The sequence below is a fragment of the Streptosporangium sp. H13245 genome, assembly GCF_055690525.1.
On sequence record NZ_JBSZKT010000031.1, the window covers coordinates 55,145 to 99,807 of the forward strand.

The following is a 44,663-nucleotide window of genomic DNA, read 5'->3' on the forward strand; positions in this document are numbered from 1 at the left end:
CGCGCCGCTCACCCTGTTCTTCCTCATCGGCCCGGCGAGTGCCACCGTGGCGACCGTCATCTACGCCGTCCCGCCCGCGATCCGCATCACCGCGCACGGCATCCGCGAGGTGCGGCCCGCGACCCTGGAGGCGAGCACCTCCCTTGGCGCGACCGCCTGGCAGTCGCTGCGGAAGGTACGGCTGCCGCTGGCCAAGCGGACCATCGTCGTCGGCGTCAACCAGACCATCATGGCCGCGCTGTGCATGGTCACCATCGCCGCGCTGATCGACGCCCCCGGCCTGGGCAAGACGGTCGTCAAGGCGCTGGAGACCCTCGACGTCGGCAGCGCCTTCAACGCGGGCCTGGCGATCGTCGTGATGGCCATCGTGCTCGACCGGGTCACCTCCGCCGCGGGGCGCCGCGTCGAGCTCCGGAACCGGGCCGGACGCTCGCGCGGACCCGGCCGCCGCCGCGCGGAGATCGGCGCGGTCCTGGCGGTCACCGGCGTACTGGTCTACCTCTCCCACGTCTACGTGTGGGCGGCGGAGTTCCCGCGCGAGGCGAACCTCGGGAGGTACGTCCGCCAGGGGGTCGACGCGGCCACCCTGTGGGCGCAGGACAACCTCGCGGTCTACACCGGCGCGTTCAGGAACGCCGTCTCCTACGGCCTGCTCAACCCGTTCGAGGCGCTGCTCACCGGCTCGCCGTGGTGGCTGGTCGGCGCCGTGCTGGTCGCGTTCGCCGCGATCCTGGCGAACGTCAGGGTCGTGCTCGTCACCGCGGTCTGCGTCGCCCTGCTCGTCGCGCTCGGCCTGTGGCAGGACAGCATGGTGACGCTGGCCTCGACGCTCGTGGCCACCGTCCTGGTGATGGTCCTCGGGGTGGTGCTCGGCGTCTGGATGGGCCGCAGCGACCGCGTCGATCAGCTGGTACGGCCCGTCCTCGACGCCGGGCAGACCATGCCGCCGTTCGTCTACCTGGTGCCGATCCTCGGCCTGTTCGGCGCCACCCGGATCACCGCGATCATCGCCGCGGTCGTCTACGCCGCCCCGGTGGCGGTCAAGCTCACCGCGGACGGCATCCGCGGCGTGGCCCCGAGCGCGGTGGAGGCCGCCACGGCCGCGGGTTCCAGCGCCTGGCAGCTCATCACCAAGGTGCAGCTGCCGATGGCGCGCAGCGCGCTCACCCTCGCGGCGAGCCAGGGGCTCATCTACGTACTCGCCATGGTCGTCGTCGGCGGCCTGGTCGGCGCGGGCGCGCTCGGCTACGACGTGGTGGCGGGCTTCTCCCAGCTGCAGCTGCGGGGCAAGGGACTCGCCGCGGGCGTGGCGATCGTCGTACTCGGGATCATGCTGGAGCGCATCACCAGGACGGCGGCCCGCAGGGCCGACGCCGAGGCGCACGGCGCCCGCTAAGCGACAGACCGGGCGGAACCGAACACAGCACACGAAACCCAACACAGGAGGACCTGGTGACAGTTTCGAGGATCGGGCGACCGCGGGCGATGGCGCTCCTGGTCGCGACCGGCCTCCTCGTCTCCGCGTGCGGCGGGGCGAAGGTCGGCGAGAGCGACGGTGGGGCCGCCCCGGCGGCCTCCGGCGCGGACGGGAAGAAGGCCTGCGGCGCGGTCAACATCGCGATCAACCCGTGGGTCGGGTACGAGGCGACCGCGGCGGTCATCGCCCACGTGGCCGAGAAGGATCTCGGCTGCTCGGTCACGAAGAAGGACCTCAAGGAGGAGGTCGCCTGGCAGGGCTTCGCCACCGGCGAGGTCGACGCGATCGTGGAGAACTGGGCCCACGACGACCTGAAGAAGAAGTACATCGAGGACCAGAAGGTCGCCGTCTCGGCGGGATCGACGGGCAACAAGGGCGTCATCGGCTGGTACGTGCCGCCGTGGATGGCCGAGAAGTACCCCGACATCACCGACTGGAAGAACCTCAACAAGTACGCCGACCTGTTCAAGACCTCCGAGTCGGGGGACAAGGGGCAGTTGCTCGACGGCGACCCCTCCTTCGTGACCAATGACGCGGCCCTGGTGAAGAACCTGAAACTGGACTACAAGGTCGTCTACGCGGGTAGCGAGGCGGCGCTCATCACCGGGTTCAGGCAGGCCGAGAAGCAGAAGACCCCGATGCTCGGCTATTTCTACGAGCCGCAGTGGTTCCTGTCGGAGGTCAAGCTCGTCAAGGTCAAGCTGCCCGAGTACACCGAGGGCTGCGACGCCGACGCCGAGAAGGTCGCCTGCGACTACCCGCTCTACGACCTCGACAAGATCGTGAGCAAGAAGTTCGCCGACTCCGGCAGCCCGGCGTACGACCTGGTCAAGAACTTCACCTGGACGAACGAGGACCAGAACCTCGTGGCCAAGTACATCTCCGAGGACAAGATGACGGCCGAGGAGGCCGCCGAGAAGTGGGTCGGCGACAACCCCGACAAGGTAAAAGCCTGGCTCCCCACCTCCTGAGCGCGCTCGCCTCACAAGCGAGATGTCACCGGTTCGAACCCCAGTAGTGCCCACCACCCAAAACGCCCCGTTCCTAATCTTCGGAACGGGGCGTGAGCGACCACTTCCCGAAAACGTCATCCATGGCCTTCATCCCCTGTATGAGCACCGGCCGGATCTGCTTCCGATAGACCGTCTCCATGACCACCGTGTTCCGGTGCCTGACGAGCCGTGAAATGTCCTCGATCTTGTTGTCGATTGCTCTGCTTCCTCTGGGAGGCGTGGCGACATGGGTCCCTCCAGATCCCACGCCGCCACGCCCGCCTTACCGGGCTCTTCCGGACAGCAGCGCCGTCCAGATCGCCCGAGCTTCGCTGAGCGGCCAGGTGGGGGTCTCGTGGATCTGATGGCCATCGTCGAGTTGGAGGGTTCGCCGGAGGAATGCCCGACCGGCACCCTCGTACAGTTCGTAAACCGTGGCACGGCACTCACAGGTCCAGGCCACCGAACGTGCCCGTTCAAGCGCCGGGCACGGCTCTCGCCAGTTCAGCCGGATGTGGTCTCGCTGCGGCATCACCACATGCGGGCTCAGGCAGTCGTCGAGCAGAATCACGATGTGCGCTCCACGACGCCCTTGGGCCAATGGGAAGCCTTGCGGAGTTCTTCGTACCGCTGAGCGACGCTGTGGGCGACGGTGATCGGGTTGTCCACTCCGTAGACCCTGTACAAGCGGCGGCCCGTCTTCGCTGAGATCTTCCCCGTCCACCAGCGGTAGGCAAGACCGTCCGTCCACACCACGAGATTGGTCCAGACGGAAACCAGGGAGACGCCGTGGCCCTGGTGGACGTCGGCCGCGACGCCGCAGTGTTCGAGGCCGATCCGCAGGCGCTCAGCAGCCAGGGCGGCCGGGCACCGTTGAGCCAGCTCTTTCCTGTCGGGAGTGCTCATGACTCCAGCACCTCCTGGTCGCGGAGTTGCTGGGCGAGTTCGGCAACGTCGTCGGCGTCGATTGTCTGATAGAGGCCACGATTCACCTCTTCGCCGGTAAGGTGCCGACCGTTCCGGGTGGCCCATAGACGACCCGCAGAACTACGCCAAATGCACCATCCGGGAAAAGCCGCCTGGAGGTCCTCCAGAATTACGGGGGTTGACATGGAGTAAGCGTCATTCCATGTGAGTGACGAACCCACCGCGTTCCAGAGACGTCCAGGACGTTTCAAAGTTAGAGTCGAAAACGTCCCTGACATCCTCACTCCGCGAGGTGCACCGTGGCCAACGTCCCCCTACGCCGCGCCATGCTCGATGCGAAGCTGAGCAACCAGAACCTGGCGGATCGCTGCGCGGTGGATGTTAAGACGGTGGAACGCTGGTTACAGGATGAGGCACGAGTTCCGCACCTCCGGCATCAGTTGGCCGCCGCCGAGGCATTAGGAGTTGATACGTCCGTGTTGTGGCCAGAAGCTATCCGTAACACCGTGAAGACCGGTCCGGATCGAGAGGTTCTGACCGTTTACCCCTATCGGTCGGCTTGCCCCAAGTCGATCTGGCGCAACCTGATCACCTCGGCCCGCAACGAGATCGTCTTCGCCGGGTACACCAACTATTTTCTGTGGCTGGAACACCCCAACCTCGCCAAGGTCCTCAAGCGCAAAGCCGAGCAGGGGTGCAAGATCCGGTTCCTGATCGGCGACCCGGACAGTGAGGTCACCCGCCGCCGCGAAGAGGTGGAGAACGTCCCCCTGACGGTCTCCACCCGCATTCGGATCACCCTCTCGGAGATCGAGCAGGTTCGGAACGTACCCGGCATCGAGGCGCGGTTCGGAGACGAGCACATCGCGATGAGCGTCTTCCGCTTCGACTCCGAGATGCTCGTGACGCCCCACCTGGCCAAGCTCGTCGGCCACGACTCGCCGATGATGCACCTGCGCCGCTACCAGGACGACGGGCTGTTCGACCGGTTCGGGTACCACGCCTCCGAGCTGTGGAGCAACGGCCGGGATGTCTGGGCGGAGGAGCCGCGCAAGCCTGCGGAGAGCGCCAGTAATGGGTGACCAACTGGGTGACAACGACCCCGGACGGGGGCGGACGCCGGTGGACGGTCGTGGACCGTACGCCCAGGTCAGGGCCGGTATCGGCCCTGGCCGATGCCCGCCGCCGAGGCTTGGCCATCCTGCCGGTGGATGTCAATCGCGGTACCGGCTTCTACCAGGTCGAACCCCTCCCTGCGGAGGGCCGGCCCCGGCCCGGGTCAGGCAGTGGACGGGCAGCTCAGGTCGTACCCCCGCAACGAGAGAGTCGTACCCCCGCAACGAGAGAAGGGCCCGCGGGGGAACCGCGGGCCCTTCTTTTCAACTGGTGGTCAGCCCTTGTAGCGGGGGGCCAGGCGGTCGCCCGGCAGGCAGAACTCGCCCGTGAAGAAGGTGCTCTCCGGGACGCAGCGCCACATGCTGGGGTTGGTGTAGCTGGGGGCGAGGCGGTCGTCGATCGCCTGCTCCAGCGCGTAGCCGCCGGCCAGCAGCTTCGCCTCCGAGAAGGCGCCGCCGATCAGCGTCACACCGATGGGGTTGCGGCCCGACGAGCTCTGCTGCGCGCCATACCCGGCGGGGATGGTGAGCGCGGGGTAGCCGGCGCGGTCGGCGTAGCCGATCACGTTGCTGCCGCTCGGGACCAGGATCAGGTCGTACCCGCTCAGGACGCTGTCCAGGACGGCCTTGTTGGCGGCCTTGCCGGTCTCCAGGTCGGCCGTGTACTTGGCGTTCGTCGCGGAGTCGGACAGGTCGATCGCCTGGGCGGCCAGCAGTTGACCCTGCTGGTACTTCAGGCCCTCGACCGGGTTGGCGTCGTTGTAGTCGATGATGCTCCGCAGCGTCGTGCCGGGCTTGGCCGCGCCGAGGTAGGCGTTCAGGTCACGCTTGAACTCGGTGGCGACGACGCTGTCGGTCGCGGCCGGTGTGGCGATCGAGACCTGGGCGACGGTCGCGCCGAGGCCCTGGAGCTTGGCGATCGCCTCCTGGTAGGGGGCGCTCGTGCTGGACACCACGGCGATCTTCTTGCCCGCGAGGGCGTCGGCCTTGAGGTCCTTCGTGTAGTCGACCGGGCTCGCCGGGTCGGCGATCACGTTGAGGATCGTCGCGGCGTCGCCGACGCTGCGGGTGATCGGGCCGGGGGCGTCCTGAGACTTGGCCACAGGGAGCACACCGGTCGTGCTGACCAGGCCGACGGTCGGCTTGAGGCCCACCACACCGGCCGCGTCGGCCGGGGCGAGGAGCTGCGCCGAGTCGAGTGAGGTCTCCATGCCGATCGTGATCGCGGCCAGACCCGAGGCGGTGGCCGCCGCGGCACCGGCCGACGAACCCGCCGGGGTCTTGTCGGTGTCGTTCGGGAGCAGGACCTGGCCGCCGAGCGAGGAGTAGCCCTTCGGCAGGTTGGCGTCGAAGACACCGTTCAGCTCGGTGACGTTGGTCTTGCCGAGCACGATCGCGCCGGCGGTCTTCAGCTTCGCGACGAGGACGGAGTCGTTGGCCGGTTTGAGACCCTGGAGGGCGATCGAGCCGCCCGTGGTCGACAGCGACCTGGCGTCGATGGTGTCGTTGACCAGCACCGGCAGGCCCCAGAGGGCTGGACGCGGCGGGCGCGTGTCGTTCGGGCCGGTGGGCTCGCCGGTGCGGTACTTCCACCTCTCCTGGTCGAGCTTGCGGGCTTCCTTGATCGCGTCGGCGTTGATCTCGCGGACGGCCTGGGTGGCCGGGCCCTCGGCGTTGGTCAGCGCGATGCGGTCGAGGTAGGCGCGGGTGAGCTCCTCGGCCGAGACCTCGTCCTTGTTCAGCTTCTGGATCAGGCTCCGCGCCGACTCGGTCTCCAGCGAGAAACCGAGCGGCCGGGAGTCGTAGCCGGTCACCTTGAGGACGGCGTCGTAGTCGGGGTTGCAGGCGCCGCGCCCGGCGAACGGCGGAGCCGGGGTCGTCTTCGCGCAGCGGTACATGCTCGGGTTCACGAGGCTGGCCGGCTGGCGCAGCTTGGTGGCCTGCTCGATGACGTAGGCGACGCCGAGCAGGTCGAATTCGCTGTAGGCGTTGCCGTGGACCTGCACGTTCTGGGCGCGCCGCTGGGTCGCGGTGTAGCCCATCGGGATCGTGATCGACGGGTAACCGGCCTGCGGGGCGCTCGGCGCGCCGCCCAGGATGGCGATCACCGGGTCGGCCGGTTGCGCCGGGTCCGAGTTGGTGTACGTCACCATGTCGTCGATGGCCTTGTGCCAGGCGGCCTTACGGATCGCGAGGTTCGTCCGGTACGCCTGCTCGTTGACCCCACCCGGGGTCACGTCCGCCTGCGACGAGTTCAGGTGGTTGACGTTGCCGAACTTGAGCGCCTGGTGAGCTTCGGCCTGGTTGACCTGCACCTCTTCGACCAGCGAGTTGATCGGCGCCTGCGGGCCGAGCCGCTCGTAGTAGGAGTCGATGCTCTTGTGCTGCTCATAGCCGCTGGGCAGCGCGGGTAGCGCGGGGATCGTCGCCTGCGGGCGGGGCACCAGGATGGCGCCGGCGGCGGTCAGGGCGTCGTACGCGATCTTGAGCGGGCTGCCCTCGGTGAGGGTGCCGTTGTACCCGATCTTCTTGCCGCGCACGAAGTCGAGTTCGATGGCCTTGGTGTAGTCGGGCAGCGTCGCGGGGAGCGGCGGGATGATGCCCTTGGCGATGTAGTCGTCGCCGAACATGGCCTTGTACCCGGCGTCGGCCACCGGGTCGGGCCCGGCGATTGAGGCCAGTGTGAGCGCGGCGTCGGAGACCGTGCGGACCATCGGACCGGCGATGTCCTGCGAGGCCGAGATGGGCGCGATGCCGTAACCGGGTACGAGACCCACGGTCGGCCGCAGACCCACGAGCGACTGCGCGTTCGACGGCGAGATGATGGAACCGGAGGTCTCGGTCCCGATGCCCAGCGTCGACAGCGCCGCGGCCATGGCCGCGCCGGTGCCCGACGACGACCCGGAGGGGTTCTGGTCGGCGTCGATGCCGTTGATGACCTGGCCGCCGTAGTTGCCGAACCCGGAGGGCTGCGAGCCGAAGCTGTTGGCGTACTCCGACAGCCCCACCTTGCCGAGGATCACGACGCCGCGTTCCTTCAGCTTCTTGGTGATACCGGCGTCGGAGGCCGGGAAGGACCGGCGCAGCGACCAGTTGTTCGCCGTCGTGGGCATGCCCTCGACGTCGATCAAATCCTTGAGCAGGATCGGCAGCCCCATGGCCGGGCCGAGCGACTTGCCCTTCTTACGCAGGCGGTCGTACGCCTCGGCCTCCTTCAACGCGTTGGGGTTGAGGTCCGTGACGGCGTTCAGGCCGGGCCCGCGCTTGTTCAGCGCGGTGATCCGGTCGATGTACGCCTTGGTCAGGTCGACCGAGGTCAGCTTGCCTGCGGCCATGAGGGAGACGGCCTCGGCGCCGGTCAACGTCTCAAGGTCGAGTCCGACCTTGGCGTTGGCCTGCTGGGGTTGCACGGCGACGAGAGTGAGGGAGAGGGAGATGAGGGAGATCAGGACTTTGCGCACCACGTGCTCCTCGAGGAACCCGGTATTGCGCGTGACGCTATAGATCACCCGTTACGGCGGTATGTCATATATGTTCCCTGGGAGAAACCTGCCGTACTGACTGGTTTATTACGGTGTCCATATATCTGGAACCTTCCATTGGTCACGGCGAGGATCATGGTCGGGCGGATCTCCAGCCGGGCCGTCCACGCCAACCCGACGCCGGACGGGGGTGGACGACGGTGGCCCGGTCATCGACCGTACGCCCAGGTCGCAGGCCGCGTCGGTGACCTTGCGGCCCGCCTCGACGAGATCTGGCACCTTACGCCGGAACTCCGACGGGTGGCCATGCCGTCCCATGCGACTCTCCTCTCAACGAGTCTCAACGAGTCTTAACGAGTGGCGCGGGAATCCAGGAACCCGTCTCTACGAGACCAGGGCCTCCATCGGACCTGGAGCGGGCCCGGCTGTCACCGTTCGCCGTTTCCCGTGGACGACCGTCGGCCCATCCTTGACAGTGTTGTCGGCGGGAGGAGAATCTGTTGCGGGAAGCGCATCGGGTTTTGGAGTGCGCAACGACGGAGGTGGGTATGGCGGGCCGACGCGTCGTCATCATCGGAGCCGGGGTCGTCGGGGCCGCCCTCGCCGACGAGCTCTCGGCCAGGGGCCGGGACGACATCACCGTCGTCGACCAGGGCACCGTGCCCGCCACCGGGGGATCGTCCTCCCACGCGCCGGGCCTGGTCTTCCAGACCAACCCGTCCAAGACCATGACGGAACTGGCCCGCTACACCGTCGAGAAGCTCGTCGGCCTCGACTGCTTCCTCCAGGTGGGCGGCCTGGAGGTGGCCACCACGCCCGAACGGCTCGCCGAGCTGCACCGCCGTCACGGCTGGGCGACCTCCTGGGGGATCGGGGCACACGTGCTCACCCCCGAGGAGTGCGTGAAGCGCCACTCCCTGCTCGACCGGGACAGGGTCCTCGGCGGGCTGTTCGTCCCCACCGACGGCCTGGCGAAGGCCGTACGCGCCGTCGAGGTCCAGCTCGACCGCGCGCGGGAGCGGGGCGTCCGCGTCCTCGACCGGCACGAGGTGCTGGACATCCGCGTCGAGGACGACCGGGTCGCGGCCGTCGTCACCGACCGGGGCGAGATCCCCGCCGACGTCGTGGTCTGCTGCGCCGGGATCTGGGGCCCCAAGATCGCGGGCATGGTCGGCATGGCGCTGCCGCTCACCCCCCTCGCCCACCAGCTCGCCTGGACCGGCCCCGTCCCCGCACTCGCCGGGCAGGCCGAGGAGACGGAGAAGGCCGAGGAGGCCGTCCGGCCGATCCTGCGCCACCAGGACGCCGACCTGTACTACCGGGAGCGGTTCGACCGGCTCGGCATCGGCTACTACGGCCACCGCCCGATGCCGATCACCGCCGAGGAGATCCTCCCGATCGCCGACGCCGAGGTCATGCCGTCGGTGCTGCCGTTCACCGGCGACGACTTCGCCCCCGCCTGGGCCGAGACGAAGGCGCTGCTGCCCGCCACCGGGGAGGCCGGGCTCGAACCGGGGATCAACGGCCTGTTCTCCTTCACCACCGACAACATGCCGCTGCTCGGGCCGTCGCGCGACGTGCGGGGCTTCTGGGTGGCCGAGGCGGTCTGGGTCACCCACTCGGCCGGGGTGGGCCGCGCGATGGCCGAGTGGCTGACCGACGGCCACTGCTCGTCCTTCGACCTGCACGAGTGCGACGTCAACCGGTTCGAGGCCCACCAGCTGGCCCCCGAGTACGTCCGCACCCGCGACTGCCAGAACTTCGTCGAGGTCTACGACATCATCCACCCGCTGCAACCGGCCGAGAACCTGCGCCCGCTGCGCACCAGCCCCTTCCACGCCCGTCAGCGCGAGCTGGACGCGTACTTCCTGGAGGCCACCGGCTGGGAGCGCCCCCAGTGGTACGGCGCCAACGCGTCCCTGCTCGACGGCCGTGACATCCCCCGTCCCAACGACTGGGCCGCCCGCCACTGGTCGCCGGTCGTCGGCGCCGAGGCCCAGACCTCGCGCGAGACCGTCGCCCTCTACGACATGAGCGCGCTCAAGCGGATCGAGGTCGCGGGCCGGGGGGCCGCCGCCTTCCTCCGGCGGATGTCCACCGGCGACGTCGACAAGTCCGTCGGCTCGGTCACGTACTGCCTGCTGCTCGACCACGACGGCGGCATCCGCAGCGACATCACCGTGGCCCGGCTGGGCCGCGACCTGTTCCAGGTCGGCGCCAACGGCAACCTCGACCTCGACTGGCTCCACCGCCACCTGCCCGCCGACGGATCCGTCACCGTCACCGACGTCACGCCGGGGACCTGCTGCGTCGGCGTCTGGGGCCCCCTGGCCCGCGAGGTCGTGGCCCCGCTCGCCGGACCCGCCTTCGGCCCCGGCGGTTTCCGCTACTTCCGCGCCGCGCGGGCGTACGTCGGCACCGTGCCCGTCACCGCGCTGCGGCTCTCCTACGTCGGGGAACTGGGCTGGGAGCTCTACACGACGGCCGACATGGGCGCGAAGCTGTGGGACACCCTCTGGGAGGCCGGACAGGAGCACGGGATCATCGCGGGGGGACGCGGCGCCTTCAACAGCCTGCGGCTGGAGAAGGGCTACCGCTCCTTCGGCACCGACATGACCTACGAGCACGACCCGTACGAGGCGGGCCTCGGCTTCGCCGTGCGCAAGGCCGACAGGGGCGACTTCGTCGGCCGCGCGGCCCTGGCCGAGCGCGGCACCGCCCCCCGGCGCAGGCTGACCTGCCTCACCGTCGACGACCCGGCCGCCGTCGTCATGGGCAGGGAACCGGTGTACGACGGCGCGTCCCCCGCCGGATACGTCACCAGCGCCGCCTACGGCTACACGATAGGCAAGGGCATCGCCTACGCCTGGCTGCCCGCCGGGCTGTCCGTGCCGGGCAGGGAACTGCACATCGGCTACTTCGACCGGCGGGTGGCCGCCGTCGTCGCCGAGGAGCCGCTGTACGACCCGGCGATGGAGCGCCTGCGTGGCTAGCGGGCCGCAGGAGCCCGTGACGCCGGGACCCGCCGACGGGATCGAGAGGGGACGACGATGAGCACCGAGGCGCCGCCCGAGCACCCCGACCGGCTGTGGAGCAGCCCCGAGCCGAAGCCCTCCTACGACGTGGTGATCGTCGGCGGCGGAGGTCACGGCCTCGCCACCGCCTACTACCTGGCCAGGAACCACGGGATCATCAACGTGGCCGTACTGGAGAAGGGCTGGCTGGCGGGCGGCAACATGGCCCGCAACACCACCATCATCCGGTCCAACTACCTGTGGGACGAGAGCGCGGGCATCTACGAGCACTCGCTCAAGCTGTGGGAGGGGCTGGAGGAGGACCTCGGCTACCCGCTCCTGTTCAGCCAGCGCGGCGTGCTCAACCTCGCGCACAGCCCGCAGGACGTCAGGGAGAGCGTCCGCCGGGTCAACGCCAACCGTCTCAACGGCGTCGACGCCGAATGGCTCGGCCCCGAGGAGGTGAAGGAGGTCTGCCCGATCGTCGACGTCTCACCCGACGCGCGCTACCCGGTCCTCGGCGCCACCTACCAGCCGCGCGCGGGAATCGCCAAGCACGACTACGTGGCCTGGGGGTTCGCCCGCGCCGCCGCCGCGCTGGGCGTCGACCTGATCGAGCACTGCGAGGTCACCGGCGTCGACGTCGTGGACGGGCGCGTGGAGGCCGTACGCACCACCAGGGGCCGCATCGCCGCGGGCAGGGTCGCGATGTGCGCGGCCGGGCACTCCTCGGTCGTCGGCCGGATGGCGGGGGTGGAACTGCCGGTGCAGAGCCACCCGCTGCAGGCCCTGGTCTCGGAGCTGCTGGAGCCCGTACACCCCACGGTGGTCATGTCCAACGCGGTCCACGTCTACGTCAGCCAGGCCCACAAGGGCGAGCTGGTCATGGGGGCGGGCATCGACGCGTACAACTCCTACCGGCAGCGCGGCGCGTTCCACATCATCGAGCGGCAGATGGCGGCGGCGCTGGAGCTGTTCCCCGTCTTCGCGCGGGCCCACGTGCTGCGTACCTGGGGCGGGGTGGTCGACGTCACCCCCGACGCCTCGCCCGTCGTCGGGCTCACCCCCGTCGACCGCCTCTACGTCAACTGCGGATGGGGGACCGGCGGCTTCAAGGCCACCCCGGGCGTCGGGTGGTGCTACGCGCACACGATCGCCCACGGCGAGCCGCACCCCCTCAACGCCGCCTTCACGCTCGAACGATTCACCACCGGCGCGCTCGTGGACGAGCACGGCGCCGCCGCGGTGGCCCACTGAAGGAGCCGACCGATGCTGCTGATCCCCTGTCCGTGGTGCGGGCCACGGGACGAGGCCGAGTTCCACTACGGCGGACAGGCCCAGGTCGCCTACCCCCGCGACCCCGCCGCGCTCTCCGACGAGGAGTGGGCCCGGTACCTGTTCTTCCGCGACAACCCCAGGGGGCCGTTCGCCGAGCGCTGGCACCACGGGTCCGGATGCGGTCGCTGGTTCAACGCGGTCCGCGACACCGCCACCAACGAGTTCCACGCCGTCTACCACATCGGCGAGCCAAGGCCGGTGAGCACGTGAGCCTCCCGGCGACCGGCACGGGCCTCCTGGTCCGCGGAGACACTTTGCCTTACGGGGACTTTTTGGCGTACGGGGACTTCTTGGCTTACGGAGGTTTCTTGATTTACAGGGAAAGGACGGTGGGCCGGTGAGCGAGCAGCCGTTCCGCCGGGCGGGCCATCGCGGGGAGATCCTTCCGTTCCGGTTCGACGGCCGCGACTACGAGGGGTACCGGGGCGACACGCTCGCCTCCGCGCTGCTCGCCAACGGCGTCCGTACGGTCGCGACGAGCGTCGCGCTGGGCCGCCCCCGGGGAATCTTCGCCGCCTGGACCGAGGAGCCCAACGCCGTCGTCCAGATCGAGCACCCCTTCCCCGAGCCGATGCTCCAGGCCACCGTCGTCGAGCTGTACGCCGGACTGGTGGCCACCGGCCTGCCGGGCAGGGGAAGGCTCGCCGCGGAACCCGACCCGGCGCGCTACGACGGCGTGTACGCGCACTGCGACGTCCTGGTGGTCGGCGCGGGCCCGGCGGGCCTGGCGGCGGCGACCTCGGCGGCCAGGTCGGGCGCCCGGGTGATCCTCGCCGACGACCGTCCCGCGCCCGGCGGCAGCCTGCCCGACACCGGCGAGACCATCGACGGCGTTCCGGGCACGACGTGGGCCGCCGCCGCGCTGGCCGCGCTGGAGACCCACCCGGAGGTGCGGGTGCTCACCCGTACCAGCGTGTTCGGCTACTACGACGACAACTACCTGGTCGCCGTGGAACGCAGGGGAGAGGACGCCTCCTCCCGCGAACGCGTCTGGCGCGTCCGGGCCCGCCGCGTCGTACTCGCCACGGGCGCGCACGAGCGTTCGATCGCCTTCGCGGGCAACGACCTGCCGGGTGTCATGCTCGCCGGTTCGGCACGCGCGTACGTCAACCGGTACGGGGTCCTGCCCGGCCGCCGCGCGGTGGTGTTCACCACCGGGGACAGCGCCTACGCCGCGGCCCGCGACCTGGCCGCCGCGGGCGTCGAGATCGCCGCCGTCGTGGACACGCGCGTCACCACCGCCCCGGACCGGGGCGGCCCGGGAGGCTTGAACGGTTCGAGCGGCCTGGATGGTTTGGGTGGTTCGAGTGCCCTGAACGGTTCGAGGGGCTTGGGCGGCCCGGATGGTTTGGACGGCCTGGGCGGTGCCGAGGTGCTCACCGGTCACTTCGTCACCCGCGTGAACGGCGAGCACGGTGTCACCTCCGTGACCGTCTCGAAAAGACCCCCCGACGACGACACACCTCCCGGAACGGCCACTCCCGGGACGGACGCTCCCGGAACGGACGCTCCCGGAACGGGCGCTTCCGGGACGGGCGCTTCCGGGACGAGCACTTCCGAGACGGGCGCTTCCGGGACGGCCACTCCTGGAACGGCCACTCCTGGAACGGGCGCTTCCGGGACGGCGGTTTCCGGGGCGGACACCTCCGGAACGACCGCTTCTGAGACGGCCGTTTCCGGGACAGCCGTCTCCGGGACGGCCGTTTCCGGAATGGACGCTTCCGGCGGGCGTGAGATCGAGGCCGACCTGCTGCTCGTCTCGGGCGGCTGGAACCCCGCCGTCCACCTGTTCGGACAGGCCGGGGGGACGCTCCACTACGACGAGGTGCTCGGCTCCTTCGTCCCCGGAAGCTGCCGCCAGGCCGTCGAGGTCGCCGGTGCCGCCCGTGGGCTCCTCACCCTGGCCGCCTGCCTGAAGGACGGCGCCGCCGCCGGGGCGCGGGCCGCCGAGGCGACCGGTTTCCAACCGCCCCCACCTGTCCAGGGGGCAGGGGAGGCACCCCCGGACACGGAGATCCCGCGAGCGGGAGAGGCACCCCGAAGCACGGAGATCCCGCGAACGGGAGGAGCGCGGGACACGGAGGCGGGCTCACGAGCCGAAGAGACAGCCCCCGCCGAGCACGTGTGGCTCGTCCCCGCCGACGACTACCGGACCCACTTCGTCGATCTGCAGCGCGATGTCACCGTCGCCGACGTCATGCGCGCCACCGGGGCCGGACTCCGTTCGGTCGAGCACGTTAAGCGCTACACCACCGCCGGGACCGCGCACGACCAGGGCAAGACCTCCGGGGTGCTCACCAGCGGTGTCGTCGCCCACGCCCTCGGTGTGGACGTCTCGGAACTCGGCACCACCACCTTCCGCGCCCCCTACGTGCCGGTCTCCTTCGCGACCCTCGCCGGGCGCGACAGGGGAGCGCTGCACGACCCCGTCCGGGTCACCGCGCTGCACGAGTGGCACGTGGCGCGCGGAGCGCCGTTCGAGAACGTCGGCCAGTGGAAGCGGCCCTGGTACTACCCCCGGGAGGGCGAGGACATGGAGGCCGCCGTCCTGCGCGAGTGCCGGGCCGTGCGGGAGGCCGCCGGGGCCATGGACGTCTCCACCCTCGGCAAGATAGACATTCAGGGGCCGGACGCCGCGGAACTGCTCGACCGGCTCTACACCAACATGATGAGCACCCTCAAGGTCGGCTCGATCCGCTACGGGGTGATGTGCCGCCCAGACGGGATGGTCTTCGACGACGGTACGGTGATCCGCCTCGCCGAGGACCGTTTCCTGGTGACCACCACCACCGGCAACGCCGCCGCCGTCCTCGACTGGATGGAGGAGTGGCTGCAGACCGAGTGGCCCTCGCTGCGGGTCTACTGCACCTCCGTCACCGAGCAGTGGGCGACGGTCGCGCTCGCCGGGCCGCGCTCCCGCGAGGTGCTGGCCGCACTCGCCCCCGGCCTGGCCGTGGACAACGCGAGCTTCCCGTTCATGACGTGGCGCGACACCCGGGTGGCGGGCCTCGACGCGCGGGTGTGCCGGATCAGCTTCTCCGGCGAGCTGGCGTACGAGATCAACGTCAGCGCCTGGGACGGGCTCGCCCTGTGGGAGGCGATCCAGGCCACCGGCGCGGTCACCCCGTACGGGACCGAGACCATGCACGTGCTGCGGGCCGAGAAGGGCTACCCCATCGTGGGCCAGGACACCGACGGCACGGTCACCCCCGCCGACCTCGGCATGGAGTGGGTGGTGTCCAAGAAGAAGGCCGACTTCATCGGGAAGCGTTCCTTCGCCCGCGCCGACACCGCCAGGCCCGACCGTAGGCACCTGGTCGGGCTGCTGCCGCTCGACCCGGACGTCCTGCTGCCCGAGGGCTCCCAGCTGGTGGCCGCCGACCGGCTGCCCGAGCCGCCGGTCCCCATGCTCGGCCACGTCACCTCCAGCTACCGCAGCGCCGCGCTCGGCAGGACCTTCGCCCTCGCCCTTGTCAGCGGAGGGCGCCAACGCGTCGGCGAGCGGCTGTACGTGCCCGTCGGGCGGGAACTGCTGCCCGTCACCGTCACCCATCACGTCCTCTACGACCCCGAGGGAGCGCGCCGCGATGGCTGAGCCACCGAGCCCGCCGTACGAGGCGGGGTTCTCGACATCACAGCCATCGGGAAGGGCTCCGGCCGGGCGGCTGAGCCCGCTCGCCCGGCTGGAACCGGTGTCGAGCCCGGACCTCCGTATCGCGGAGCTGCCGTTCCTCACCCAGGTCAACCTGCGGGTGGAGCCCGGGAGCGGCACCGCCGCCGACATCGCCCGCGCCCTCGGCGTCCCGCTCCCCGTCGAACCCGGTACCTCCGTGGGCGACCCCTGGGTGCTGTGGCTCGGCCCCGACGAGTGGCTGGTCGTCGGGCCGCCGGGCGACACCGGCCTGGAGGCCCGCCTGCGGGCCGCGGCCGGAACCGGTCACGCCGCCGTCACCGACGTCTCCGCCCAGCGGGCCGTACTGCTCGTGACCGGCCCCAGGGCCCGCGACCTGCTCTCCCACGGCTGCGCCCTCGACCTGCACCCCCGCGCGTTCGGCCCCGGACGCTGCGCCCAGACCACGCTCGCCCGAGCCCAGGTCGTCCTCGCCGCACGCGAGGGCGACGAGTTCCACATCTTCGTACGCTCGTCCTTCGCGAACTACCTCGCGGCCTGGCTCCTCGACGCGGCGGGAGAGTATCTGGGCGGCTGAGGGAGTCCACGGACGGCACGGTCAGCAGGAACGAGCCGTCGGCGAGGTGAGCGTCCCGCACGGTGCCGTACGCGCCGGGAGCCCGGCCGGACACGGCGAGAGGGCCGGTCCCGGTGTGCGCCGGGACCGGCCCTCGAACGCGCGGAGACCTACACCCCGGCCACGGAGGCGGAAGCGGCCTCCGGAACGGACGTGGCCTTCGAGACGGAGAGGGACGTACGCGCCGACGGCAGAACGGTCGCGGAGATGATCACGATCACCACGGAGAGCGCGGTGGAGAGCCAGAACGCCGTCTGGATCCCCTCGATGGAGATGCCCTGCCCGGATCCGGTGGCCAGCGACGCCACCGCCACCGCGACGCCGAGGCACAGGCCGACCCCGAGCTGACGGTTCGAGTTGTAGAGACCCGACGCCAGCCCCATCTGGGCACCGGCCACCCCGGACGTCGCCGCCACCGCGGTGCTGATCATCATGACCGTCACGCCGACGCCGAGCAGGATGCCGCCGGGCAGCACGTTCAGCAGGAACGAGCCGTCGGCGGGTGCGAGCGCCAGCGTCAGCGAGCCGACCACCAGGAACAGGGCGCCGAAGATCAGCACCGGACGAGCCCCGATCCGCGCGGTCGTCTTCGCCACCGGCAGCGACGCCAGCACGACCACGAGGGCCTGCGGGAAGAACGCGAGCCCGGTGAGGATGGCCGAGAAGCCCAGGACCTGCTGCATGTAGAGCGTGATGAAGAACGTCGAGATGGACATGACGCCACCCGACAGGAACGCGACCAGGTTGCCACCCGTCACACCGCGGTTACGGAAGATCGAGAGCGGCACCAGCGGCGCGGACACACGGGTCTGCACGAACAGGAACACGGCCAGCAGCGCGACACCCACGACCAGCAACACGCTCGCGGTGCCCCAGCCCTCGTCGGACGCGATCGTCAGGGCGTAGGCGATCGAGCACATGCTCGCGGTCACCAGGATGGCACCGGGCACGTCGATGCGCGAGGACCTGGTCGACACGCTGTCGTCGTCGAGGCGGATCGCGGCGCGTACGACCATCGCGATGCCGACCGGGACGTTGATGAACATGACGGCACGCCAGCCGAAGACCTCGGTCAGCACGCCACCGGCGAGGACACCTCCGGCGAAGCCCACCGAGGACACCGCGCCGAACACGCCCATGGCCTTGGCCCGCGCCTCCCCCTCGGGGAAGCCCGCGCCGATCATCGCCAGTACGGCCGGAGCCACCGCCGCGGCCGAGAGGCCCTGCAGGGCACGGGCGACGATCAACACGACGGAGGTGGTCGCGAAGCCGCCCACCAGGGAGGCGATCGTGAAGATCGCGAGGCCCCACACGAACATGCGCTTGCGGCCGATGATGTCGCCCACGCGTCCGCCCAGCAGCAGGAAGCCGCCGTAGAACAGCGCGTACGCTCCGACGACCCAGGGCAGGGCACCGGAGGTGAAGGAGAGGTCGGTCTTGATCCACGGCAGAGCGACGTTCACGATCGCGAAATCGAGCGTCAGCATGAACTGGGCGAGGCACAACAGAAGCAGTGGTGGCCGCTTCTTTACCTGAGAGTCCACGTTTTATTTCTCCTGTTTTCTGGCATGACGAAGTTTGTTTTGAGCGTCGATTTCGACGCGGACGATTTCGTGACCGCCGAGGGCCTGGGTGACGTGCACGAGCACCGGTGCCTCGGCAACCGTCCGCGGACCGCGGTCGAATACGCGCGCCCGCCGGAGGGCGAAGCGCGGTCAGGGGTGGTGAATTTCCGTTCCTCTCGGCGCCGACATAATTGGTCCTGACGTGAATCAATTATGTGGTCATGCCCTAAAGGCGGCCATAGCATCAATCATCAAAAGCGCGTGTACTTTTCACGTCGGCCGGGATGAGTAATTCAGCAATCGGACATCAGGGCATGAATCACCCGTCGGGTAGAGGGTGTGCCGCCTCCGGCCCAGGTCCCCGCGGTGCCAGAGGGCGTCCGGCCGCCCATGGTCGGCCCTCCCGGCAAAGAATGCCGGGAAGGCCGTAGAAATGCGGGTGTGTCCACCGAAGGAGCGCCGAAGCTGGAGGTGTCCCGACAGCGCCACTTCCCCGGAGGTCTCGATGGTGCGACGCGAAGCGAACGACGATCTGGGCGCGGCGGAGTCGCTCGACATCGCCCTCCAGGCCCTGGCGATCTTCCACGGTTACGTCCAGCAGGCCGACGCCAAACTGGCCACGGTGGCCACGATCCATCTCGGGTTCACCGCGGTCGCCGCCACCCAGACCGGTGCTCTGGGTGGGGCGTGGCGGAGCGGCCCCACGGTTGTCCTGGTGCTGCTCTTCGCGACCGGGTGCCTTGTCGCGGGACACCATCTCGTCGCCGCGATGCGTCCCCGTCTCACCGGCCCGGCCGGGCCCAACCGGTTCGGCCTGGTCCGGGGCGCGGAGGCCGCCTCACCCGTCGGTGCGGAGGCACAGCGGCGCGAGGCGTGGTCGCTGATCTCCACCCTTGCCGACATCGCGCTGCACCGGCACGATCGGATCCGGCGCAGCCTGCCCTGGATGGCCCTGATGCCCCTCGCCACAGTCGCCTGGCTGGTGTTGACGGCGCTGACCGGCTGACCGCCGTGCCTCTGTGCCTCTCCGCTCGGTCAGGTGATCTCCTCAGGAGGGGAGAACAGGGAGTCGGGACCGGCGGACGGCAACGGGATCCCGAGTCGTCCGAAAGCCTCGCGGAGCGCGCTGTCGCTGGCGAGTACGAGATCGTAGACGTTCGCCGACTGCTGGGCTTTCACGATCTTCGCGACGAGGTCGAGAAGTTTCTCGGCGTCCTCCCGGCGGGCGTCGAGCATCTGCTCGAAAATGCCGGCCGTGTCGCCGGGGTTCTCGGCAAGCCGGATGGCGTAGCGGGCGAACGAGCTCCCGGTGGCCTCGGACAGGAGTTCCGTGTAGACCTCGCTGGACTCCCTGAGCTTTCGCACCCGAAGCCTCGTGGCCTCCGCCCGCGCCTCGATCTCGTACATGCCGATCTGGTGGGCGCGGCTGACCGCCTTCACCTCCTCGGGCAGCCCGAATTCGGCCTTCGCGCTCCAGCGGGAGATGATCGCGCCGTCGGCGCGCGACGCCGAGGCGAGGCGACGCTCAAGAACCCCGTTGACCGCCTCCTCGGCCTTGCCGGGCTCGGAGAAGTGATGATCGCGCGTCGTGGCGCGGACCGCCTGTCGTACGAGGTCGTGAACGCGGTCGACCTCCTCCCGGTCGGGTGTCCACGCGCCGCGTCTGCCGCCGGGCAGCCGGTACAGGCGCACCGTCACGGTGAAGTCGAACGCCTCCCCGCGCGCGGGCGAGAAGAAGGTCAGGTCGTCGCCCACCTCGGGAAGGGGGTGTTCCGGGGCGGCGTTGAAGCGCTGGATGAGGAACGACATCGGTCAACCGTCCTTCAGGATGCGGGTCAGATGGCGATGGAGCGGAGGGGAGATGGTCTCGTCGCGCCGCCACAGCAGCAGGTAGAGCTGGTAGGTGCGGCGCAGCCGGAGGGGGCCCGACCTACCGGCCGCGAAGACGCCTTCGAGGACCGGCCGCAGCGACGGGCGCTCCTCCCATTCCCGCACCCAGTCGGTGAACAGCCGCCACAGCTGGCCGGCCAGACCCGACCCCCGCCCCGCCATCTCGTCGGGAGACAGGCTCAGTTCCAGGGAGCGGGTCCACAGGGCGATCAGGTCGTCCTCGGTGGAGTGGTCCAACAGTGCGGGCCGGGCGTCGTCGTGGCGTAGCGGGCTGAGCCGCGCGAGCGCGAGTGCGGCGGCGAGCCATCCGCCGGGCTTGTCCGCGCGTGCCCATCGGGCCAGCTCCGAGGTGATGGGCCGCGCGGTGTCGACATTGTAGATGTCGGAGATGGACCGGGCCACGGCATCGCAGAGCCAGTAGTTTCTCGTGGTCAGCGTGATCACGTGGAACGACCTGAACACCTCGTCGATGTCCTGCGTCCCCGTCCGCGAGCCGTAGGCGATCGCCGCGGTGGTCCGCCGCTGGTAGGGGCCGGTCTCGGACCAGGTGCGAAGCAGCGTGTGCACCCGGTCCCTTATCTCGGGATCGCTGGTCGCGGCCTCCAGCGCCCACGCGGCGAGCTGTTTCGGCCCGACCTTGGGGGAGCGGCTCCAGCCGTCGAGGAACTCCTTCTCGATCAGGTCGAAGTCGCAGGTCGCGAGCAGGCCGACCGCGTGCGCGACCTTGATCCGCACATGCTCGTCGGTACTCTCGCCGAGACGGTGCAGCCACGCGTAGAGGTGCTCGCGAACGGCGGGCAGTTCCTCCCAGATCATGGGCAGGAGCAGGGGGGCGAGCTCGTCGCGCAGCCGCAGGCGCCGCCCCTCACCTCGTCGACCGCCCTGTACCGTGCTGATCCCCGAGTAGCTCAGCCACTTCCCGAGTCGCTCCCACACGGGAGCGGCGTCGTAGTCCTCGCTTTCCTGCTTCCCGTCGAGAATCTGCCGGGAAAGGTCGAGGGCGGCCCGTGAGACGACCGGTTCCGGCAGGCCGTGCAGCACGGCGCTGCTCACCAGGAAGCACCGGCCGAATCTCGTCGGCTCCCTGTCGAGGTGTTCGTGGAACCGCGTACGGGTGAACAGCGGCTGCGCGTCCAGCACCTCGGCCACGGGCTGGTTCTGCCGTACGCCGTCGGCCAGCCACTGGGCCAGCCGCAGCGCGTCGGCCGGTTGGCACCCCGACAGCCGACTGGTGATGTCATGCTCGTCCAGCCCGTGCGCTCGCCAGGCGTCCGGGTCGCCGAGCAGGTAGGCGAAGGTCTTTCGGAAGACCTGGTCGGCGGCGGGCGGCGCGTGGTCCACCACCCGGTGGGGGAGGTCGTGGTCAGGGCCGATCAAAACGACGATGCGGCACTCGCGGCGCGCCGCCACGGCCGACAGGTAACCGGCGGCCTCCTCCAGCCGCGCCGTCCAGGAGCTTCCGTCGGCGAGCAGCAGGTATCCGGTGCCCCGTTCCAGGTGGCTCGTGTCGATATGGGCGGGTTCATCGTTGATCACCAGCCAGTGACACGATCGGGTGACCTCCAGCAGCGCGGCGGTGGCGGTCGTGCTCCTGCCGGTGTCGCGAGGGCCGCGCAGCAGCAGGAGGGGCTCGTCGGCCAGCAGCCCGGCCAGCCGCGTCTGCGACTCGGTGGGCACCAGGCAGGCCCTGAGTCGTTCCAGGTGCTCCTCGGGCATTGGTGCGCTCTGCACCGGCGGGCGATCCGATGAGATGACGTTGACATCGCGTCCGGCGCCGTAGACCCGGGCGTGGTCGCTGGCGTGGTTGACGGGGCCGCCGAACCAGTCGCGCCCGGCTGTGAGCTTTCGCAGGCTGGCCAGCCGCAACCGCAGGTGGTCCTCCTCCCGCCGGAAACGGCTGGCCAGTGCCTCGTCCTCGTCCTCGTTCTCGTCATGGCCGTCATGGCCGCCGGGCCCGTCGTGATCGTCGCGATCGGATGTCCGGGATGCCTCCCCGGTCGGCGGGGGCGTGTTCTCCTGCCCGTGGGCCCGCGCGGCGGGGACGTCCGGCTCGGGTGCGGGCTCGCTCATCGAGACGGCCCTTCCCGTCGCCGATCCTCGCCGAAGAAGGCATCCCTGCCTCCCGAGACCACGACGCCGTTACCGGTGGCGCTGTTGGTGCTGCCACCGTAGTAGTCGCGGCCGACGTTGACCCAGGGGCTTTTGTCCGTTTCTGTTGGGCCTTTGCCCGCCCCGGATTCGACGTCGTATTTGTCCAGCTCGGAAAGCCGGTGCACGTTGTGCCCGGGAAGATGAACGTAGGCGCGGTACTCCTGGGCCTTGGCCTTCACCCGCACGTGACGGAAGTCCTCGGGAGACGGGCCGCCGTAGCCCTGCCCGACGAAGTCCTCGAATATCCGATCCGAAACGATCACACCGAGGTCGGCGTCCGGGCACGCGCCCATGGCGGCGCGCAGCGGATCGGCCCCCACCAGCCGTCCCGACTGCACGGCGTGGCCGCCCGGCGACCCGGCCGCGCCGTCCACATGGATGTGCCCACCGTGTACGGCCAGGCGCAGGCGGGTGCGGAAGCGCCCTCGATCGACGATCTGGACGCCCTGTGCGAGCGCGCTGACGAAGGGCCCCAGGACGGCCGTGGTGTCGGTGTCCGGCGGCAGGACGATGAACTCGCCGTCTCCCTGCGGCTGCCGCTTCAGTTCGGAAAGCGCCAGACCCGCCGCCCCGGCGGCCAGGTCGAACACCCGGATGAGTGTCTTCTGCAGCTCCACCTGGTCGCCGTCACGGCGACCTCCGTAGTCCTCGATATCCGAGGTGATCATCAGGCGGTATTCCCGTTCGTCGGGCATGCGATCCTCCAGGCTCTTCGGCTCCGCGATGCTGTGCCAGCGTCGATTGTGCGGGCGAGCGGCCGTTGGAAACCCGGATTAATAGGGGTTTGCCGGATGACTCCCGGGAGGGAGCGGGGGAAGGCTGGCGAAAGCCGTCAGGCCCGGCAGGTCGGTGACGACCACTCGCCGGTGGCCGGTGCGTACCAGCCCTCGCGCCGACAGGGCGCGCAGGATCTTCTGAACGGTGCTCTCCTTGGCGCCGATCAGGCTGCCGAGCTCGATCTGGGTCAGCGGGACGCCCAGGTCCGTGCCGTCGGGACAGGGGCGGCCGTGCCGGGCGGCGATGGTCAGCAGCAGGCGGGCCAGGCACACGTCGCTGTCGTATCCGGCGAACTCCAGGCGGCGCTGGTTGGCCCAGCGCAGCCGATCACTCATCAGGGTGCTGAGGGTCAGCGCGGCGGCGGGATGCCGTCGCAGGTATTCGAGGAAGACCTCGCCTTTGATCAGTTCGGTGACGGCCGCCCCGCACGTCAGGGCGGTCGCCGAGCGGGCCGACCCGTCCAGCACGGCCATGTCGCCGATCACGTCTCCCCGGACCCGCACCGCCAGCAGAGACTCCTTGCCGTTCTCCGTGCGCGCGGTCACCTTGACCAGGCCGCGTATGACGACGAAGACGACGCTTCCGGCGTCACCCTGGTGGAACAGCACGTGGTCGGCGGGGTATGTCCGGGTGACCCCCAGGGCGAGCAGGGCCTGCCGGGCCGGCTCCGGCAGTCGTTCCAGGAAGGTTCCCGACGGCCATGGGGCTCCTCCTGGCGAGGCCGGGACCCGTGGCATGGAAACCCTCCCGGGGTAAGAGGTGAGCGCGCTGCCAGCGCGAACATGCTATCCACGAAAGGAGTCGGCGATGCCTTTCAGGCGTAATCGCTTTCCCTGTTCGCGGAGGCCAATTTCCCTTTTGGCTATCTATGAAAGCGGTTCGCCTGAAAGTGGTCCGGCGTCCCGTGCCGGGCCGTTGTGGATGAAGTCTCTGAAGCGGCGTTCCGTCCGTTCAGGGAAGTGTGACGAACTTCTTGAGGAAGCTTCGGGCCTGGGGGGTGTCCAGGCGGTAGTCGTAGTTGGTCTTCTTGCAGGCGTCGTCGTCCCCGCTGATCGTCGTGGCCACGAGCAGGTCCGAGGTGAGCCCTCCCAGGAAGTTGGGGCCGCCGGAGTCGCCGAAGCAGGTGCTGCCGTCGTCCTTGGCGGGGTCCAGCGACAGTTTGAGCCACCTGCGGGTGAGGGCCTCGAAGGAGATGGACGTCTGGTGACGGGTGTCGTTGTAGGTCAGCCGGACCCGGTGCTTCCCCTTCCCCTTGGCCGTGGCCATGGCGCCGTACCCCACGGGGGTGAACCGCATCGTCGTCAGGGTCTTGTCGGCCTTGAGGCGGTCGAGCAGCCCTTCGGTGGGCAGCCTGGCGGGCGTGATGCCCGGGATCGCCGTGCCGAAGACGACGACGGCCATGTCGTGAAGATCGGACTCGTCCTTGTACCGGGGGTCGGGGATGTAGCGGCCGGTGTAGACCTTGTCCCCGGGCTGGTAGCGGCTGGAGAACGAGACCCGGGCGGTCTTCTGCCCCGGTTCCGAGCAGTGGGCGGCGGTGAGGAAGACGGTCGGCGAGATGAGCGTGCCGGTGCAGTAGGACCAGGTGCCATCGCCGTTCGGCTGGTCGCCGATGATGGCCCCCACCTGCGGGTGGACGGTCAGGTCGGGCGAGCCGTTCGTGATCGCCCACGCTGGGGAGACGGGGGACACGGCGGTCGCGGTGAGCACAACGGAAATCATGACAAAGGGGATAAAACGCACGCGGGAACTGTAACCGCCCGAGGGTTACATTTGATACTGAGCGCGGAAAGATCTACTAGCTGCTTGCCGAGCCGCCGCCGGTGGGACCGTCCCGCCACCGGGCCCCTCGACGCCGCCGTCCCCGCCCGCCGGGCCCCGACGACCGGATCACCCGGGAGGGACACCCCGGCTCGGGGCCGCGTTCCGCGGACCGGAAATTGTCGGTGCCGGGCGAGATGATGGGATCATGACCGACGCACCCCCCAGCACCCTTCTCGCTGATCAGACCGCCTATGCCGAGGCCGTTCAGCTCGCCGTGGACGCCGCCGCGGCCTACTACGGCGACGGCACCTCCACGCTGGACGACGACGCCTACGACCGGCTGGTCCGGGGCATCCAGGCGTATGAGGACGAGCACCCCGACGAGGTGCTGCCGACCTCGCCGACGGGCAAGGTGGCCGGGGGCGCGGTGGTCGGCGACGTGCCGCACACCGTGCCGATGCTGAGCCTGGACAACGTCTTCGGTGCCCAGCAGCTGGTCGACTGGGCCGCGTCGCTGGAGCGCAGGCTGGGCCGGCCGGTCACCCGGTGGAGCGTGGAGCCGAAGCTCGACGGGCTGGCGATCACCGCGCGTTACCGTGGCGGGCGGCTGGCGCAGCTGGTCACCCGGGGTGACGGTGTGGCGGGTGAGGACGTGAGTCACGCGATCGGCACCATCGTGGGGCTGCCCGCCAGGCTGGCCGAGCCGGTCACGGTGGAGCTACGCGGTGAGGTGATGATGACCGCGTCGCAGTTCGAGGACGCGTGCGCCAAGCGCCAGGCGCACGACGGCACCACGTTCGCCAACCCGCGCAGCGCCGCCGCCGGCACGCTGCGCGCCCAGGACCGGCCGTACGTCTGCGAGCTGACCTTCTTCGGCTACGGCGCGTTGTCGCACCCCGGCGACGCCTCCGAGACGGCCACGCGGCTGCGCGAGCTGCCGCACAGCGAGATCATGGCGTGGGTCGCCGCGCAGGGGGCGCGGACCCCGGCCGTCACCGACGTCGGCGGTATCGTCGCCACCACCCTGGAGGAGATCCAGGAGCGGGTCGAGCAGATCGCCGCCAAGCGGGCCGAGCTGCCCTTCGGCATCGACGGCATCGTGATCAAGTGTGATCTCGCCGCCGACCAGGCCCAGGCCGGTTTCGGCACGCGGGCGCCCCGGTGGGCGGTCGCCTACAAGCTGCCCGCCACCGAGAAGATCACCAAGCTGATCGGCGTCGAGTGGAACACCGGCCGCACCGGCGTCATCGCCCCGCGCGCCGTGCTGGAGCCGGTCGAGCTCGACGGCAGCATCGTCACCTACGCCACCCTGCACAACGCCTCCGACATCGCGCGTCGTGGCCTGATGCTCGGCGACAGCGTCACCGTCTACAAGGCCGGTGACGTGATCCCCCGGGTCGAGGCCCCGGTCGTGCACCTGCGCACCGGAGACGAGCGGCCGATCGAGATCCCGCAGGTCTGCCCGACCTGCGGCGACGCGATCGACACCTCCCAGGAGCGGTGGCGGTGCGTGCGCGGGCGCGCCTGCCGGACGATCGCCTCCATCGGCTACGCCGCCGGTCGTGATCAGCTCGACATCGAGGGCCTGGCCGAGAACCGCATCCTGCAGATGCTGGACGCCGGGCTGATCGCCGACTTCGCCGACCTGTTCTACCTCACCCGCGAGCAGGTGCTGAGCCTGGAGCGGATGGGGGAGACCAGCACCGACAACCTGCTCGCCGCCATCGAGCGGGCCAAGGCCCAGCCGCTCAGCAGGGTCTTCTGCGCGCTGGGCGTACGTGGCACCGGCCGGTCCATGAGCCGCCGCATCGCCCGGCACTTCGGCGGCATGGACGCCATCCGCGCGGCCGACGCCGAGGCGATCGAGGCGGTCGAGGGCATCGGCCCCAAGAAGGCCCCGGCGGTGGTGGCCGAGCTCGCCGAGCTCGCGCCGCTGATCGACAAGCTGGTCGCGGCCGGGGTCACCATGACCGAGCCCGGCTGGACGCCACCCGCCATCCCCGACACCGACGCCACCGCCGATGCCGAGCCGGGCGACGCGACCGAGCTGCCGCTGGCCGGGATGTCCGTCGTGGTCACCGGCTCCATGAGCGGGGCCCTGGAGGCGTTGAGCCGCAACCAGATGAACGAGCTGATCGAGCGCGCCGGAGGCAAGGCCTCCTCCAGCGTCTCGAAGAAGACCAGCCTGCTGGTGGCCGGGGAGAACGCGGGCTCCAAGCGCGCCAAGGCCGAGACCCTGGGCGTGCGCGTCGTCACCCCCGACGACTTCGCCGCCCAGGTCGAGGCCTTCATGTGACCGGGTTTTGCCGATCCCACCCGGCGGCGGCCGTACGCGGCCATCGCCCTGGGAGATCAGGGTTTGTGTCGCCGAGGAGCATCTTCCGTTTCGACACCGACCGTGCGCGCCTCCGTGGTGAGAGCGGCGTTTTCCATATCTTTCCCGTATAAGGGATGTGTTGCTCGCCCGGGATTCCTGGTGGAGCATGGACCCGTGCTCCAACCAAGATCGCCGAGTGGCCCTTCGTGTTCGTCGAGACGCTCCCGCAGGGGAAGAGCCCTTTCCCCGGACCTGGGCTAGGGATCCGCATGCTGAGGCGCGGATTGCCCGGAAGGCGCTCGTCCGTCCCCACGTCCGGAGACTCCGGCGACGAGGACTCCTCCCAGGTGGATGGTCCCGGTCTGACCAAGGACAAGCGGGAGAAGGAGAAGGCCCCCGACCCCCTGACGGCCCTGGCCGGGGAGATCACGCCGGACGTCGGGCGGGGCGATCCGACCGGCAGGCGGCCCGACCTGGTCGTGGGGAAGACCGGCCTGGTCGCGAAGATCGACTACACCGGTGTCACGGCCGTACGGAAAGGCGAGGAGGCCGCCTTCCTCAACCGGCAGCTCTCCCTGCTCGTCAAACCGGACTCGAAGATCGGCGACCAGATCGTCGCACGGTATCCCCCCGACCAGGTCCACTGGCTCATGCACGCCCTGTCCGTCTTCGGTGACAATCTCGATGCGCTCGGGGAGGCCGGGGTCGACACCGTGCGGGCCGCCACGCTGCTCATCAAACGGTGCCAGGCACAGTCCAGGACACCCGTGGAGGCACCGGAGCGGGCGTTCGAGCAGGAGGTCGTACGGATCGGCGGATGGTTCAGGGAGGTGCTCGTCGGGCGGCTCGCGAAGCCGGAGCAGGACACCGTCCGGAAGCTCGGCACGCTCTACCACCCGGGCCGGACGATCACGGGAGAATCCGCCGCCGGGCAGCTCGACCGGGAGGTGGTCAGGGGCCCGCTCGTCGCCCAGCTCAAGAACGTCATGCGGAGCGAACTCGGCAACTGGCTGACCAGTACGGGGGAGGAGGCCGAGCGCCGTCCCTTCCAGGAGATCCGGGACGTCGCCGACTTCATCCAGCGTTTCGTGGCCACCCGGCTGGGGCCGTACCCGCTCGCGAATCCGGACAGCCCCTACTACACGGGCTTCGTCTACTCCGAGATGCTGCGCAGCACCGAGGACCAGAGCACCGACCGGCCCGCGCTGCTCAACTGGCTGTACAGCCGCGCCGACATCGTCGGCTGGGGAAGCAAGTACGGCGCGCCGTTCGCCGCCGGGAACTACTCTCCGGGACGAGGGGAGGATCGGGCCTTCCTCGACGAGGTGCTCGGCGGAATGCTGGAGGAGGAGGACTTCGTGAAGGATCTCGCCAGGGTCATCCGGCTGACCTCCGCGCACTCCCCGGGGAAGGGCACCATCGCCGTCCAGCCCTTCTACCCGAACCCCGACCGGATGACGCGGGCCGACTGGCGGTGGCGTCAGGCCCGCGCGCTCATCCACGAGTTCCTGCACCGCCTCACCCACCCGGACTTCGTCGAGGCGGCCGAGCCGCTCGGGCACAAGCAGATCCTCAAGGAGGGCTTCACGGACATGATCACTGTGCAGGCCTTCGAAAGACTCGTCGCGGACGCCGCCACCGACGAGCGGACCCGTCTGGCGATCCTGGGGGACATCCCCTACGTGGATCCGCACGAAAGCCTCTTCGAGGTGGGCTACTCGAGCGCGGGCGTGAAGGCGAAGGAGATCCGGGACATGCTGACCGTCCACAACGTCCACGCGGCCTACTTCCTGGGCGCCACCGCGCTCATCGGGCTGTGAGGTGACCGGAGAACCCCGCGTACCGCCTCTGGTCAAGACCAAGCGGGACGGCGCGCCGCTGTCCGGCCGGATCGTGCCCGGCGACACCGCGCTGGACGACCGGCTCGCCGCCGAGGGGCCGGAGCGGGTGTTCCGTACGATGGAAGCGGAACTGTGCGGCGCGGGTCCCCGGTTCCCGTCCCACTGGATCGACGTCGAGGCCGCCGGTCAGGGCGGGCAACGATGGATCCTGCACGGGCTCGACCTGCTCACCCGAAACGCCGCCGGGCTTTCTCCGGGGTCGGTCGGGCTCTCTCCGGGTTCGGTCGGGTTTCCTTCGGGTTCGACCGCGTTCCCTTCGGGTTCGGTCGGGCTCGCTCCGGGGTCGGTCGCGTTCCCCTCGGGCGCGGTCGCGCTCGCCCGGCTCGTCGGCCGGGTCCACACCCGGCGGACCGAGCCCGGGGCGCCCGGCGGCCGGTTCGAGGCCGAGGTGCTGTCGCTCACCGGCTGGCTGGAGCCGATGCTCGCCGCCTCGCTCTCCCCGCCCGGCGACGACACGACGGCCCGGCTCGCGGAGATCTACGGCCGGACCTCCGCCGGGCGGCGGCTGGACGGCGCCGTACTGACCATCCGGTTGCGGCCCGCGCTGAAGGCGGCGCTGGCCGAGCGGCACCGCTGGTGGGCCACCCCGGAGATCGAGGACCCGCGATGGATCGAAGGGCTGGCCGCACGCATCCAGCGGTTCGTCCACGACGAGTTCCGGCCCTACCCGGCCGCGCGGGCCGACGGTCCCCTGTACGACGGATTCGACTACGCCGCGAGCGTCACCGGCTCCGGCGCGATCCCCGACAACCCCGGCACCCGCCTGCGCCTGCTCCGCAAGCTGGCCCACACGATCCCCGGCTCCTTCCCGGAGGCCGCCGGTTACGACCACGCGGCGCCCGCCCACCGGGAGGCCCTCGACGGCCTGCTGCGGCGGTGGCTCGACACCGACCCCGAGCTGTCACGACACACCGGGGAGGTGCTCAAACACTCCGCCCCGCACCTCACCGGCGGCCAGGCGGCACGTTACGTCCCCGACCACGTGCCGGGCCCGGCCTGGGGGCCGAGAGGGGCCTGGCGATCCCACCTCTACCGGGTCATGGTCCACGAGTTCGTGCACCGCCTGGCCCACCCGGCGTTCCAGGAGAAGACCCTGACGGTGGCCCGTGGCCAGATCCTGGAGGAGGGCGTCGTCGACCTGCTCACCACCGAGATCGTCGAAGCCTCCCGGGCCGACCCGGAGCTGGGCGTCCTGGTCCCGGCGGACCCGGAGTCCGGCTACGGCCCCTCCGGCCGGGCCGCGGCCGGGATCCGGGACCTGACCGGGCCCGACCGGGTGCGGGCCGCGTTCTTCCTCGGCCACACCGGACTCATCGGACTGTGACCGCCTCGCTTCACCCCGTGTCCCCGAAGAACGGGACCGGGGTGGGAGGCAGGCGGGTTCAGGAGTGGCGGTGCGGCATGTCCCCGGGGATACCGGCGGCCTCCATCGCCTGGAAGACGAGGGACGCGAGCGTCGCGGCGTCCGGCACGTTCTCGGCCTGGACGATCACCGACCGGACGACCTCGGCCCGGCTGTCGGTGAAGCTCGTCTCCTTCTTGCCGGGCAGGTAGTGCTCCGCCTCCTCCGCCCACGCGGCGAAGGTGGCGACCCGGGAGTAGAAGGGGCTGACGGCGAAGCTGCCCTGGCCTTCGGGCAGCGCCTTCGCGACGACGGCGAGCAGGGTGTCCCCGATGACGTCGGAGTGGTCACCGGGGTCGTCGCCGACGAGGTAGTAGACGACCATCTTGTCGTTCTTGACTATCTCGTCCACGGGGAGGACCCCCACGATCATCTTGAACTTGACGAACAGCGGGCCGAGCTGGGGGTGCTCGAACAGCGGGGTGAGTGCCCTCGCCAGCTCCAGCGCCGCCTTCTGGGAGCCGACGTTGAGCACGAGCCGCCGCATCCGCCGGTTGAACGACCGGGGGTCGAAGCTGTGACGCATGTTGATGACGTGGATGTAGTCGGCCCGCTGGAGGCCCTCCGCCAGATCGTCGCCGCCTTGGGCGAGGATGAGGCAGTTGCCGGTGGATTCGGCCCGTCCCACGAAATCGAGGATGTCGGGGGTCTCGATGGGTGTGGCCAGGTAGGTGGTGTCCTCCATGTCGCCCGACATCAGGCCGTAGAGCATGCCCGGTCTGGCGTCCGGGTTGGGCCTGCCCGTTCTCGGATCGAAGTAGTAGGCCCACAGGGTCTCGTACAGTTCCATGTTGCGCCGGTGGTTCATCGCGTACCGGGTCTCGTCGTCGAGCGCGAGCAGGCGCGGCGACAACGCCTCGGCCGAGGTGAACGTCCGCCCGGGAATCGTGAGCGGCGGGACGATCTGGCCGGTGTCGTCGTCGAAACCCGTGTCGAAGTCGACATCGCCCTCGATGTCGCTGAGATCACCGCCGGTGTCGGCGCGGGGGATCTGGGGAATCTGGGGGACGGCCCGCGTCTTCGGGGCGGTCAGATGGTCGCGGGCGGGCCCGTCGGCGTTCGGGGTCGGCGTGACGCGCCCCCAGGCGGGACGCGCCGGTGCGGGGTTGCCCTGGCCGACCGGCGGAACGGGATTCCCCTGGCCGACCGGCGGAACGGGATTCCCCTGGCCGACCGGTGGAACAGGGTTCCCCTGGCCGACAGGCGGTGCGGGGTTGCCCTGGCCGCCCGGTGCGCCCGGCGGAACCGGATTGCCCTGGCCGACCGGCGGGCCGTCCGGGAGGCGGGCCGGTGGCGGCTGCTGCTGCTTCTTGGAGTACTTCTTCCTGCTGAACATGTACATGTTCACACCGCCCGGTAGGTGAGTACGAGCCCGATGTTGGTCAGGCTCTCCCGATCGCCGTCCACGGTCAGCGTCCACTCCTCGGCCCGCAGGCCGGGGACACGGATCGCCTTACCGTCGTCGATGAGCCGCCCGTCGAGGCGCAGCCTGGCCGATCCCCCGCCGGCCGGTTCGTAGCGCGCGTACATCCCGGTGATCTGGCCCCCGATCATGTCGGGGAACATTTCCGGCGCGATCGGCAGCACCAGGTCGTCGCCGCCGAGGAAGGCCCGCCACTGCTCGGCGAACTCACCGGCCACGTCGACGTACCGTGCCGCCGCGTACGGCCGACGCATCCCGCGCACCGCGTTGGCGAACACGTCCCCGCCCTGCTCGGCGGTGTACTTGAGCAGCAGAGTCACGTCGGACAGGTCGTGGGGGCGCCGGCCGGTGATCTCCATGCGCCACGTCGACACCGCTCCGGTGCCCTCGAACGGCAGGTAGCGCTCGTCGTCGAAGCGCAGCTCGAACAGGCCGTTGTTGTCGCGGTGCTGCTCGGTGTCCGACAGGGCGATCTGCTGGCTGGGCCTCCAGTCCGACCGGACCGACGCGGGCGCGTCCCCCTTGGCGTCGACCAGGTATCGCACCGCCTTGGCGTCGGGGCTGAGCACCGTCCTGTGGCCGGTCTGGGTGAGTACGGCGTTGACCTCGATCGGCCCCTCCGGCCCGTCGAACACGACCGAGACGGTCTTGACACGCCGCCGGTAGTGCCCGGGGAAGTCCCGGTCGAACAGCTCCTCGGTCAGCGCGAACTCGCAGCGGCCCTCGTTCCTCAGCGCGAGCACCGCGAGCGGGTCCAGCTGAAGCAGGGAGATCCGCTTGGTGATCTCCATGCCGCGGTTGTCGGAGGAGGTGTAGGCGTTGCCGAGGCGTTCGACGTCGACCGCGAGGGACTCCCCGGCCAGCAGGCCGTTGCGGCGGCTCTCCCAGTAGACCGGCTGGATGTACGACTCCGACGTGCCCCGCTCGTACTGGTAGGCGCGTTCGGCGGCCTTGGCGATCTCGTGGGCCAGGCCGTAGGAGGCGAAGTACGCCGACGCCAGGCGACCGGCCTTCCACCGGTAGAGCTCGGCGTTGGTGAACTTGCCGGTGAGGAAGGTGGCCACGGCCTCCAGGTCGGCGATCTCCTGGTCGACGATCTCCAGCTCGCGCCGGGCGGCGGCGAGGCCGGCCCTGGCGGCGGTGATCTGGTGGCCCAGTTCGCGCTGGTCGGCCTTGGCCAGCATGACCTGGTAGCGCCAGTCGCCCTCCTGGCGCTCCTGCTCGACGCGGACGCCGTACAGCTCGCCGAGGACGCTGAAGGCCTCGCCGAGGGCCTGGGCGATGTCGGAACCGACGTCCAGGACCCTGCCGGCCTGCTCGCCGCCGAACATGGTGCCCATGATGAGCGGACCGGCCAGGACTTGCGGGGCGGCGTACGCGACGGCGGCGCCGATCTTCAGCCCGGCGGAGGCGAAGTGCGAGTTGACGCCGTCGGTCATGGCGCGGATCTGGGACTGCTGGAGCGGGGTGAGGCCGGTCTCGACGAGGTTCTCGTAGTACTTCTGCCGGGCCGTGGCGGCCTCGCGGGAGGCCTCGGCCTGGGCGAGGTTCTCGGCGGCCGACTCGACCTGGGCCTCGCGGACGGCCCGCGTCATCTGCCGGATGTTGCCCTCCTGCCGGGTCTGCAGCAGGGTCAGCTCCTCGGCGTCGCGGCGTTCGAGCACCCCCAGGAGCTCGCCGCCGAAGCCGCGCAGCCGGTCGGCCAGGTCCTGCGCCCTGCGGTGCAGGAAAGCGAACCGGTGGTGCGGGACCGGCGCCGACAGCCCGGTCGTGACCTGGTCGGGGGCGAGCCCGGCCGCGGCGCCCCTGACGAGGGCCATCACGTCGGCGGGTGGCTCGAACAGGGGCAGCGGGCGGCTGACGCCCATGATGTCGAGGGAGGCCCTGATCTTGCGGAGCCGGTCCTCGACGCGGTCCCAGTAGTCGCCCAGCACCGTGTTGCCGGGGATGAAGAAGTAGGGGTCGGCCACGCCGCGGTGGATGGCCCCCATGCCGTCGAGCAGGGTGCCGCCCGCGGTGACGGTCTCGGCGTACGGGTCGGTGACCTCGGCCGGGTCGAGCTCGTCGTAGGTCCTCGCCGTGGACAGGTGGCGCGGGCCGGTGCCGCGCGGGCGCTCGCCGAGCAGGTCGTACGCGAGGATGTAGAGCATCCTGGCCTCGTCGACGCTCTCCAGCGTGTACTGGCGGAACAGCAGGTCGCCCCAGTCCAGCAGGTTGTCGACGTAGGCCATCACGACGGCCCTGCGGTAGGCGGACGGGCGCAGCTCCGCGATGGCGTGCGGGTCGAACGGGTCGTCCAGGTAGGTCTTCAGGAGGGCGCCGTGGTCGCCCATCAGGTCGTACTGGCGGCGCAGGCGGGCGATCATGCCGATCTTCTCGCGGAGCCGGGCGTCGCCCTCGAACGGGCGGACCCGGTCGGCCAGGCCGTCGAGCAGGGTCAGGTCGGCGGTGGTGCACGCGCGGGCGTGCTCGAAGAGCGGGGCCAGCGACTCGACGTCGGCCAGGATCGGCCGCAGGTCCCGGCCGACGTCCGGGGGCAGGTTCTCCAGGTCGGCCAGGCACCCGGCGACCAGCGCCCGCGGGTCGATCGCGAGGAAGGGCAGGAAGCGCCAGTAGCGGTCCTGCTCGGTGGGGTCGAAGACGTACTCGTACCAGGTCTTGGCGTCGGCGAAGCGCTGGGCGGCGTTGAGCGCCTGGGCGATGAGCAGCGGCGCGTGGAAGAAGATCTCCCAGTAGTAGCGGCCGTTGGCGCTCTGGAAGTCCAGGTGCGTGCTGACCGGCACCCCCGCGACCTCGGCCCGCACCCTGATCGTGGTGGAGCCCGTCGCCACGGTGCTGAAAGCGGGCAGCTCGTCGATCTCCTGGGTCTCCGGGGCGAGCAGCGCGGGCACGCCGCCGACCAGGAGCCTGCGGTTGAGCTCGAACGCGGTGCTGGAGGTGAGCCGCACGATCTCGTGCGGCAGGGCGGCGTACTCGTAGGGGCGATGCACGACGCCGGTCTTGGGGTAGACGACGTACTGGCCGCCGAGGAACAGGAACAGGTCCGACGCGGTGTCCATCGCGCCGGTGTAGCGGGTGGCGAAGCCGGGCGGCAGCGAGCGCCAGTTGCCCTCGATCGGGGCGAAGTCGCCGGGCGTCGAGGGCTCTCCGGTGGCGGGGATGACGGCGTATTCCTCGCCGCTGAGGAGGTAGCGCCGGTCGCCGCGCTGGAAGGTGGCGTCGACGGCGCGCGGCAGCGCCTTCGGGTAGCCGGTGTCGGCGACCAGCGGGATGTCGGCGCCGTTGAGCGTGTAGCGGTAGTACTCCAGGCCGCTGACCAGGAACAGGTGGTCGCCGGACACGTAGGCCGCGTCGACCGTCCCGGTCGTGTTGAGCGCCGTGGCGATCCTGCCGAGCGGGCGCGTCGGGTGCTGGGCGGGGTCGGTGCCCACGGTGAAGGTGTCGTCGCCGAAGAAGTACGGTGTGCCGTTGACGTCGGCCGCCGCCCGGATCCTCGCGGGCAGGCCGTCGGGGTTGTCCCTGAGCGCCCGGGGATAGCCGTCCTCCTGACGGCCGTTCTGCGCGACCTTCGTGTACGTGTCACCGAAGATCAGGAACAGTGTGGTGCCCCTGACCAGCGTGGCCTGCACCCGGGCCCTGTCCGGGACCGGCCACCTGTCGCGCACCCGGCCGGGCGGGCCGAGGAGGCCGCTCGTCACGTCGCGCTGGGCGTAGGTGTCGCCGTTGAGGAAGTACTCGGCGCCGTTCCAGGTGAACGCCGTGTCGATCGAGGTCCAGCGCGGCAGGTCCTCGGTGTTGGCGGCGAGCTGCCGGGGGTGGCCCGCGTCCATCTTCCGGTCCACCAGGCGTCCCCGGTAGCGGTAGTACTCGCGGCCGGTGAACACGTAGGTGAACTCGCCGCGCACCAGCACCGCGTCGACCCGGCCTGTGGTGGCCAGCTCCCCGCCCGCCAGGTTGCCCCAGCGGCCCGCGGTGGGCTCACCGGCCGTCTTCAGCGGGCCGAACGGCTTGGTGACCAGGAACTCCCCGGTCAGGTTGTCGAAGAAGTAGCGGGTGTCGCCGTGCTCGAAGGCGGCGTCGACGCGCTCCCAGGCGGGCAGCCGGTGGCCGTTGCCCTTGAGCTCCAGCACCGGCGGGTCCTCACCGGGGTCGGCGATGACCGGGCGCACCAGGAAGCTGCCGCCCTTGTGGTCGACGCTGAACCAGGGCCCGTCGGAGGACTCGACCGGCATGTTGAACGGGACCACCTCCCCGGCGACCGGCTCGGCGAAGACCCTGCCGACGTCGACCGGCCTGGCGGGCCGCGCGGGCGTGGCGATCGGGAGGGCGTACAGCTCGGGGGTGAGCGCGAACGACGAGGCGTGCTTCTTCCCCCCGGCCGCGTATGAGCAGGACACCACGATCGAGTCGTGCGCGCCCGTTCCCGCGCCGGGGACGGTGGCCGAGGCCCGTACGAACAGGGTCGCGCCGGTGATCGGGCCGTCGTGCGGGGGGCCGGGCGGCAACGTCTGCGGGGCGACCCACTCGCGGTTGAGGTTCTGGAAGGAGTAGAGGACCCGCACCCGGTGCTTGGGCGGCGGCGCGGAGACGTTCTGGCTCTCGCCCTCCGTCGTCGCGGTGATGACGGTCTTGCCGGTGCCCTCGGGCGCGACCGCCTCCACGACGCTCCAGAAGACGAAGACCCGGCCGAAGGCGTGCACGGGGTCGACGCGGTCGGCGTCGATCCGCGCGTCGACCCGGTTCCACGGCTCCCAGCTCGCCGACAGGCGCTCGCCGTCGCGGAACTCGGCCTCCCGGAGGTACCAGCGGCGCGGATCGGTCCGGGTACGGCCGAACAGGACGAGCCTGCGGGTGCTGTCGGCGTCGTCGTCGGCACGGTAGACGTAGGCCCCGGCGATGGCCAGGCGGCTCACCTCGGTGTACTCGTCGAGGTAACGCCGGTAGGCGTGCTGGACCGTCTCCGCGGTGATCTCGCCCTGGAGGAGGTCGTCCTCCAGCTCCCTGAACGCGGGGGTCCTGGTGTCGCGCAGCTCGGGGCGGACGTAGTTCTCCGGGTAGAGGAAGACCTTCCGGTTGGCCTCCCAGGTGCGGTAGTTCCGCAGCCACTGCCACCAGGTGCGCAACCTCGGCTTGACGTCCTGGCCGTCGTCGAGCTCCTCCAGGTCCAGGAGATAGCGGTGCAGGTAGAGCTGGGTGGCCGCGATGGCCTCCCGCACCCGTGAGGTGGTGCCCTCGCGGCCCATCTCGACGTCGATGAGGGCGTGCTCGTAGATCTCGGCGGCGTCGGCCAGCTCGGGGTGCAGGTGCAGCACCGCCGGGACCAGCGCGTCGCGCCTGGCCACGTTGAGGTCGTCGTGCGCGAGCGGGATCGCCGCCTCGGGCAGCAGGGCCTCAAGGGTGTCGGCGGTGGCGCCGTACAGCGCCGACGGACCGGCGCCCATCCTGTCGGCGACCGAGAACAGGCGGGTGAGCTTGAGCAGGAACTCGATCTCGAACCGGTCCTCCTCGGCGGGGAACTCGGTGATCAGGCCCGCGTTGCGCTTGACCCACCGCAACTCGTCGGGGTCCCACGGGAACAGCTCGCACAACCGCTCGTACGGCTCCTTCGCGCCCCGGGCCAGCATCTGGGCCAGGCCGGGGTGGCGCCGGTTGAGGTCGGCGAAGGCGACGACGGTGTGCATGTCGGTCAGGCGGTAGTCGGCCGTGTCGGACCAGCGGTGCCGGAAGAGCTGCGGGAAGGTGCGGTCGACCACGTCCAGGCGGCCGGAGTAGCGGACGTACCGGTCGTCCCTGGCCAGGTAGGCGGCCTCGCCCAGGGTGAAGGCGCCGGTGACGCCCGCCTCGAAGGAACTCGGCAGGTCACCCCAGTCGTCCTTGATCGTGCGGGGGTAGCCCTGCTCGACGTGGCCGGGCGCGCCGGGCGCGTAGCGGACGTACTGGTCGCCGGAGAAGACGTACAGCTCGCCCCCTCGGCCGACGAACGCGGCGTCGATCACCGGGGTGGTCGCGAACGCGTTGCGGACGCGGCCGAACCGGGCGGCGACGGAGCCGACGGCGCCGTCGACGGTGAAGCGGTCGCCCTTGAAGAAGTGGACCCTGCCGTCCTTCAGGAAGGCGGCGTCGACACCGTCCTCGAACTCGGCCGGGAGGTCTCCCCAGTCGCCCTCGATCGTGCGGGGGTAGCCCTCGTCGACGTACAGGTAGTCGGCACCGGTGTAGCGGACGTACTGGTCGCCGGAGAACAGGAAGGTGTGCCGGTCGCGGACCAGCGCGGCGTCGACCCTCCCGAGGTCGGCGATTGTGTTGCGCACCCTGCCCAGCAGGCCGATCGGGTACGTCGCGGACGCCGACGTCGAGACGGCGTGCACGAGGTTGCCGGTGACCAGGTGGGCGGTGCGCCCGTTCGCCACCGCCGCGTCGACGCCGTGGACGGCGGCCGCGTCGTCGAAGGACTCGGGCAGCCCGGCGAAGGCCGCCTCCCTGCGCAGCTCGCGCACGATGGGCCTGGGGTAGCCGGGGTCGACGTACCGGTAGCCCGGTCCGGTGTAGCGGACGTACCGGTCGCCGCCGAAGAGGTAGGTGTGGCCGCCGAAGACCACCGCCGCGTCGACGGCCGAGCCGAACGGGCTGGCCGAACGGCCCCAGCGGTCGCGGATCCGGGCGGGCGCGCTGAAGGCGCGGTCGGCGTAGGTGGTGAAGGTCTCGGTGAAGAAGAAGTGGGTCGCCCCGTCGGTCCCGGTGAAGGCGGTCCTCAGCCGGTCGCCGGGCGCGACGGTGAAACCGCGCCAGAGGCGTTCGATCGGCCGGGGGTGGGACCACAGGCCGGTGTCCTCGCTGAACCGCACGCAGCGCTCGCCGCTGAGCAGCACCGTCGTCCGGCCCTCGAACAGCACCGCGTCGGGCACCGGGAACCCGTCCGGCGCCTGCCAGAACGTCTCGTCGACGAGCGCGGGGGAGCCGGGGTCGGGGCTCTCGTAGGGGCCCTCGTCACCGGTGTAGGTCAGGTGGCGCATCGTGCCGCCGGGCCCGGGGGGCTCGAACAGGTGCGTCGTGCCGTCGCGGTGGTAGGCCAGCGCGACACCGGTCAGCCCGCCCCAGTGCTCGGCGACGGACCTCGGCTCACCGTCGATGACGGCGCCGTCGGCACCGTCGGCCGGGTCGCCGTAGACGACGAACTGGTCCCCGCTGAACAGGTACGTCCTCCCGTCCCGTCCCACGAACGCGGCGTCGACCGTGTTGTCCTGGTAGATCGTGTTGCGCGGGCGGCCCCACTCCTCGTCGAGCGGGTAGTCCTTGCCGACGGCCGTGTCGAAGCACATCGGGCCCTTGAACAGGTAGGTGTTGCCGTCGGCCCCGGTCAGCACGGCGTCGAGGCCGTCGCGGTATCCGGCCGGGACGGTACGCAGCGCCGGTGGCCGGACCGGCTCGTGGCGTTCGGGGCCCTCCAGGGCGTGCTGCCGCCGCCAGCCCTCGGCGGTCTGCACCATGACCGAGCCCCGGTCGACGTAGGCGGCCGTGACGCCGGGCAGCTCGTAGGACCTGTGGAGGCCGTCGGAGACGGCGTGCCACTCGCCGCCGCGGAACAGGTAGACGGTACGCCGGTCGGCGAACGCCGCGTCCACCCCGTCGAGGGTGACCTTCAGCGCCCCCAGGCGGGGCTCCCCGGCCAGCGCCGACAGGGCGCGCGGGTAGCCGTCCTCGACCACCCGGTAGTCGTGGTCGCGGTAGCGGACGTACTGGGAGCCGGAGAACAGGTACGTGTACGTGCGGGTGACGTCGGCGCCGTCGACCTTCTCGGTCACCTCCGTGACCAGGGTCGCGTCGACCCGGCCGGTGCGCTGGATCGTGTTGACGACGTTGCCCCAGAACGCCGAGGTGGCCGCCGGGTAGCGGTCGTCGACCTCGGTGTGGTCGGCACCCGAGTAGCGGACGTACCGGTCGCCGGAGAAGACGTAGGTCTTGCCGTCCTTGCCGGTGAACGCGGCGTCGACCCGGTCGAACGGGAGGCTGTCCCAGCGTTCGCGCAGGTTCCGGGGCTCCGACCACCAGCGGTGCCGGTTGTCGAAGACGACGAAGCGGTCACCGCTGAACAGGTAGGTCTGGTTGTCGCGGCCGGTGAGGACCGCGTCGACACCGGTGAACGCGTCGGGCAGGTTGAGCCAGTTCTCCGCCAGCGGCCGGGGAAACCCCTCGTCGGGCACGGTGTGGTCGCGGGTGGAGTAGCGGACGTAGAACGGGGTGTCGTCGCCGTGGACCCGGACGCGGTCACCGGCGCGGCGGACGGTCAGCACGATGCCACCCTCGGCGGTCACCCGCCACTCGGGCGAGGCGCCGGTCACGGCGGCGGCCGGGCCGACGACCACGCCGTGCTCGGAGAGGCGGCGGCGCAGCGCGGGCGAGCAGTTGCCGTCGGCCAGCTCGGCCTCGTATCCGGCGGGCAGGTCGAGGATGAGCCCGGCCGGGCCGAACAGGTGGGCCGCGCCGTCCATCACGAACGCGGCGTCGACCCGGTCGAGTCCGCCCCAGTCACCGGCGACGGCCCGCGGATACCCGAGGTCGACAACGGAGTAGTCGGCGCCGGAGTAGCGGATGTAGCGGTCGCCGCCGAACAGGTAGGTCCTGCCGTCGAGCCCGACGAACGCGGCGTCGACCCGGCCGCCGGGCAGCGCCTCGGCCGCCAGGCCCCACCGCTCCGCGGTCGGCACCACGCCGCCGGACCCGCCGAGGGCGACGGTCTTGCCGTCCTTGAACAGGTGGACGGTGCCGGAGCCGTCCTCGAAGGCCGCCTCGACGGCCCCCTCGAACTCGACCGGCACACCCGGCCGCCACGTCTCGATGCGCCGAGGGTACCCCTCGGCCACCCGGACGCCGTCGTTCTCCGGGTTGTCGGTGTAGCGCACCACCTGGTTGCCGGAGAACAGCAGGTACCCCTCGGCGTCGGCGTACGCCGCGTCGACACGCTCGGCGCCGTCGAAGGTGTTGCGCAGGCGGCCCCACCGCTCGGTGAGCGGCCGCTCGGCCACCCCGTCGAAGGCGCGGTCGCCGGACAGGACGTACGTGCGGCCGTCGTGCCCGTGGAAGACGGCGTCGACCGCGTCGCGGAAGGCCTCGGGGAGCGGCGTGTCGCCCTGCCACCACTCGGTGACCGCCCTCGGGTAGCCCTCGTCGGCGTACGCGTAGTCGTCGCCGGAGTAGCGCAGGTACTGGTCACCGGCGAACAGGTGGGTGCGGCCCTCGGGGTCGACGTAGGCGCCGTCGATCCTCCTGGGAGCGGTGAAGTTGTTGCGTACCCTGCCCCAGACCTGCTCCTTCGGCGCCCAGCGGGTGCCGCCGGGCTCGCGGGTGAAACACCGCGAGGCGGGGCCGGGGCCCCGGCCGACGATCCACTCGGTGCCGTCGGGCAGGGTGAAGGCCGCGTCGATCGCGGACAGGCCCGCGAAGTGGGGCGACAGGTCGGTCAGCGGCCTCTGCCGGGAGTCGGCCAGGGCCAGGGTGTCGGCGGAGTAGGTCCAGTAGACGTCGCCGTGGAACATGTGGATCAGGCCGTCGTGGCCGGTCAGCAGCGCGTCGAAACGGTCGTGGCCGGGCGGCAGGGCGAGCGGCTCGGGGAACTTGCCGGTCAGGTCCTGGTCGCGGAAGGCCACGGTGACCTCGTCGGCGTCCAGGCCGAGCTTGGCGGCCAGCCGGGCGAAGCGGCGCAACCGCCGGTAGACCCGCCGGAAGTCCGGCCCCGCCCGGCCGGCGCCGCCGTCCCCGAGGGCGGGGGCCACCAGCACGTCGAGCGCGCCGGGCGCCACGGCCGCGCCGATCGCCTCGACGACCGGGCCGGGCACGCCGAACACGTCCTGGAGCAGGGTGAGCAGGGTGCCGTGCTGGAGCGCGGCCAGCTCGCCGAGGGTGCCGGCCAGCTCGACGATCGCGGCCGTCTGCTCCTTGGCCACCGCGTGCAGCAGGAAGAAGACGTCCCTGGCGTAGTCGTCGAGGCCGGGCAGGGTGAAGTCGAGCGCGCTGGTGACGGTACGGAAGTAGGCCAGCCGGTGCTCGGGCACGCCGAGGCTCCCGGTCAGGTGCCCGGCCCCGACGAGCATCGCGACCAGGCGGGAGCGCTCGCCGTCGTCGAAGCCGAGTTCGGTGAGGGCGTCGAGGTCGAGGCGGTAGGGAGCCTGCGCCCGCGTGATGCCCGCGATGCGCTCGAAGGCGAGTTCCCCGTCCTCGTGGGTGAAGCCCTCACCCAGGTCGAGGCTGCCCTCGGTGTCGTCGAACCCGTGGCGCAGCTCCTCCTTGACGTGGCCCTCGTGGGTGACCACGCCCTCCAGCCGCCCGACCAGCCGGGTGGCCATGGCCTCGTCCGCCAGGTCCGCGAGGTCGGCGGGGGAGATCAGGTGCGTTTCTGCCTTAACCGCCGCGAGCTGGGCCTTCATCGCCGCCAGCACGATGCGCCGGACCGGGTGGAACTCCAGGGCGAGGCCGAGGTCGGCGAGGTCGAGCGTGGCGAGGGCGGCCTTGTCGCGGTAGGTGCCGTCGGCGTCGACGACGCCGTTGAAGCGCAGACTCTCGGTGAGCGCGGCGAACTGCTCGGCGGTCAGCCTCAGCTCGCCGAAGGCGGCCGGGTCGAGCGGGATCCTGGCCGCCCGGTAGCCCTCGACCCGCTCCCTGAGCAGGGCCAGCACGGCGGGCGCGACATCGTCGAGGGGCGCGTCGACGCGGAAGCCGGCGGCCCGCGCGGGGTCGGCGAACATCTCGGGGTCGAGGACCTCGCCCGTCTCGGCGAGGTAGCCGTTGTGCACCAGGTTGTCGTAGAGCTCGGCGCGACCGGCCTCGGTGAGATGCGGCAGGGCGGCGGCCAGGTCGGAGGGGTAGAAGGCGTCCAGCCCGGCGACGGCGCCGAACAGCGGCTCCCGGCACGCGGAGAAGTCCCCGGCCAGGGTCAGCTCGGCGGGCAGGTCCTCGGAGACGAGCAGCCCGTCGGCCTGGACGACGTTCCTGACGACGAGGTTGGTGAAGATCTTGGTGGCCAGCCGGTCGCCCAGGCCGAGGCCCAGGAAGTCGCCCTTCGCCAGCACGGCGAGGTCGCCGACGGCGTCGTAGGCGGCGGTGGCCACGGTGGCCGGGTCGATCCGCAGCAGCCGCGGGTCGTGCGGGGAGACCACGCCGTCGGTGTACGTGGTCAGCACCTCGTACAGGACCTGCGCGGCCCGCTCGCCGAACCGGTCGGAGACGAGGGCCCGCGGGGTCAGCGCCACGTCGGCGAAACGCTCGGCGATCCCGGCGATGACCTCGGCCTGCTCCTCCTCCGACTCGGGGGTGGCCGGTTCGCCGAGGACGGCGACGAGGTCCTCCCCGGTGAAGCCCCACGTGCGCATCCAGGCCACGACCTCGAACACCGTCTGGGCCAGCCAGAGCGAGGCGGCCGGGTCCTCGTCGCGTTCGAGCATGCGGTGGATGTCGCCGGAGCGGCCGTCGAGCACCGGGAGCACCGGGAAGGTCGAGTGGCGCTCGATGGCCGGGTCGGCCTCCAGCGCGGCCAGCACGGCGAACAGCTCCTCGACGGACATGCCCAGGGCGCCGGTCAGCCGGGCCACCCTGTTGAGCACGACCAGGCCGGGACGGCCGATGCCCCGGTCGAACGGGCTCTCCTCCAGGGGGCCCGCGTAGCGCGCCCGAAGGCGGCGGACCACCTCGGCGATCTCCGTCTCCGCCAGGCCGATGGAACGTGCCAAAACCCGCCGGTAGGGGCGGTTCCGCGGCGCGAGGATGTCACCGGAGGGGAACGGGCCGTCCTTGATCTCGTTGGGCAGCGTCCGGGTGATCAGCGCCTCGATCAGGTCGAACGGCACGTCGTGGGTACGGTGCAGGTGGGTCGCGGCGGCCACCGCGCGCAGCGTGACCAGGTCCAGGTCGCCGGAGACGCCGGAGGCCACCCGGTCGAGGTCGGTGAACGACAACCCCGTCCCGCGGGCCAGCCGGACGAAACGGTGGGCGCGGTCGAACCACTCGCGGGGAGGCTCGCCACCGGAGCGCAGCACGAGCGTGCGGCCGTCGGGGCCGATGTCGACGACGGCGCCCTGGTGCACCCAGAACCCGCTCCGGGAGCGTTCCAGCTCGGGGTCCTGGTAGAGCAGCTCGTTCAGCTCCTCGCCGGTCAGCGAGGTCGCGGCCAGGAACCGGCCGACGTCGCACAGCGCGGGGACCGGCTCCTCGCCGGGGCCCAGGCCGTAGACCTCGGCCAGGGAGAGGTCGTCGGGGCGCGGGACGGAGACGAGGTCGACGTCCTCCGGGGTGAGCCCGAGGTAGTCGCGGGTCACCCGGTCGGGGTCGACCCTGGCGGCGAACAGCCGGTAGAACTCGACCGGATCGACCCCCAGATACCTCAGGTAGGTGGTGAACCGCGCGGCGTCCAGCAAGAAGGGCAGGCCGCGCGGGTGCCTGAGCGTCCTCAGCCGGTCGTACGGCCGCTCGCCCACCAGGGCCTCGAGCACCTCGTTGACGATGTCGAGGTACGGCAGCGCGGTGAAGGTGTTGTCCGCGTCGAGTCTGACCTTCCCGATGCCCGGCCGGCGCCGCAGCAGGGAGACGTCGTGGAAGGTCTCCTGGAGGAAGGTGAGCAGGTCCGTCAGATAGGCCGCGGGCGAGTAGACGGAGCGGGCCTCATCACCCGCCCGCAGGTCGAGGTGCCCGAAAAGCCGTTCGTAGCCCGGTAACGAGGCGTCGCTGCGCACGCGGAAGGTTCCCTCCGTAAGTAGGCCCCCGATTCGGACGCCTCATGCTCGCCTATCCGGAGAAGAAGATCTACCTCCCCGAACGGTGACATTTTTGATCTATATGGTTTAAAGCTGAAAAATCCTGATTTGTGACGCCGGGGGTGGCGGGGGTGGCGGGGG

General features: G+C 70.7%; 24 protein-coding genes (1 of these 24 cut by a window edge). 13 read left to right on the plus strand and 11 right to left on the minus strand.

Going from position 1 to position 44,663, the window contains the following annotated elements:
* Both ACW9TB_RS30570 and ACW9TB_RS30575 read left to right on the plus strand, forming a co-directional pair.
* On the plus strand, positions 1–1,396 hold the 3' portion of the coding sequence (locus ACW9TB_RS30570; protein WP_472751551.1) for an ABC transporter permease. It extends 602 nt beyond the left edge of the window; only the last 1,396 of its 1,998 coding nucleotides appear in the window; its start codon lies off the left edge, out of view; it ends in the stop codon at positions 1,394–1,396.
* 56 nt (positions 1,397–1,452) lie between these two features.
* Positions 1,453–2,448 (plus strand): ABC transporter substrate-binding protein, encoded by a 996-nt coding sequence (locus tag ACW9TB_RS30575; RefSeq protein ID WP_472751552.1) that lies wholly within the window; start codon positions 1,453–1,455, stop codon positions 2,446–2,448.
* 304 nt (positions 2,449–2,752) lie between these two features.
* On the opposite strand, the gene ACW9TB_RS30580 is transcribed toward ACW9TB_RS30575, so the two are convergent.
* Positions 2,753–3,040 carry a hypothetical protein gene (locus tag ACW9TB_RS30580; protein WP_472751553.1) on the minus strand — a complete coding sequence of 96 codons (288 nt, stop codon included), beginning with the start codon at positions 3,038–3,040 and terminating at the stop codon, positions 2,753–2,755.
* Positions 3,037–3,375, minus strand: a complete 339-nt coding sequence (locus ACW9TB_RS30585; protein WP_472751554.1) for a hypothetical protein — start codon at positions 3,373–3,375, stop codon at positions 3,037–3,039. The genes ACW9TB_RS30580 and ACW9TB_RS30585 overlap by 4 nt, the downstream gene beginning before the upstream one ends.
* A gap of 320 nt (positions 3,376–3,695) precedes the next feature.
* Here ACW9TB_RS30585 and ACW9TB_RS30590 point away from each other — a divergent pair, with 320 nt between their 5' ends.
* Positions 3,696–4,478, plus strand: coding sequence for a hypothetical protein (locus tag ACW9TB_RS30590; protein ID WP_472751555.1), 783 nt, complete (start codon positions 3,696–3,698; stop codon positions 4,476–4,478).
* A gap of 308 nt (positions 4,479–4,786) precedes the next feature.
* Here ACW9TB_RS30590 and ACW9TB_RS30595 read toward each other — a convergent pair whose 3' ends face one another.
* Positions 4,787–7,972, minus strand: coding sequence for an amidase family protein (locus ACW9TB_RS30595; RefSeq protein WP_472751556.1), 3,186 nt, complete (start codon positions 7,970–7,972; stop codon positions 4,787–4,789).
* A gap of 569 nt (positions 7,973–8,541) precedes the next feature.
* Here ACW9TB_RS30595 and ACW9TB_RS30600 point away from each other — a divergent pair.
* The 5 genes from ACW9TB_RS30600 to ACW9TB_RS30620 all read left to right on the plus strand — a co-directional run bounded on the left by ACW9TB_RS30600 (position 8,542) and on the right by ACW9TB_RS30620 (position 16,553).
* Positions 8,542–10,986: a GcvT family protein gene (locus tag ACW9TB_RS30600; RefSeq protein ID WP_472751557.1), complete on the plus strand. Its 2,445-nt coding sequence runs from the start codon at positions 8,542–8,544 to the stop codon at positions 10,984–10,986.
* 57 nt (positions 10,987–11,043) lie between these two features.
* The gene (locus tag ACW9TB_RS30605; protein ID WP_472751558.1) at positions 11,044–12,264 is read left to right on the plus strand and encodes a sarcosine oxidase subunit beta family protein; all 1,221 of its coding nucleotides are present in this window, start codon (positions 11,044–11,046) and stop codon (positions 12,262–12,264) included.
* Between the two features lie 12 nt (positions 12,265–12,276).
* Complete coding sequence (locus ACW9TB_RS30610) at positions 12,277–12,555, plus strand: sarcosine oxidase subunit delta (RefSeq protein WP_472751559.1); 279 nt, start codon at positions 12,277–12,279, stop codon at positions 12,553–12,555.
* Between the two features lie 127 nt (positions 12,556–12,682).
* Entirely contained in the window at positions 12,683–15,940 is a 3,258-nt protein-coding gene (locus tag ACW9TB_RS30615) for a 2Fe-2S iron-sulfur cluster-binding protein (protein ID WP_472751560.1), read from the plus strand.
* A complete protein-coding gene (locus ACW9TB_RS30620) occupies positions 15,933–16,553 on the plus strand; it encodes a sarcosine oxidase subunit gamma (RefSeq protein WP_472751561.1) in 621 nt (206 codons plus the stop codon). The genes ACW9TB_RS30615 and ACW9TB_RS30620 overlap by 8 nt, the downstream gene beginning before the upstream one ends.
* Positions 16,554–16,702: 149 nt before the next feature.
* Here ACW9TB_RS30620 and ACW9TB_RS30625 read toward each other — a convergent pair whose 3' ends face one another.
* On the minus strand, positions 16,703–18,136 hold the full coding sequence (locus ACW9TB_RS30625; protein ID WP_472751562.1) for an MFS transporter: 1,434 nt from the start codon (positions 18,134–18,136) through the stop codon (positions 16,703–16,705).
* 24 nt (positions 18,137–18,160) lie between these two features.
* Between ACW9TB_RS30625 and ACW9TB_RS30630 the strand changes: the two genes are divergently transcribed.
* Together ACW9TB_RS30630 and ACW9TB_RS30635 are read left to right on the plus strand one after the other, a co-directional pair.
* Positions 18,161–18,358: a hypothetical protein gene (locus ACW9TB_RS30630; protein WP_472751563.1), complete on the plus strand. Its 198-nt coding sequence runs from the start codon at positions 18,161–18,163 to the stop codon at positions 18,356–18,358.
* A gap of 304 nt (positions 18,359–18,662) precedes the next feature.
* The gene (locus tag ACW9TB_RS30635) at positions 18,663–19,163 is read left to right on the plus strand and encodes a Pycsar system effector family protein (protein WP_472751564.1); all 501 of its coding nucleotides are present in this window, start codon (positions 18,663–18,665) and stop codon (positions 19,161–19,163) included.
* Between the two features lie 29 nt (positions 19,164–19,192).
* Here ACW9TB_RS30635 and ACW9TB_RS30640 read toward each other — a convergent pair whose 3' ends face one another.
* From ACW9TB_RS30640 to ACW9TB_RS30660, 5 genes are all read right to left on the minus strand, one after another.
* The gene (locus ACW9TB_RS30640; RefSeq protein WP_472751565.1) at positions 19,193–19,966 is read right to left on the minus strand and encodes a hypothetical protein; all 774 of its coding nucleotides are present in this window, start codon (positions 19,964–19,966) and stop codon (positions 19,193–19,195) included.
* A 3-nt stretch (positions 19,967–19,969) separates the two neighbouring features.
* Positions 19,970–22,117 (minus strand): hypothetical protein, encoded by a 2,148-nt coding sequence (locus ACW9TB_RS30645; protein ID WP_472751566.1) that lies wholly within the window; start codon positions 22,115–22,117, stop codon positions 19,970–19,972.
* Entirely contained in the window at positions 22,114–22,893 is a 780-nt protein-coding gene (locus tag ACW9TB_RS30650; protein WP_472751567.1) for a hypothetical protein, read from the minus strand. The genes ACW9TB_RS30645 and ACW9TB_RS30650 overlap by 4 nt, the downstream gene beginning before the upstream one ends.
* A 78-nt stretch (positions 22,894–22,971) precedes the next feature.
* Positions 22,972–23,712, minus strand: a complete 741-nt coding sequence (locus ACW9TB_RS30655; protein ID WP_472751568.1) for a Crp/Fnr family transcriptional regulator — start codon at positions 23,710–23,712, stop codon at positions 22,972–22,974.
* A gap of 214 nt (positions 23,713–23,926) precedes the next feature.
* Positions 23,927–24,697, minus strand: coding sequence for a S1 family peptidase (locus ACW9TB_RS30660; protein WP_472751569.1), 771 nt, complete (start codon positions 24,695–24,697; stop codon positions 23,927–23,929).
* 247 nt (positions 24,698–24,944) lie between these two features.
* On the opposite strand from ACW9TB_RS30660, the gene ligA reads away from it, so the two are divergent.
* The 3 genes from ligA to ACW9TB_RS30675 all read left to right on the plus strand — a co-directional run bounded on the left by ligA (position 24,945) and on the right by ACW9TB_RS30675 (position 30,281).
* The gene (ligA, locus tag ACW9TB_RS30665; RefSeq protein WP_472751570.1) at positions 24,945–27,035 is read left to right on the plus strand and encodes an NAD-dependent DNA ligase LigA; all 2,091 of its coding nucleotides are present in this window, start codon (positions 24,945–24,947) and stop codon (positions 27,033–27,035) included.
* 290 nt (positions 27,036–27,325) lie between these two features.
* The gene (locus ACW9TB_RS30670) at positions 27,326–28,876 is read left to right on the plus strand and encodes a hypothetical protein (protein ID WP_472751571.1); all 1,551 of its coding nucleotides are present in this window, start codon (positions 27,326–27,328) and stop codon (positions 28,874–28,876) included.
* Position 28,877: 1 nt separating this feature from the next.
* Positions 28,878–30,281, plus strand: a complete 1,404-nt coding sequence (locus ACW9TB_RS30675) for a hypothetical protein (RefSeq protein ID WP_472751572.1) — start codon at positions 28,878–28,880, stop codon at positions 30,279–30,281.
* A 58-nt stretch (positions 30,282–30,339) separates the two neighbouring features.
* Here the strand turns inward: ACW9TB_RS30675 and ACW9TB_RS30680 are convergent, their stop codons facing one another.
* Together ACW9TB_RS30680 and ACW9TB_RS30685 are read right to left on the minus strand one after the other, a co-directional pair.
* A complete protein-coding gene (locus ACW9TB_RS30680; RefSeq protein ID WP_472751573.1) occupies positions 30,340–31,701 on the minus strand; it encodes a hypothetical protein in 1,362 nt (453 codons plus the stop codon).
* Between the two features lie 2 nt (positions 31,702–31,703).
* A complete protein-coding gene (locus tag ACW9TB_RS30685; RefSeq protein WP_472751574.1) occupies positions 31,704–44,501 on the minus strand; it encodes a hemopexin repeat-containing protein in 12,798 nt (4,265 codons plus the stop codon).
* Between the last annotated feature and the right edge of the window lie 162 nt (positions 44,502–44,663).

What these genes read in the sequence shown, in the direction of transcription:
- ACW9TB_RS30585 (WP_472751554.1), bottom strand. Translation starts at nt 3,375, where the DNA reads ATGAGCACTCCCGACAGGAAAGAGCTGGCTCAACGGTGCCCGGCCGCC.
- ACW9TB_RS30600 (WP_472751557.1), top strand. Translation starts at nt 8,542, where the DNA reads ATGGCGGGCCGACGCGTCGTCATCATCGGAGCCGGGGTCGTCGGGGCC.
- ACW9TB_RS30605 (WP_472751558.1), top strand. Translation starts at nt 11,044, where the DNA reads ATGAGCACCGAGGCGCCGCCCGAGCACCCCGACCGGCTGTGGAGCAGC.
- ACW9TB_RS30610 (WP_472751559.1), top strand. Translation starts at nt 12,277, where the DNA reads ATGCTGCTGATCCCCTGTCCGTGGTGCGGGCCACGGGACGAGGCCGAG.
- ACW9TB_RS30620 (WP_472751561.1), top strand. Translation starts at nt 15,933, where the DNA reads ATGGCTGAGCCACCGAGCCCGCCGTACGAGGCGGGGTTCTCGACATCA.
- ACW9TB_RS30630 (WP_472751563.1), top strand. Translation starts at nt 18,161, where the DNA reads ATGACGAAGTTTGTTTTGAGCGTCGATTTCGACGCGGACGATTTCGTG.
- ACW9TB_RS30635 (WP_472751564.1), top strand. Translation starts at nt 18,663, where the DNA reads ATGGTGCGACGCGAAGCGAACGACGATCTGGGCGCGGCGGAGTCGCTC.
- ACW9TB_RS30640 (WP_472751565.1), bottom strand. Translation starts at nt 19,966, where the DNA reads ATGTCGTTCCTCATCCAGCGCTTCAACGCCGCCCCGGAACACCCCCTT.
- ACW9TB_RS30645 (WP_472751566.1), bottom strand. Translation starts at nt 22,117, where the DNA reads ATGAGCGAGCCCGCACCCGAGCCGGACGTCCCCGCCGCGCGGGCCCAC.
- ACW9TB_RS30650 (WP_472751567.1), bottom strand. Translation starts at nt 22,893, where the DNA reads ATGCCCGACGAACGGGAATACCGCCTGATGATCACCTCGGATATCGAG.
- ACW9TB_RS30655 (WP_472751568.1), bottom strand. Translation starts at nt 23,712, where the DNA reads ATGCCACGGGTCCCGGCCTCGCCAGGAGGAGCCCCATGGCCGTCGGGA.
- ACW9TB_RS30660 (WP_472751569.1), bottom strand. Translation starts at nt 24,697, where the DNA reads ATGATTTCCGTTGTGCTCACCGCGACCGCCGTGTCCCCCGTCTCCCCA.
- ligA (WP_472751570.1), top strand. Translation starts at nt 24,945, where the DNA reads ATGACCGACGCACCCCCCAGCACCCTTCTCGCTGATCAGACCGCCTAT.
- ACW9TB_RS30670 (WP_472751571.1), top strand. Translation starts at nt 27,326, where the DNA reads ATGCTGAGGCGCGGATTGCCCGGAAGGCGCTCGTCCGTCCCCACGTCC.
- ACW9TB_RS30680 (WP_472751573.1), bottom strand. Translation starts at nt 31,701, where the DNA reads ATGTACATGTTCAGCAGGAAGAAGTACTCCAAGAAGCAGCAGCAGCCG.